The sequence below is a fragment of the Thermococcus fumicolans genome, assembly GCF_055386755.1.
In genome coordinates this window covers 549955-599477 of sequence record NZ_AP042424.1, presented here as the reverse complement: position 1 = coordinate 599477, position 49523 = coordinate 549955, and the positions used below count along the sequence as shown (strand labels likewise).

Annotated in this window: 75 protein-coding genes and 7 tRNA genes (2 of these 82 only partly in view); 14 read left to right on the top strand and 68 right to left on the bottom strand. The window is 56.3% G+C overall.

Annotated features, from left to right (window positions below; all coding sequences use genetic code 11):
* Positions 1-591, top strand: partial view of an AAA family ATPase gene (locus ACZ5AM_RS03375; protein ID WP_464915937.1) — the 3' portion only. 516 nt of this gene lie to the left of the window's left edge; the window shows 591 of its 1107 coding nt (coding positions 517-1107); its start codon lies beyond the left edge, outside the window; its stop codon occupies positions 589-591.
* Here ACZ5AM_RS03375 and ACZ5AM_RS03370 read toward each other — a convergent pair.
* Positions 588-1790 carry a molybdenum cofactor synthesis domain-containing protein gene (locus ACZ5AM_RS03370; protein ID WP_464915489.1) on the bottom strand — a complete coding sequence of 401 codons (1203 nt, stop codon included), beginning with the start codon at positions 1788-1790 and terminating at the stop codon, positions 588-590. The two genes, ACZ5AM_RS03375 and ACZ5AM_RS03370, sit on opposite strands and share 4 nt — an antisense overlap.
* 72 nt (positions 1791-1862) lie before the next feature.
* Positions 1863-1940: transfer RNA gene (locus ACZ5AM_RS03365), tRNA-Arg, on the bottom strand.
* A 68-nt stretch (positions 1941-2008) separates the two neighbouring features.
* Here ACZ5AM_RS03365 and ACZ5AM_RS03360 point away from each other — a divergent pair.
* Positions 2009-2470, top strand: coding sequence for an Lrp/AsnC family transcriptional regulator (locus tag ACZ5AM_RS03360; RefSeq protein WP_464915936.1), 462 nt, complete (start codon positions 2009-2011; stop codon positions 2468-2470).
* Here ACZ5AM_RS03360 and ACZ5AM_RS03355 read toward each other — a convergent pair.
* Genes ACZ5AM_RS03355 through ACZ5AM_RS03335 form a run of 5 tightly spaced genes read right to left on the bottom strand, consistent with a single transcriptional unit; the run spans position 2454 to position 5689 of the window.
* A complete protein-coding gene (locus ACZ5AM_RS03355) occupies positions 2454-2795 on the bottom strand; it encodes a hypothetical protein (RefSeq protein WP_464915488.1) in 342 nt (113 codons plus the stop codon). The two genes, ACZ5AM_RS03360 and ACZ5AM_RS03355, sit on opposite strands and share 17 nt — an antisense overlap.
* On the bottom strand, positions 2792-3511 hold the full coding sequence (locus ACZ5AM_RS03350) for a phosphoribosyltransferase family protein (protein ID WP_464915487.1): 720 nt from the start codon (positions 3509-3511) through the stop codon (positions 2792-2794). The genes ACZ5AM_RS03355 and ACZ5AM_RS03350 overlap by 4 nt, the downstream gene beginning before the upstream one ends.
* Before the next feature lie 55 nt (positions 3512-3566).
* A complete protein-coding gene (locus ACZ5AM_RS03345; RefSeq protein WP_464915486.1) occupies positions 3567-4079 on the bottom strand; it encodes a YkgJ family cysteine cluster protein in 513 nt (170 codons plus the stop codon).
* Positions 4080-4091: 12 nt separating this feature from the next.
* Complete coding sequence (locus ACZ5AM_RS03340) at positions 4092-4343, bottom strand: Lrp/AsnC family transcriptional regulator (RefSeq protein WP_464915485.1); 252 nt, start codon at positions 4341-4343, stop codon at positions 4092-4094.
* The gene (locus ACZ5AM_RS03335) at positions 4340-5689 is read right to left on the bottom strand and encodes a signal recognition particle protein Srp54 (RefSeq protein ID WP_464915484.1); all 1350 of its coding nucleotides are present in this window, start codon (positions 5687-5689) and stop codon (positions 4340-4342) included. Before ACZ5AM_RS03335 ends, ACZ5AM_RS03340 begins: the two co-directional genes overlap by 4 nt.
* Before the next feature lie 481 nt (positions 5690-6170).
* Here ACZ5AM_RS03335 and ACZ5AM_RS03330 point away from each other — a divergent pair, with 481 nt between their 5' ends.
* From ACZ5AM_RS03330 to ACZ5AM_RS03315, 4 genes are all read left to right on the top strand, one after another.
* Positions 6171-6380, top strand: coding sequence for a hypothetical protein (locus tag ACZ5AM_RS03330; protein ID WP_464915935.1), 210 nt, complete (start codon positions 6171-6173; stop codon positions 6378-6380).
* Between the two features lie 83 nt (positions 6381-6463).
* Positions 6464-7813, top strand: coding sequence for a hypothetical protein (locus ACZ5AM_RS03325; protein ID WP_464915483.1), 1350 nt, complete (start codon positions 6464-6466; stop codon positions 7811-7813).
* 28 nt (positions 7814-7841) lie between these two features.
* Positions 7842-8645, top strand: coding sequence for an S-methyl-5'-thioadenosine phosphorylase (mtnP, locus tag ACZ5AM_RS03320; RefSeq protein WP_464915482.1), 804 nt, complete (start codon positions 7842-7844; stop codon positions 8643-8645).
* A 98-nt stretch (positions 8646-8743) separates the two neighbouring features.
* Positions 8744-10087 (top strand): NAD(P)/FAD-dependent oxidoreductase, encoded by a 1344-nt coding sequence (locus tag ACZ5AM_RS03315; RefSeq protein ID WP_464915934.1) that lies wholly within the window; start codon positions 8744-8746, stop codon positions 10085-10087.
* A gap of 179 nt (positions 10088-10266) precedes the next feature.
* On the opposite strand, the gene ACZ5AM_RS03310 is transcribed toward ACZ5AM_RS03315, so the two are convergent.
* Positions 10267-10343, bottom strand: a tRNA-Gly gene (locus ACZ5AM_RS03310).
* Between the two features lie 105 nt (positions 10344-10448).
* Here ACZ5AM_RS03310 and ACZ5AM_RS03305 point away from each other — a divergent pair.
* Positions 10449-10526, top strand: a tRNA-Arg gene (locus ACZ5AM_RS03305).
* A 185-nt stretch (positions 10527-10711) separates the two neighbouring features.
* Here ACZ5AM_RS03305 and ACZ5AM_RS03300 read toward each other — a convergent pair.
* Positions 10712-11011, bottom strand: a complete 300-nt coding sequence (locus ACZ5AM_RS03300) for an FUN14 domain-containing protein (RefSeq protein ID WP_464915933.1) — start codon at positions 11009-11011, stop codon at positions 10712-10714.
* Between the two features lie 115 nt (positions 11012-11126).
* On the opposite strand from ACZ5AM_RS03300, the gene ACZ5AM_RS03295 reads away from it, so the two are divergent.
* Positions 11127-11456 (top strand): PadR family transcriptional regulator, encoded by a 330-nt coding sequence (locus tag ACZ5AM_RS03295; protein ID WP_464915481.1) that lies wholly within the window; start codon positions 11127-11129, stop codon positions 11454-11456.
* An 85-nt stretch (positions 11457-11541) separates the two neighbouring features.
* Here ACZ5AM_RS03295 and ACZ5AM_RS03290 read toward each other — a convergent pair whose 3' ends face one another.
* The 58 genes from ACZ5AM_RS03290 to ACZ5AM_RS03005 all read right to left on the bottom strand — a co-directional run bounded on the left by ACZ5AM_RS03290 (position 11542) and on the right by ACZ5AM_RS03005 (position 43613).
* A complete protein-coding gene (locus ACZ5AM_RS03290; protein ID WP_012571071.1) occupies positions 11542-11700 on the bottom strand; it encodes a 50S ribosomal protein L40e in 159 nt (52 codons plus the stop codon).
* A 58-nt stretch (positions 11701-11758) separates the two neighbouring features.
* A tRNA-Leu gene (locus ACZ5AM_RS03285) sits at positions 11759-11846 on the bottom strand.
* Between the two features lie 40 nt (positions 11847-11886).
* On the bottom strand, positions 11887-12492 hold the full coding sequence (gene rpsB, locus ACZ5AM_RS03280; RefSeq protein ID WP_464915932.1) for a 30S ribosomal protein S2: 606 nt from the start codon (positions 12490-12492) through the stop codon (positions 11887-11889).
* A gap of 20 nt (positions 12493-12512) precedes the next feature.
* A complete protein-coding gene (locus ACZ5AM_RS03275; RefSeq protein WP_464915480.1) occupies positions 12513-13538 on the bottom strand; it encodes a hypothetical protein in 1026 nt (341 codons plus the stop codon).
* 6 nt (positions 13539-13544) lie between these two features.
* Entirely contained in the window at positions 13545-13718 is a 174-nt protein-coding gene (locus ACZ5AM_RS03270) for a DNA-directed RNA polymerase subunit K (RefSeq protein WP_464915931.1), read from the bottom strand.
* A 35-nt stretch (positions 13719-13753) separates the two neighbouring features.
* Positions 13754-13831: transfer RNA gene (locus tag ACZ5AM_RS03265), tRNA-Pro, on the bottom strand.
* A 16-nt stretch (positions 13832-13847) separates the two neighbouring features.
* On the bottom strand, positions 13848-14045 hold the full coding sequence (locus ACZ5AM_RS03260; protein WP_464915930.1) for a DNA-directed RNA polymerase subunit N: 198 nt from the start codon (positions 14043-14045) through the stop codon (positions 13848-13850).
* 32 nt (positions 14046-14077) lie between these two features.
* Positions 14078-14485: a 30S ribosomal protein S9 gene (locus ACZ5AM_RS03255; protein WP_012571066.1), complete on the bottom strand. Its 408-nt coding sequence runs from the start codon at positions 14483-14485 to the stop codon at positions 14078-14080.
* Between the two features lie 10 nt (positions 14486-14495).
* Complete coding sequence (gene rplM / locus ACZ5AM_RS03250; RefSeq protein ID WP_464915479.1) at positions 14496-14924, bottom strand: 50S ribosomal protein L13; 429 nt, start codon at positions 14922-14924, stop codon at positions 14496-14498.
* A gap of 6 nt (positions 14925-14930) precedes the next feature.
* Entirely contained in the window at positions 14931-15296 is a 366-nt protein-coding gene (locus ACZ5AM_RS03245) for a 50S ribosomal protein L18e (protein WP_464915478.1), read from the bottom strand.
* Positions 15297-15365: 69 nt separating this feature from the next.
* Positions 15366-15450, bottom strand: a tRNA-Leu gene (locus ACZ5AM_RS03240).
* Position 15451: 1 nt separating this feature from the next.
* Positions 15452-16246 (bottom strand): DNA-directed RNA polymerase subunit D, encoded by a 795-nt coding sequence (locus ACZ5AM_RS03235; protein WP_464915929.1) that lies wholly within the window; start codon positions 16244-16246, stop codon positions 15452-15454.
* Positions 16247-16275: 29 nt separating this feature from the next.
* Positions 16276-16695, bottom strand: coding sequence for a 30S ribosomal protein S11 (locus tag ACZ5AM_RS03230; protein ID WP_464915477.1), 420 nt, complete (start codon positions 16693-16695; stop codon positions 16276-16278).
* Entirely contained in the window at positions 16692-17234 is a 543-nt protein-coding gene (locus tag ACZ5AM_RS03225; protein ID WP_464915476.1) for a 30S ribosomal protein S4, read from the bottom strand. Before ACZ5AM_RS03225 ends, ACZ5AM_RS03230 begins: the two co-directional genes overlap by 4 nt.
* Positions 17235-17244: 10 nt before the next feature.
* Positions 17245-17694 carry a 30S ribosomal protein S13 gene (locus ACZ5AM_RS03220; protein ID WP_464915475.1) on the bottom strand — a complete coding sequence of 150 codons (450 nt, stop codon included), beginning with the start codon at positions 17692-17694 and terminating at the stop codon, positions 17245-17247.
* A 38-nt stretch (positions 17695-17732) separates the two neighbouring features.
* A tRNA-Ser gene (locus ACZ5AM_RS03215) sits at positions 17733-17819 on the bottom strand.
* Entirely contained in the window at positions 17805-18392 is a 588-nt protein-coding gene (locus ACZ5AM_RS03210; RefSeq protein ID WP_464915474.1) for a class I SAM-dependent methyltransferase, read from the bottom strand. Before ACZ5AM_RS03210 ends, ACZ5AM_RS03215 begins: the two co-directional genes overlap by 15 nt.
* A gap of 65 nt (positions 18393-18457) precedes the next feature.
* Positions 18458-19468 (bottom strand): RNA-guided pseudouridylation complex pseudouridine synthase subunit Cbf5, encoded by a 1011-nt coding sequence (locus ACZ5AM_RS03205; RefSeq protein ID WP_464915928.1) that lies wholly within the window; start codon positions 19466-19468, stop codon positions 18458-18460.
* Positions 19469-19478: 10 nt separating this feature from the next.
* Positions 19479-19685 carry a type II toxin-antitoxin system HicA family toxin gene (locus ACZ5AM_RS03200; protein WP_464915473.1) on the bottom strand — a complete coding sequence of 69 codons (207 nt, stop codon included), beginning with the start codon at positions 19683-19685 and terminating at the stop codon, positions 19479-19481.
* 4 nt (positions 19686-19689) lie between these two features.
* Positions 19690-19911 carry a type II toxin-antitoxin system HicB family antitoxin gene (locus ACZ5AM_RS03195; RefSeq protein WP_464915472.1) on the bottom strand — a complete coding sequence of 74 codons (222 nt, stop codon included), beginning with the start codon at positions 19909-19911 and terminating at the stop codon, positions 19690-19692.
* A gap of 45 nt (positions 19912-19956) precedes the next feature.
* A complete protein-coding gene (locus ACZ5AM_RS03190; protein ID WP_464915471.1) occupies positions 19957-20667 on the bottom strand; it encodes an SDR family NAD(P)-dependent oxidoreductase in 711 nt (236 codons plus the stop codon).
* Positions 20668-20741: 74 nt separating this feature from the next.
* Positions 20742-20993 (bottom strand): 50S ribosomal protein L14e, encoded by a 252-nt coding sequence (locus ACZ5AM_RS03185; RefSeq protein ID WP_464915470.1) that lies wholly within the window; start codon positions 20991-20993, stop codon positions 20742-20744.
* Between the two features lie 12 nt (positions 20994-21005).
* Positions 21006-21584 (bottom strand): (d)CMP kinase, encoded by a 579-nt coding sequence (gene cmk / locus ACZ5AM_RS03180; RefSeq protein ID WP_464915469.1) that lies wholly within the window; start codon positions 21582-21584, stop codon positions 21006-21008.
* Positions 21585-21594: 10 nt separating this feature from the next.
* Positions 21595-21867, bottom strand: coding sequence for a 50S ribosomal protein L34e (locus ACZ5AM_RS03175; RefSeq protein WP_464915468.1), 273 nt, complete (start codon positions 21865-21867; stop codon positions 21595-21597).
* Between the two features lie 42 nt (positions 21868-21909).
* Positions 21910-22431: an EMC3/TMCO1 family protein gene (locus ACZ5AM_RS03170; protein WP_464915467.1), complete on the bottom strand. Its 522-nt coding sequence runs from the start codon at positions 22429-22431 to the stop codon at positions 21910-21912.
* The gene (locus ACZ5AM_RS03165; RefSeq protein WP_464915927.1) at positions 22424-23014 is read right to left on the bottom strand and encodes an adenylate kinase; all 591 of its coding nucleotides are present in this window, start codon (positions 23012-23014) and stop codon (positions 22424-22426) included. The genes ACZ5AM_RS03170 and ACZ5AM_RS03165 overlap by 8 nt, the downstream gene beginning before the upstream one ends.
* 92 nt (positions 23015-23106) lie before the next feature.
* Positions 23107-24492, bottom strand: a complete 1386-nt coding sequence (gene secY / locus ACZ5AM_RS03160) for a preprotein translocase subunit SecY (protein ID WP_464915466.1) — start codon at positions 24490-24492, stop codon at positions 23107-23109.
* A 37-nt stretch (positions 24493-24529) separates the two neighbouring features.
* A complete protein-coding gene (locus tag ACZ5AM_RS03155; RefSeq protein ID WP_464915465.1) occupies positions 24530-24976 on the bottom strand; it encodes an uL15m family ribosomal protein in 447 nt (148 codons plus the stop codon).
* Between the two features lie 11 nt (positions 24977-24987).
* Complete coding sequence (locus tag ACZ5AM_RS03150) at positions 24988-25455, bottom strand: 50S ribosomal protein L30 (RefSeq protein ID WP_464915464.1); 468 nt, start codon at positions 25453-25455, stop codon at positions 24988-24990.
* 11 nt (positions 25456-25466) lie between these two features.
* The gene (gene rpsE, locus ACZ5AM_RS03145; RefSeq protein ID WP_464915463.1) at positions 25467-26174 is read right to left on the bottom strand and encodes a 30S ribosomal protein S5; all 708 of its coding nucleotides are present in this window, start codon (positions 26172-26174) and stop codon (positions 25467-25469) included.
* Positions 26171-26776 carry a 50S ribosomal protein L18 gene (locus ACZ5AM_RS03140; protein WP_464915462.1) on the bottom strand — a complete coding sequence of 202 codons (606 nt, stop codon included), beginning with the start codon at positions 26774-26776 and terminating at the stop codon, positions 26171-26173. The genes rpsE and ACZ5AM_RS03140 overlap by 4 nt, the downstream gene beginning before the upstream one ends.
* 10 nt (positions 26777-26786) lie before the next feature.
* Positions 26787-27233 carry a 50S ribosomal protein L19e gene (locus ACZ5AM_RS03135; RefSeq protein ID WP_464915461.1) on the bottom strand — a complete coding sequence of 149 codons (447 nt, stop codon included), beginning with the start codon at positions 27231-27233 and terminating at the stop codon, positions 26787-26789.
* Between the two features lie 10 nt (positions 27234-27243).
* Entirely contained in the window at positions 27244-27624 is a 381-nt protein-coding gene (locus tag ACZ5AM_RS03130; protein WP_464915460.1) for a 50S ribosomal protein L32e, read from the bottom strand.
* A gap of 10 nt (positions 27625-27634) precedes the next feature.
* A complete protein-coding gene (locus tag ACZ5AM_RS03125; RefSeq protein ID WP_464915459.1) occupies positions 27635-28189 on the bottom strand; it encodes a 50S ribosomal protein L6 in 555 nt (184 codons plus the stop codon).
* Positions 28190-28199: 10 nt separating this feature from the next.
* Positions 28200-28592 carry a 30S ribosomal protein S8 gene (locus ACZ5AM_RS03120; protein ID WP_088857500.1) on the bottom strand — a complete coding sequence of 131 codons (393 nt, stop codon included), beginning with the start codon at positions 28590-28592 and terminating at the stop codon, positions 28200-28202.
* A gap of 11 nt (positions 28593-28603) precedes the next feature.
* Positions 28604-28774, bottom strand: a complete 171-nt coding sequence (locus ACZ5AM_RS03115) for a 30S ribosomal protein S14 (RefSeq protein ID WP_464915458.1) — start codon at positions 28772-28774, stop codon at positions 28604-28606.
* A 1-nt stretch (position 28775) separates the two neighbouring features.
* On the bottom strand, positions 28776-29327 hold the full coding sequence (locus ACZ5AM_RS03110) for a 50S ribosomal protein L5 (protein WP_464915457.1): 552 nt from the start codon (positions 29325-29327) through the stop codon (positions 28776-28778).
* An 11-nt stretch (positions 29328-29338) separates the two neighbouring features.
* On the bottom strand, positions 29339-30070 hold the full coding sequence (locus ACZ5AM_RS03105) for a 30S ribosomal protein S4e (protein ID WP_464915456.1): 732 nt from the start codon (positions 30068-30070) through the stop codon (positions 29339-29341).
* On the bottom strand, positions 30070-30435 hold the full coding sequence (gene rplX, locus ACZ5AM_RS03100) for a 50S ribosomal protein L24 (RefSeq protein WP_464915455.1): 366 nt from the start codon (positions 30433-30435) through the stop codon (positions 30070-30072). Before rplX ends, ACZ5AM_RS03105 begins: the two co-directional genes overlap by 1 nt.
* 10 nt (positions 30436-30445) lie before the next feature.
* Positions 30446-30871 carry a 50S ribosomal protein L14 gene (locus ACZ5AM_RS03095; protein WP_464915454.1) on the bottom strand — a complete coding sequence of 142 codons (426 nt, stop codon included), beginning with the start codon at positions 30869-30871 and terminating at the stop codon, positions 30446-30448.
* A gap of 3 nt (positions 30872-30874) precedes the next feature.
* Positions 30875-31219 carry a 30S ribosomal protein S17 gene (locus tag ACZ5AM_RS03090; RefSeq protein WP_464915453.1) on the bottom strand — a complete coding sequence of 115 codons (345 nt, stop codon included), beginning with the start codon at positions 31217-31219 and terminating at the stop codon, positions 30875-30877.
* On the bottom strand, positions 31216-31596 hold the full coding sequence (locus tag ACZ5AM_RS03085) for a ribonuclease P protein component 1 (RefSeq protein ID WP_464915452.1): 381 nt from the start codon (positions 31594-31596) through the stop codon (positions 31216-31218). Before ACZ5AM_RS03085 ends, ACZ5AM_RS03090 begins: the two co-directional genes overlap by 4 nt.
* Positions 31482-31748, bottom strand: coding sequence for a stress response translation initiation inhibitor YciH (gene yciH / locus ACZ5AM_RS03080; protein ID WP_456369019.1), 267 nt, complete (start codon positions 31746-31748; stop codon positions 31482-31484). Before yciH ends, ACZ5AM_RS03085 begins: the two co-directional genes overlap by 115 nt.
* A 36-nt stretch (positions 31749-31784) precedes the next feature.
* Positions 31785-31985, bottom strand: coding sequence for a 50S ribosomal protein L29 (gene rpmC / locus ACZ5AM_RS03075; protein ID WP_015859601.1), 201 nt, complete (start codon positions 31983-31985; stop codon positions 31785-31787).
* Positions 31972-32601: a 30S ribosomal protein S3 gene (locus ACZ5AM_RS03070; RefSeq protein WP_464915451.1), complete on the bottom strand. Its 630-nt coding sequence runs from the start codon at positions 32599-32601 to the stop codon at positions 31972-31974. The genes rpmC and ACZ5AM_RS03070 overlap by 14 nt, the downstream gene beginning before the upstream one ends.
* Before the next feature lie 5 nt (positions 32602-32606).
* Positions 32607-33077, bottom strand: coding sequence for a 50S ribosomal protein L22 (rplV, locus tag ACZ5AM_RS03065; RefSeq protein WP_464915450.1), 471 nt, complete (start codon positions 33075-33077; stop codon positions 32607-32609).
* Positions 33078-33087: 10 nt separating this feature from the next.
* The gene (locus ACZ5AM_RS03060; RefSeq protein ID WP_464915926.1) at positions 33088-33489 is read right to left on the bottom strand and encodes a 30S ribosomal protein S19; all 402 of its coding nucleotides are present in this window, start codon (positions 33487-33489) and stop codon (positions 33088-33090) included.
* A 5-nt stretch (positions 33490-33494) separates the two neighbouring features.
* On the bottom strand, positions 33495-34214 hold the full coding sequence (locus ACZ5AM_RS03055; RefSeq protein WP_464915449.1) for a 50S ribosomal protein L2: 720 nt from the start codon (positions 34212-34214) through the stop codon (positions 33495-33497).
* Between the two features lie 13 nt (positions 34215-34227).
* Positions 34228-34488 carry a 50S ribosomal protein L23 gene (locus tag ACZ5AM_RS03050; RefSeq protein ID WP_464915925.1) on the bottom strand — a complete coding sequence of 87 codons (261 nt, stop codon included), beginning with the start codon at positions 34486-34488 and terminating at the stop codon, positions 34228-34230.
* A 5-nt stretch (positions 34489-34493) separates the two neighbouring features.
* Complete coding sequence (gene rpl4p, locus ACZ5AM_RS03045) at positions 34494-35261, bottom strand: 50S ribosomal protein L4 (protein WP_464915448.1); 768 nt, start codon at positions 35259-35261, stop codon at positions 34494-34496.
* Between the two features lie 10 nt (positions 35262-35271).
* The gene (locus ACZ5AM_RS03040) at positions 35272-36315 is read right to left on the bottom strand and encodes a 50S ribosomal protein L3 (RefSeq protein WP_464915447.1); all 1044 of its coding nucleotides are present in this window, start codon (positions 36313-36315) and stop codon (positions 35272-35274) included.
* 1 nt (position 36316) lies between these two features.
* Positions 36317-37087: a putative RNA uridine N3 methyltransferase gene (locus ACZ5AM_RS03035; protein WP_464915924.1), complete on the bottom strand. Its 771-nt coding sequence runs from the start codon at positions 37085-37087 to the stop codon at positions 36317-36319.
* A gap of 836 nt (positions 37088-37923) precedes the next feature.
* The gene (locus ACZ5AM_RS03030; RefSeq protein ID WP_464915446.1) at positions 37924-38646 is read right to left on the bottom strand and encodes a hypothetical protein; all 723 of its coding nucleotides are present in this window, start codon (positions 38644-38646) and stop codon (positions 37924-37926) included.
* 80 nt (positions 38647-38726) lie between these two features.
* On the bottom strand, positions 38727-38951 hold the full coding sequence (locus tag ACZ5AM_RS03025) for a hypothetical protein (RefSeq protein ID WP_464915445.1): 225 nt from the start codon (positions 38949-38951) through the stop codon (positions 38727-38729).
* A gap of 75 nt (positions 38952-39026) precedes the next feature.
* Positions 39027-40397, bottom strand: coding sequence for an ATP-binding protein (locus tag ACZ5AM_RS03020; RefSeq protein ID WP_464915444.1), 1371 nt, complete (start codon positions 40395-40397; stop codon positions 39027-39029).
* A 145-nt stretch (positions 40398-40542) separates the two neighbouring features.
* Positions 40543-41685 (bottom strand): RNA ligase, encoded by a 1143-nt coding sequence (locus ACZ5AM_RS03015; RefSeq protein WP_464915443.1) that lies wholly within the window; start codon positions 41683-41685, stop codon positions 40543-40545.
* 124 nt (positions 41686-41809) lie between these two features.
* The gene (locus ACZ5AM_RS03010; protein WP_464915442.1) at positions 41810-42358 is read right to left on the bottom strand and encodes a 50S ribosomal protein L16; all 549 of its coding nucleotides are present in this window, start codon (positions 42356-42358) and stop codon (positions 41810-41812) included.
* An 88-nt stretch (positions 42359-42446) separates the two neighbouring features.
* The gene (locus ACZ5AM_RS03005; RefSeq protein WP_464915441.1) at positions 42447-43613 is read right to left on the bottom strand and encodes an MFS transporter; all 1167 of its coding nucleotides are present in this window, start codon (positions 43611-43613) and stop codon (positions 42447-42449) included.
* A 164-nt stretch (positions 43614-43777) separates the two neighbouring features.
* On the opposite strand from ACZ5AM_RS03005, the gene ACZ5AM_RS03000 reads away from it, so the two are divergent.
* The gene (locus ACZ5AM_RS03000; RefSeq protein ID WP_464915440.1) at positions 43778-44932 is read left to right on the top strand and encodes a pyridoxal-phosphate-dependent aminotransferase family protein; all 1155 of its coding nucleotides are present in this window, start codon (positions 43778-43780) and stop codon (positions 44930-44932) included.
* 30 nt (positions 44933-44962) lie between these two features.
* On the top strand, positions 44963-45700 hold the full coding sequence (locus ACZ5AM_RS02995) for a hypothetical protein (protein WP_464915923.1): 738 nt from the start codon (positions 44963-44965) through the stop codon (positions 45698-45700).
* Here the strand turns inward: ACZ5AM_RS02995 and ACZ5AM_RS02990 are convergent, their stop codons facing one another.
* On the bottom strand, positions 45701-46282 hold the full coding sequence (locus ACZ5AM_RS02990) for an ATPase (protein ID WP_464915439.1): 582 nt from the start codon (positions 46280-46282) through the stop codon (positions 45701-45703).
* 193 nt (positions 46283-46475) lie between these two features.
* On the opposite strand from ACZ5AM_RS02990, the gene ACZ5AM_RS02985 reads away from it, so the two are divergent.
* The 4 genes from ACZ5AM_RS02985 to ACZ5AM_RS02970 all read left to right on the top strand — a co-directional run.
* Positions 46476-47384 carry an asparagine synthetase A gene (locus ACZ5AM_RS02985; RefSeq protein WP_464915922.1) on the top strand — a complete coding sequence of 303 codons (909 nt, stop codon included), beginning with the start codon at positions 46476-46478 and terminating at the stop codon, positions 47382-47384.
* Between the two features lie 66 nt (positions 47385-47450).
* On the top strand, positions 47451-48629 hold the full coding sequence (locus tag ACZ5AM_RS02980) for an aminotransferase class V-fold PLP-dependent enzyme (protein ID WP_464915438.1): 1179 nt from the start codon (positions 47451-47453) through the stop codon (positions 48627-48629).
* Positions 48630-48763: 134 nt separating this feature from the next.
* Positions 48764-49444 carry a DUF257 family protein gene (locus tag ACZ5AM_RS02975; RefSeq protein ID WP_464915437.1) on the top strand — a complete coding sequence of 227 codons (681 nt, stop codon included), beginning with the start codon at positions 48764-48766 and terminating at the stop codon, positions 49442-49444.
* Positions 49431-49523: the 5' portion of a DUF257 family protein gene (locus tag ACZ5AM_RS02970; RefSeq protein WP_464915436.1), read on the top strand. The gene runs 621 nt beyond the window's last position; the window shows 93 of its 714 coding nt (coding positions 1-93); the start codon lies at positions 49431-49433; its stop codon lies beyond the right edge, outside the window. The genes ACZ5AM_RS02975 and ACZ5AM_RS02970 overlap by 14 nt, the downstream gene beginning before the upstream one ends.

The following is a 49523-nucleotide window of genomic DNA, read 5'->3' as shown; positions in this document are numbered from 1 at the left end:
GCCATCTACACCCTGGCCAGGGAGAAAAGCCCGAGCGTCGTTTTCATAGACGAGTTCGATGCCCTGGCGATGAAAAGGGTCAACCTCGAGGACGCGGCCAGGAGGGTTTTGGGGTCGATCCTGGAGGAGATAGACGGCTTCAAAACCCCGGAACTTGAGAACAAGCACGTTGTAACCCTAGCTGCCACCAACGCGCCTTGGGATCTCGACGATGCCGTCCTGTCCAGGCTCCCCATTAGGATCTACGTGCCGCTCCCCGACGAGAGTGCCGCCGAGGAGATACTGCGCATACACCTCCGGGGAGTGGCAACCAGGGTCAGCCTAAGTTCGGTGGCCAGGCTAGCGGTCAGGAGGCTCTACTCGGGCAGGGAGATAGCGAACCTCTGCTCGCTCGCGACCCTCCGCATGCTGGAGGAGATGAACCCGGAACTGGGCGATCCCCTGAGGGTGGGATCTATAGTCGGAAAGCCGCTAACCACGAGGCCCCTTGAGGCCAAGGATTTCAAGTACGCCTTCAGGAGGGTAAAGAGCCCCATAAAACCGGCCCTGCTAAAAAAGTACGAGAAGTGGGCGGAGGAATACGGGGTCTAACCGAAGAGGGTGACCTCTACCTCTTCTCCGGCCTCGAGTATCTCAACGTTCTCCGGAACCTCGATGAAACCGTCAGCGTCTATGAAGCTGGTAACCGCTCCGCTTCCTTTCAGTATCGGGACGGCTTTATCGCCCTCTATCCTAACGGGGAGGAACTGCCTCCTGCCCTTGACCGAGAACACCTTGTGGGCGAGCCTCTTCTTAACCTTCCTGACCTCGCTCTCCCGTCCGATGAGCTTTCTGAGGAGGGGCGCAACGAGGAGGGTGAAGTTCGTTAGACAGCTCGTTGGATATCCCGGGAGACCGAAAACGGGCTTTCCGTCCACCTCCCCGATTATAGTCGGCTTACCGGGCTGTATTGCTATGCCGTGGACGTAGACCTTTCCCAGCTTCTCTATGGTCGAGCTGGTCAGATCACGCATTCCCCCGCTGGCACCGCCGCTCAGGATCACCATGTCGCAGTCGGCAACGCCCTGGAGGATGAGCCTCGCCAGGTTCTTGGCGTCGTCGCCGGAAACTCCGAGGAAGCAGGCCTCTCCTCCAAGCTCCCTTATGGCATCGGCGACAGCTCGTCCATTGATGTCGTAGATCTTCCCGGGTTCCAGGGGCTCTCCCGGGAGGCTTATCTCGTTCCCCGTGCTTATCACGGCCACCCTCGGCCTTCTGTACACTTTGACCCCCGACAGGCCGATGGCTGAGAGAAGGGCGGTCTCCTTGAACCCGATCCTGGTACCCTTAGCGAGGAGCAACTTGCCAGCAGAAATGTCGGCGCCCCTCTTCATGACGCCGAGGCCCGGGTAGGCGGGCTTGTAGATGACCACCTCGTCCCCTTCCCTCTCAACGTCCTCGAACTGGATCACCGCATCAGCCCCCTCGGGCAGGGGGGCTCCAGTTGAGATGTAAACCGTGGTTCCGCCTTCGAGGGCTATCCTGGGAGAATCGCCGGCGTGAACCTCGCCGACGACCCTAAGCCTTACTGGACTCGCTTCGCTCGCCATAAAAGTGTCCTCAGCCCTGACCGCGTAGCCGTCGACGGTTGCCCTGTCAAAGGGCGGGACGTCGATTGGGGAAACCACGTCCTCGGCCAGAACCCTTCCGAGGGCCTCCTCAAGGGGCACTTCCTCAACCTTCGGTTTGAGGTTCAGGTTCTCAATGACCTTTTTAGCCTCCTCAAGTGAAACAACCCGCAGGAACGCCATGTCATCACCAGAACAGACTCGCGGCGACCGTATAAATGGGTTTTGATAAACGGTTGTGTTAACGAGAACCGCTGGCGGACCGGCGGGGATTTGAACCCCGGACCTGCGGCTTAGGAGGCCGCCGCCCTATCCTAGCTAGGCTACCGGTCCACTGCCCGCTATTCCCTCCCGGAGAAGGGTATTTAAAGTTTACGGTGGAGCTGGTGAGGGGGGTAAACATGGACGAGCTGGACATGAGGATACTCTCCCTGCTTCAGAAGAACGCGAGGCTCTCCTACAGGGAGATAGCCAGGGAGCTGAACGTTGCCGTAGGGACAGTCTACAACAGGATAAAGAGGATGGAGGAAGACGGCGTCATAAAGGGCTTCTGTGTCAACATAGACTACGAGAAGGTCGGTTTTGGCCTCACGGCCGTCATAGGGATAAAGGCGAAGGGTAGGGAGATAATAAGGATCGAGAGGAAGCTCGCCGAGCACCCGAGGGTGATGCAGGTCTACGACGTAACGGGGGAGTACGACGTGATACTAGTCGCAAAGTTCAGGGACAGGGCCGACATGAACCGCTTCGTCAAGTGGGTTCTCTCGCTCGAGGGTGTTGAAAAAACGAACACGAGCGTCGTGATGGACGTGGCGAAGGAGAGCTTCAGCATAGACCTCGGGGAGGCTACCTCAGGATCATGATCGAGTCAAGGCCCTCTATGAACCTCCTGGCGAAGTCGGACATGGCCTCGGCCGGGAGCGAAACCTCGGTTCCGTTGACTGTTCCCACAAAGAGGTACTTCCTGACCTCTATACCCTCTATCGGTTTGAAGTCCGGGTTTTCCCTGACGACCGCCCTCAAAACCTCGTTGAAGCTCGACTCCGGCACCTCAACGATCTTCCCCTCTATGACGACTTCCTCGCCGCACTCCTCCGGGGAGCACTCAAATCTAAAGGGGACGCCGAGCTCGGCCTCCACAGGAACCGTGAGCCCGGCGGCGTTGTATATCAGGAACTTCATGGTCATCTCTCCAGTGTTATTACGCTCTCCACGGGGATGCCGTGCTCCTCCCCGAACCTCTTGGCTATGTCCCCAATGCTGACCAGGAATATCATGCCGACTGGCTTTGCCCCGGCCTGGAGGCACAGCTCCAAGAGGGCCCTCTGCGTCTCACCGCTCCTGACCACGTCGTCCACTATCAGAACCCTGTCGCCCTTGCTCAAGGCCCACGTGGGGAGGTAGAGGGTCGTTATGCTCCCGGAAGCGCTCGGCACGTAGTTAACCTCGTAGAACTTCTCGACGCCGACCTCCTTTTTCTTCTTGGCGTAAACCACGTCCACACCGAGCTCCCTGGCCATGTGTACGGCGAAGGGTATGCCGTCCGTTGCGGCGGTCAGTATCTTGTCCGGGTTCAAGTCGGCGAACTTGCCCGCCAGCTCCTCGGAGAGGAGGGTCATGAGGGAGGTGTCGCTGAGGACGGACATGGTGTCAAAGTAGCCCCTGCTGTCGAACTTGAGCCTCTTCCTGACCTCCCCGCGTATGTTTATGTAGGGCGAGAGGAGCTCCACGAGAGCGCGGGTCCTTTCTGCGCTGGGCAAGACCTTCCCCCTGACGTACCTGTTCAGGACTGTTATGGGCAGTCCCGTGATCTTTGAAAGCTCATCGTAGGTGTAACTCTTCTTGAGGAGCCTGAGCATGTTTACAAGTCTAAGCTTCTCCTTGACTGACTTCAACTGTGTCATTCTCCTCACCTCCGGTGGGCTCTGATTAACAAAAAAATGTATAAATACGTTTCGGTCACTTTTCAGCTTCCAGCAACGACTTCTGATATTCCCTGAGGAGGCCACCGTACTCCCTGAGGATGAATTCTTCGCCAACAGGCTCACCGTCAGGGTGATCGATCCCTGGGCAGAAGGAGTCCTCCTTAACGTAGATCTCCATGACGTTTCCGTGCTTTACAAAGATGAAGGGGTAGAGCCTGCAGGCCAGGGGCCGGTGGTCGTAGATGCGGCACCTCTTGGTCTCGGGATCCAGAAATATACAGGCGCCGTCGAAGGGGCGCTTCTTAAGGGCGTAGCCCAGGAACTTGTCCCCCCGGTAGAAGGTTTTCTCGTAGTCGACGAACTCCCAAGTGCTGTACCCCAGCTCCTCTATTCTGGCCACGTCCTCGTCCCTCAGGGGGATCTCCAGGTCGGTGCAGCACTTTCCGCAGTTCTCAAGGCACTTGAACCTGATCTCGGACTCAACCCTAACCTCCAACGTTAAAAGGTCAACAGTGGCCACCAGGCGTTTCTTGACTCCCGGGGCCACCCTCTCACCGGCCTAAGACTTCATCCCGTACGTGCTGGCTATAAGGGTCTCGGTGAGCTCGATCTCCCTTATCTTCCTGAGAACGTTGTCGTGGAACCTGTCGAGTTCCTCGATACTGTCAACCTCAACCCTCACGATTAGATCGTACTCACCGTACACCCTGTAGGCCTCTTTGACGTTGGGGTGCCCAACGAGCTTCTCGTGCACCTTCTCCTCGGTACCAGGCCTCGCCACCACAAGGATTATCGCCTCCATCTTGCTCATATTCCCAGCCCCCCGAAACCTCCAAACTTCTTGGCCATTTTAGCAAGCTTTCTCTTGTCCAAGTTCTTAAACATTTTTCTCATCTGGTTATACTGGGCAAGCAGCTCCCTGACTTCCCTCGTCGAAGTCCCTGAACCCCTAGCTATCCTCTTTATCCTGGAGTAGTTTATTATGTCGGGGTTCTCGAGCTCCTCCTCCGTCATCGAGTCCATTATTATCCTGTAGCGCCTCAACTTCTCCTCGCCCACCTTGACAACCTCATCGGGGAGGGAGTAACCCAGACCCGGTATCATCTGGAGGATCTGCTTCAGCGGACCCATCTTCTGCATGGCCTCGAGCTGGGCGTACATGTCCTTCAGGTTGAACTTACCGCGGAGGAACTTCTCAACGTCCTCCTCCTTGAACTCCTGCTCCCTCTGGAGCTCCTCGAACTTCTCGAGGAGGCCCTCAATGTCGCCCAGACCCAGGAGCCTCGAGACGAAGCGCTTCGGATCAAAGGGCTCGAGGTCCTCAACCCTCTCCCCAACGCCTATGAACTTTATCGGGGCACCCGTGGCGGCAACCGCGGATAGTGCTCCTCCGCCCTTGGCGGAACCGTCGAGCTTGGTGACGATTATGGATCCGATGGGGGTCGCCTCCTTGAAGGCCAGGGCTTGGCTGTAGGCCTGCTGGCCTATCGTACCGTCTATAACAAGGATCACCTCGTGGGGTTTTATCGCCTGGCTGATCTGCTTCATTTCCTCTATAAGCCCTGATTCCTCCTTGTGCCTCCCCGCGGTGTCGACTATGATGACGTCGACGCCCTTGTTCCTGAAGTGGTCAACACCCTCCCGGGCGAGCTTTATGGCGTCCTTCTCGTTGGGGTCACCGAAGACCTCGATGTTGAAGGGCTCCACGAGCTGTTTGAGCTGGTAGTAAGCGCCGGGCCTCCAGGTATCTGTACAGACGAGGCCGACCTTATAGCCCCTCCTCTGCAAATGGCGAGCCAGCTTCGCTATGGTGGTCGTCTTACCCGAGCCCTGGATTCCAACGGCGAGGAGGATCGTCGGCTTTTCCTTTATCTCGAGGGGAACCGCTTCCCTGCCGAGGAAGTTGGTGAGCTCCTCATAGACGATCTTGACGACGTGCTCCTTTGGACTGACCCCTGCCGGGGGCTTCTCGTTGAGCGCCCTCTCCTGTATCCTTTTCGTCAGTTGCAGAACTAACCTTACGTTAACGTCGGACTGTATCAGGGCCCTCTGTATGTCCCTCACAACCTCCCTTATCAGGGCCTCATCAACCGTGCTTGATCTCGCGAGCTTCTTGAGGGCACTGTTGAGTGCTTTACCCAGTTTTTCAAGCGCCATATCACACCCTCCAGAGACCTGAAAAGGAGGATCCTTAATAACCCTTGTGCCCTAAGCGGGGGGATGAAATGTATCCATTTTAAGAAAAAAGAAACCATAGAACTGATTAAACAGTTCAACTTTGTACATTAAACACGTCCGGAGTTCATCGGGCTTCTTTTACGGAACAATGGAACATAAAAGTAGATCGAGGACAAAAATATGCCAGAAAATGCTTTAAAGGGAATTTTAAGGATTATATCTTGAGAGAGAGGCAAAAGGAGGTGAGAGAATGGAGTGGATGATAGCCCTTTACGGGTACAAGGCCCTCAAGGAGATGGAGAGGGCCAGGAGAAAGCCCGTTCCGGAGGAGCTCGAGTACGTCAGACAGCTCCTCCAGTGAACGACCCCCGGATATCGACGATCAACGAAATGCATGTTAACAATTGCCTTTCCGAAATCTTTTTATACTTTGAAGTTGTACTTATTAGCGGTGATACCGATGACGACCGTGATAAAGAAGGACCCATCGTTGTTTTTGAAGGAGCTCAGGGAGTATTACGACGATGTCTGGAAGCTTCCCCAGAGCCAGTACCTGGAGAAGCCCGACTTCCTAGTCGTCGACCAGAGAACAGGAAAGAAAGCCAAGGTCAGCTTCGTAGTCCTCGACGATGGAGAAACCGTCAGCGTCGTCTACGACGACATGAGCTGATCCCGATGTTTCATTGTTTCGGCCTTAAATAAGCATTTAGAATTCGCAAAGATTAAATATTAGAACACGTTTCTATAGTATTGGTGAGTTCTGTGGAAAAAGAGCGAGATAAAAATGAGGGGCTGTTTAGTGAGGTTCTTGAAATCGCGGCCAGTATTCCAGATCCGTACGTTAGAACCCTAACCTTCGCCAGACTGGGCCTCAAAATGAGGGAGATGGGATCCAGGAGATCCATGAAGGCCTTCCGCTACGCCATATCTTCACTTGACGACATCGAGGATCCTGTTCTCATAATACGGGCGATGGTCAGCATAGCCCGCTACCTCCACGCTGCCGGGGTGGAAGACCTCTCCTCGAGCCTACTACACAGGGCCTACGAAGCGACCCTCCTTCTAAAGGGCCCAATAAGGGACCGCCTGCTGGTCGAGGTCGTCAAGGGTGCCCTGGCCCTGGGGAAGGGGAGGGACGCCGTCCTCTACGCAACGGACATCGGGGACGAATCCGTCAGGAACAGAAGCCTTCTGGAGATCGCGAGGTACTTCACGAAGCGGGGTGAAGTTCGCCAAGCCAGAAGCGTCCTGGACGCGATGACCGACGAACTAGCCAAGTCCCAGGTGGCCTTTGAGATACTGAAAGTCCACCTTGAGAGGGAGGAGTTCGCAAGTGCGCTATCACTGCTCCCCAAAATCGGGAGCGAGTACTGGCTGGAAATGGCCCTCGAAGAAACCGCCAAGAAGCTCAAAGAAGCCTCCGTCCCGTACACCACCTACGAGAAGTTCGTGGAGGCCGCGAAGGAACTCTCAGAACGCCTCGGAAAGAACCTCCTGAGATCGTTCTTAACGGGGCTGGTGGAAAAAGGCGAGGTAAGGAACGCGGCCGAGATACTTAACTCATCGGCGGTTCCAGACAAAGTTGAAATCGCCTCTCACCTGGCAAGGCTTCTCCTGGATCATCCTTCAAAACTCCGCGAGTTCGTGGTCTCGCTGAAATTGCCCCCAGAGCAGTTCGACGGCTTCGCAAAGGCCCTGCTAGACCTAATGCTCGAAAGAGGACCCCTAAAGACCCACCAAAAAACCGTTGAGTACCTGGGGGAGAGGGCGGAGAGCGAAGCCGTCCTCGTAAAGGTCGCAACGTACCTCTCAAAAACGGGTGACTTCGCCCTCGCGGAGAGGTTCGCCAATCCCGTTGACGACCCATACCTCAGATCCCTCGCGTTCGGGGCGATAGCCCTAGAGAAGCTCAGGAGGGGGGACATAGACGGGGCCATAGATGCGGTTAAGAACGTCCCGGACAGGGAGTGGGGTTCCTGGCTTATGGGTGAGATCCTCGTAAGGGTGATCGAGGGGAAGGTCGGGGAACGCCCGGAGAAAGAGCTTGAGGAGAGCGCCACCCTCCACAGGGAGGCAAGGGACAAAGGCGCTAACGTTTTATAGAATCCCCCCAAGTTTCTCAGGTGGTACCATGCCGAGGATAGCGATTATTGGAGGTTCCGGCGTATACGACCCCAAGCTGCTCCAGAACGTCAGGGAGGAGTTCGTGAGCACTCCCTACGGAAAGGTCAGGGTGAAGATCGGGGAGTACGACGGAGAGGAGATAGCCTTTCTGGCCAGGCACGGCGAGGGCCACAGCGTCCCGCCGCACAAGATAAACTACCGCGCCAACATCTGGGCGCTCTACGAGCTCGGCGTCGAGAGGATTCTCTCCACCTCGGCCGTCGGCTCACTCAACGAGGCCATGAAGCCGGGCGACTTCGTGATACTCGACCAGCTGATGGACTTCACGAAAACCAGGCACTACACCTTCTACGACGGTGAGGAAAGTCCGCACGACAGGAAGTTCGTGGCCCACGTGGACTTCACCGACCCCTACTGCCCCGAGCTTAGGAAGGCTCTCATAACGGCTGCGAAGGAACTGGGCTTCAGCTACCACCCCACCGGTACCTACGCCTGCATGGAGGGGCCGCGCTTCGAGACGAGGGCGGAGATAAGGGCTCTGAAGGTACTCGGGGCAGATGTCGTCGGAATGACCCAGTGCCCGGAGGCCGTTCTAGCTAGGGAGCTTGAGATGTGCTACGCCAGCGTTGCCATCGTCACCAACTTCGCTGCCGGTATAAGCACCCAGAAGCTCACCCACACCGAAGTAGTCGAGCTCATGGCCCAGAAGAGCGAGGAGATAAAGTACCTCCTCATGAAGTCCATCAAGTACATACCGAGGGAGAGGAAGTGCCCCTGTAAAGACGCCCTCAAGGGCGCCACCGGGGACTGATGCTCCCCTCTGTTCTTTTCTCCCCTCAACGGTGCTTACGTTTTGAACTCGAGGTTAAAGAAAGTGTTTAATAGTAGGCCGCCCTAATTATTCCGGTGATGGAAATGAAGTACGACGTCGTGATTGTAGGTGCCAGCGCAGGGGGAATAACAACCGCAATAGCCGCCAAGCGCTTCTACCCGGACAAGAGCGTTCTTGTGATAAAAAAGGAAGAGACAGGCATGATCCCCTGCGGGATCCCCTACATATTCGGAACCCTGAAGAGAGTTGACGATGACTTACTCCCCGTGGAGAGGTTCCTAGAACCCCTCGGCGTCGAGATCCTGACGGACGAGGTAACGGAGATAAACCCCAACCTCAAGATCCTGAAAACGAAGTCCGGAAAGGAGATCGCATGGGATAAGCTCGTCCTCGCCACCGGCTCAAAGCCCGTGAAGCCGGAGTTCCCCGGCACCGAGTTAGAGGGAGTTTACACCGTCCCCAAGGACTACCGCTACCTCAAGGAGTTCCGCGAGAGGGTAGATGAGGCGGAGAAGGTCGTCATAATCGGCGGCGGCTTCATAGCCCTCGAGGTGGGCGACGAGATAAGGAAGCTCGGCAAAGATGTGACGATAGTCGTGAGGAGCAGGCTCCTCAGGAGTTCATTCGATCCGGAGTTCAGCGAGATGGTCGAGGGGAGGCTGAAGGAGAGGGGCATCGAGATAGTCCACGGCCAAGTTGAGAGGCTCTTCGGCGAGGGAAGGGTTGAGAAGGTAAAGCTCGTCGACGGGAGGGAGCTTCCTGCCGACTTAGCGATCTTCTCGATAGGCTACCGCCCCAACGTCGACCTCGCGGTCAAAGCCGGTCTGAGGGTTACGCGCTACGGCATCTGGACGGACGAGTACATGAGAACCTCGCACCCGGACATCTTCGCCGTTGGGGACTGCGTCGAACACCGCGACTTCTTCACAGGGAAGCCCTACGGCCTCATGCTCGCCTCGACGGCGACCTTCGAGGCTAGAATTGCTGGTGCGAACCTCTTCAAGCTCCAAATCGTGAGGGAGAACAGGAGGACGATAGGCGTCTACTCCACCCACGTGGCAGGGTTGACCCTTGCCGCGGCGGGCCTCACGGAAGAAGCCGCCAAGAAGGAGGGCTTCGAGGTCATAGTCGGCTATGGTAAGGGGCCCGACAGGCACCCGGCGAAGTTCCCGGACACATCAATGGTAACGGTCAAGCTAATATTCTCCCGCGACAGGGGTGCCATTCTGGGCGCCCAGATAGCGGGCGGAAAGAGCGTCGGCGAGATGATAAACATCCTCGCGCTGGCGATCCAGAAGAGGCTGACCGCGAGTGAGCTCTACACCCTCCAGATAGCTACCCACCCGCTCCTCACGGCTTCCCCTGTCGGCTACCAGATACTGCAGGCTGCCGAAGACGCGTTGGCGAAGCTGAGGGCTTGAATCCTTTTGAGGGATGCTCCCCAATTTCTTTCCGTTTTTTGGCTATGTACTTCAACGGCAAATCCTTTTTGAGGAATTGGCCTCTCAATGGCCAGAATACGTTCCCTGTTCTCTCAAATTGACCGCTGTAGAAACATGAGGACTTAGGCAGGACTTGCGTGAAATGTTTGTTAGAATTGTGGTGCGGTGGCCGGGATTTGAACCCGGGCCAGCGGCGTGGCAGGCCGCTGTCCTAGCCAGGCTAGACTACCACCGCACTCCTCGGCCCGTTACATACTCACCCTCGGTCGCTTTATAAATCTTTCGGTGATGAGAGACGGTTAAATTTATAAATACTCCCCCAGAAGGGTTAGCGGGCAGTGCCCCGGTGGCCTAGTCTGGATAGGGCGCGAGGCTGCGGACCTCGAGGTCCGGGGTTCAAATCCCCGCCGGGGCGCCATCCCAAGACTTCTGCAGATCAAACTTCGCATGGAAACCTATCGAAGTTTTACTCACAGCCCCATCGGTAGGGAAAACCAAGATTCCCATCCAAACCAATTATTGAAGTCGAGTACGACAAGAACAAAGCCGGGAAGCGATAAGTAAAAAGAACTCCGAGAGACGGGTAGAGGTTACGCGAGAGCTTCAACCCTTCTGGAACCCCAAGTAAAACCCCGCGACGAAGGCCCCCGTCCCGGGGAGGATACCCACAACCTTCTGACCCAAGCTCACGATCTGGAAGGTGACGTTATTGGCGAGGTTGAAAAGTCTATCCGTGTTTATCATGATGACCCCCTTCTGCTGGAGCCAGAAGAGGCTGAGAATGTAGACGCCTATGATGGCCATAGCGATCTTCATGAACTTTTTCAGGGCGTAACCCGTGACGAAGCCCACTATTCCACCAACGCCAAGATCCCCTATCATTCCGTTTACATCGAGCTGCATGCCCATCCCCCGAGCTTAAAGTAGAAGACCCCGGTTAAATAGTTTTCTGGCCCAAAGCTTTAAATTATACTGTGTTAAAATATTTATCAGGCATGAACTATCCCAAGGTGGTACCATGACGACTCCCATGGAAAGGTTGAGGGGAAAGATCACTAAGGAAGTCCTCTGGCTCTACATCCTGAGGCTCCTGAAGGAGAGGCCAATGTACGCCTATGAGTTAAAGCAGAAGATAAAGGAGGCCTTCGGCTTTGAGCCGGCGACCGTGAGCTCGTACGTTGTCCTCTACAAGCTCGAGAAGGAGGGCTACGTGAAGGCAAAGTGGCAGGAGGGCAAGAGCGGGAAGCCCTCAAGAAAGTATTACGAGCTCACACCCGAGGGGGAGAGACTTCTGGAGGAGGGTATAGCTTTTCTTGAGGACACCCTCTCAAGGCTCAAGGGAGAATAAACTTGGACAACTCTTCACAATTTTCGAACTTTGAAGTTAATAAATGCAGAGGACCGGCGAAGGCATAAATCAAAGGGTAGGGACTTCAGCGTCCCATTCCACCGCGCGGCTCCCTGGCCTTCGGACGGAGGCCTTTATAGCCACACTTCCTGCACTTCTTGGCCTTCCACGGGTTAGTGGCACCGCAGCGCATGCAGATGTACTTTCTAAAGATTCTGGCCTCAGCTTCTGGGAATCTCGCCATCGTGATCACCCCATGATCTTAAACCGTCTCCATCTCCACGATCCCGTTTTTAAAGCTTTGGTGCGGGGGACGGGATTCGAACCCGCGCAGCCCTACGGCAGCGGATCTTAAGTCCGCCCCCTTTGGCCAGGCTCGGGCACCCCCGCGCGTGGGAGTGTAAATTGGGGGGAGTTAAAAATCTTCCCCTCAGCTCCTGACGATCCTCATCTCAAAGTCCTCGACCGGGACTTTGAACTCCTCCCTGCTGCCAATCTCCTTCCTGTTGTAGAGGATCTCCCTCGCGAGGATCCAGTAGATGAGCGCCAAAGCCTTTCTTCCCTTGTTGTTGGTCGGGATGGCAACGTCGACGTAGCTGAGGAAGTTCTCGGTGTCGACGAGGGCCACTATGGGAACGCCGATCTCGACGGCCTCCTTCATCGCCTGGTGGTCTGCCCTCGGGTCGGTGACTATGAGGACGTCCGGCTCAAAGAAGTTCTTGACCTGCGGGTTGGTCATAGTCCCCGGGAGGAAACGGCCGGGTATGGTCCTGGCACCGGTGACCTCGCCGAACTTCTTGACCGGCTTCTGGCCGTAGAGCCTAACGCTGACGGCAAGTATGCTCTCAGGGTCGAACCTGGCGAGGAACTTGCCGGCGACCCTCAAGCGCTCATCGGTCTTCCTCACGTCGAGGACGTAGAGGCCGTCCTGCCTGACGCGGTAGATAAACTTCTTCATGTCCTGGGTCTTCTGCTGGGTGCCGATGTGGACACCGGCGGCAAGGTACTGGTCGAGCGGAACCAGATACTCCTCCATTTTCCTCAACCTCCTTTTCGTTATCCCTCAAACGTTATCAACCTACCCCTTTCGCCGAGATCCTCGGCTATGCGGTTGAGCTCGTTTATTTTGGCCACGGAGTCCTTCCCCAGGACTATGGCGGGACACTTAAGGCCCACCGCCAGATGGGGAAGGGCCTCGTCGGCCGACTCGTACCTGGCCTCGGCCAGGATCGGGGTTATCCTCTCGGATTTGACATCGTTAACCAGGTTGTATAGATCAGTGAGCGTGCCGAGGTTTATGGGCTTTATGGAAAGGGCGTTGTAGTACCTCCTGTCCAGGATCCCCTTCTCCCTGAAGAGGTGCTCCCCGTCAACGAACACCCCGTGGGTTCCGGCTATGAGCTCAAGGAAGGTCTCCTCGTTGCCCGAGGGCTTAACGTAGGCTATGTTGTGGTCCTCCACCAGCGTTAGCAGCTCCTCCACGTCCATGGGTTTCTTCTGAGCGATGCCCAGGGACACCTCAAGACCCAGCTCCTCGCCGGCCTCCTCAGTCGCCCGCGAAAGCGATTCCAGTTTCAGGACATCAGTTTTCTCGAGCACCTTCGCCATGGCGTCGACAACGTCGGTTATCTCCATGATGTCCCTCACCAGGAGGTAGTACTCGAAGTCATCGTCCTCGGCGAAGCTCAGGAGCGGAACCGGCAGCTCCGTCGTGAAAGTGCCCCCGATGTAACTGTAGAGGGGCATCTTCTTCACGCTGGCCGCGGCCTTCGCCACGGCTATCGAGACCGCCAGTGCCGTGTTTGCACCGATGTGACTCAGGTCCTCGGTGCCGTCTATCTCCCAGAGGTAGCTGTCTATGAGCTCCTGCTCGCTCGCGTCGAAGCCTATCAGCTCGGGCCCTATTATCTCATCGACCTCACTGACGGCTCTGTGAGCCTCCGCAATGTAAAGGTAAGGGTTATCGTCCACGGGTGCGGCGAAGCGGCCGAAGCCTGAGCTGGTAACAACGTCTACCTCAACCGAATATCTGCCGCCCCTAAGTACCGCAACCCTGCCTATGACGTTCTCTATGACCGTCATCTTCCCTCAGCTCGGACGTATTACTGTGATCGGGATTATCCCCTTCTCGAACTCGATTATCGCGGCCTGAAGTGGGGTGACTCCCTCAGGAACGTCCACCAGGACTGGGGCACCTAGCGCTATCTGTAGAGCCCTTGCCCCTATTATCCGGGCCTTTTCAAAGCGGGTATACTTGAACATGACCACCACCTGCCAACTCCAACCAGTGCAAATTTTGGTGGGGCCGCCGGGATTTGAACCCGGGTCTCCGGCACCCCAAGCCGGGAGGATAGACCAAGCTACCCCACGGCCCCACAGAAAGGCCGGTTTTCAGTACACTTTGTAGACCATTACCTGGTCGATGAGCTCGACGTGGCTGAGGAGCGTCCTCCTGCAGCAGTACCTCTCGATCCCGAGGTCATCGAGCACCTTCTCGGGATCCTCGCCCTTCTCAACCCTCTCCCTAAACTCGTAGTATTTGTCGCCTATCACGCGACCGCAGGTGAAGCACCTCACGGGGACTATCAACCCCACCACCTCAAATTTTTAAAGGAAAGGCGTCAGCGGTAGGACTTCTGCCTCTTTGCCCTCGGGCCCTTAGTGGAGCGGTTGGGCTTGTGGGGCTCGGTTCTCCTGCTGTCGCCAACGAGCATAGTCCTGTCGTACTTCATAAACTTTTCCTTCAGGTTCATGTCGTTGGTCCACTCAACGAGGGCCCTGGCTATGGCGACGCGCGCGGCTTCGGCCTGTCCCATGAAGCCACCGCCCTCGACCTTGACGTCGATGTCCACCTTGCTGACTATTTCCTCGCCGGCGAGGACGAGAGGCTCCATGATGGTGAAGCGCGCAATTTCTGGCTCGATTATCTCGACCGGCTTGTGGTTGATCCTGACGCGACCCTTTCCTTCCCTTATGGTGGCCCTCGCAACGGCCGTCTTCCTCTTACCAGCAGTCTGGATGACCCTCATCTTTCTCACCTCAGAACTTTCCACCGAGGAACTTTGCAACCTCACCAACGGTCACGTACTTGGGCGTGGCGAGCCTCGACATGTGGGCCTCGCTTATGGTCTCAAGCTCCTTACCCTCGAACTCCTTTGGAACGCCAACGTATACCTTGAGCCTCTTGAAGGCCTTCCTTCCGCGGTCGGTCTTCCAGGGGAGCATGCCCCTGACGGTTCTCCTGACAATCTCGTCGCTCCTCTTCGGGTAGAACGGGCCCCTCCTCGGGTTGGTTCTGGTTCTCAGCTCGGTTCTCTGCTTGTACTTGGCGAATATGTCCTCGCGGTTTCCGGTGATGATGGCCTTGTCGGCGTTGACTATGACGACCTCCTCGCCCTCGAGGAGCATCTTGGCAACCTTCGAGGCGAGCCTTCCAAGGATAAGTCCTTCAGCGTTAATAATCCTCATGGCCCATCACTCCATTATGATTACTCCACTACCCTTCGGGTTCCTCTCGATGAGCTCCTCAATCGTGAGGGCCTCTCCACCGGCCTCGACTATTTTCTTCTTGGCCGTCTCGCTGAACTTCCATGCCGCAACGGTGACCTTGTGCTCAAGCTTTCCTGCACCGAGGACGCTTCCCGGGACGATGACGGTATCTCCTTCCTTGGTGTAGCGGTTGATCCTGCTGACGTTGACCTCGGCCCTCTGCCTCCTGGGCCTCTCGAGGCGCCAGGCGATGTCCTTCCATATCTTGACGCCTTCCTCGTTCGACTTCTTTCTGAGGTAGCGGATGAGCCTCCTCAGATTGATGTCAGTGGGTCCTGTTCTCTTAACCATGAACATACCTCCTTACAGCTCTCTCACAGTGGGAAACCGACAGGTCCAACGGGGTGAGCGTAACGGGAGTGCGGGGGCGGGGATTTGAACCCCGGAACCCCTACGGGAGTGGATCTTGAGTCCACCGCCTTTGACCAGGCTCGGCAACCCCCGCGTCAGTCGGCTAATTTATGGAGTTCGCTTATAAATCTATCGCTCTTTCTCATGAGTATCTTGAGCGCTATGGCCACGGTTTCCTCAACGGGCAGTTCTCCGTTGCTCTCCGCGGTAAAGACGAACGCGTTAGGCACTATTTCTTCCCGGATTCCCCTGCCCTCATACTCCTCAAACTTGCGGGGGAGGTAAAAGGCCTTAACGGTCGTTATAACGAGCTCGTCCTCCGTTTCCTCAACCGGTAGACCGCGCCTCTCGGCGAGTTTCTTAAGCTCCTCCCAGTCGGGAACCTCTTTGCTGACGTGTATCTTCGTGAGGTACTTGTAGTAGACGAAGCCCGGCTGCCACTTGGCGTGGTCCTTCCCGCGGCCGAGCTTGGCGTAGGCGTTAAGGGTCAGTTTCTGCCCCTCGGCGAGCTTGACTATCGGGATGTTCGGGTTCGCGGGCTTTACCCCCTCGTCGTCGCTCTTCAGGTCGCCGGAATAGACCATTCCCGGCCCCTCTGCCTCGAGGGAAAGTGTAACCGTGTAGTCGTCCAGTTCGAGCGAATCGAGTGAGAACCTTTCGTGGGGGGTGGTGAGTGGTATCATAGCGAGCCTGTGGGCTATTATCTCGTCGAACAGGGCGGAGTCGTTTTCAAAGAACTCGACCTCGTCAACGGCGAAGGTTGGGACGTCCGCGAGAATAGTCCTCCTAAGGGCGTTGGCAAAGGCAACGTCCACCCCGCGGAGGATGAACTTTACGGCATCTTCCCTCCTTTCAAGAACCTCAAACTCGGGCTTTGCGACCTTGCTCATCGGCATCACCAAAAAAAGAAGTTGTGGGATCAGACGCGCCTGCCCCTTCTTCCGCCCTTCGGCCTGGTGCCGTCGTGCGGAATCGGGGTAACGTCCTCAACCCTTCCGATCCTGAGGCCGGCCCTGGCGAGGGCACGTATGGCAGCCTGAGCACCGGGCCCGGGGCTCTTGCTCCTGCTTCCTCCCGGGGCGCGGACCTTGATGTGGACTCCAACGAAGCCCTTCTCCATGGCCTCTTCAGCGGCCCTCCTAGCCGCTATCATGGCCGCGTACGGTGAGGGCTCGTCCCTGTCGGCCTTGACGACCATACCACCGCTCCACCTGCTGACCGTCTCGGCCCCGGTGATGTCGGTGATGTGGATGATGGTGTTGTTGTACGAGGAGTAGATGTGGGCAACGCCCCACTTCTCCTTCTTCTTCAGACTAACCTGCTGGGTCTGCTCACTCATGCGGCCTCACCCTTCTGAGCCTGTTCAATAACCATCCTCTCGGGGTGGCTCTCCTTCGCAAAAGGAGAGTTCTTGGCGTATGTTATGGCGTCCTCCTCAGCCTTCAGAACGAGGTATCCTGGGGAGCGGATTATCTGCCCGTTGACCTCTATGTGGCCGTGGACTATGAGCTGCCTTGCCTGCCTGATGGTCCTCGCTAGGCCCTTCTTGAAGACGATGGTCTGCAACCTTCTGTCCAAGACGTCCTCAACCGTTAGGGAGAGAACGTCATCGAGCACCGCATCGGCCGGAAGGAGGCCGAGCCTGTTGAGCCTCTGGAGGAGCTGCTGCCTCTCGATCTCAGCCTGCTTTCCACGGGCCGCAAGAAGGCGCCTAGCCCTTCTCCTGAACTCCTTGAGCTGGGTTTCGTGCCTCCAGAGCTCCTTCTTGTTCTTGAGGGCGTACTTCCTCATGAGGACTCTCTCACGGTCGAGCCTCTCCTTAATCCAGGGGTGAGAGGGAGTTTCGTACTTCTTCCTCTGCCTCTTCGGGTCTCCCATTTACACCACCTCACTTCTTCCTCCTGCTGACGCCTACGGTCGTTCCGTGCCTGAAGTTCGACCTAGTCCTCTGGCCGCGGAGCGGCAGTCCAAGCTCGTGCCTTATGCCGCGGTAGGCCCTAATGCGCCTCAGCCTGTTGACGTCCTCACGCCAGGCCATGGCGAGCTTGGCGGTGATGAGGTGCATGTCCTTACCGGTCTCGTAGTCCTTCGGCCTGTTCACAGCCCAGGCCGGGATCCCGTGGGCGACCGGGTCCTCGAGGATCTTCTCTATGGTCTGAACCTGTTCGTTGGTGAGGTAACCGGTCTTCATGTAGGGGTCTATACCGGCTACCCTAAGCACCATGGTCGCGAAGTTTATTCCCACGCCCCTGATGCCAGTAAGGGCCCATCTAAGCTGCTTGTTTCCGTCCAGATCAACTCCCGCAACACGGACGATATGCCTGAAGTTCTCGGTCATTATCACTACACCTCCAATCAATCCTTCGTAGAGGATTTTGGCGCCGGGACGGGGATTTGAACCCCGGTGTCCAAGCGGACACGGGCTCTCAAGGCCCGCGCCATCCCAGGCTAGGCGATCCCGGCATACACGCGATAGCCAGATCCCTTAGCCAGCTCTCTCACTTCGGTAAAGCTCTCCTCCATCAGGGCCTTAATATAGTTTGCGCCCTGCTTGGTGCGGATGACCAGCTGAAGCAACCCCCCGTCGTTGAGATGCCGCGGGGCGTTTATAACTATTTCCCTCAGCACGTCCTTACCGGCATGGACGGGGGGGTTTGTGACTATCGAATCGAAGCTCTCACCCTTAACGGGCTCGTAGAGACTGCCCCACCGAACCTCGGCGTTTCTAACGTTGTTGATTTTTAAATTTTTCCTCGCCGTCTGAACCGCCCGCCTGTTGACGTCGGTCATCACCACGTAATCCACGAAGCGGGAAGCCACTATGCCTATTGCCCCATAGCCGCAGCCCAGATCCAAAACGCGCCAGCCCCTATCGAGAACCATGCTCTCTATGAGAAGTTCCGTCCCCCTGTCGAGCTTCCCGAAGGAGAAGACCCCGCTTGCCGTGATGAACTTGAAGCACTGCCCCCTGAGGCAGACCTCTATCGTTTTGGTCTTCAACGGTGTGCTCGGCTCTTCGGAGTAGTAGTGGCTCATGGTCGGGGATAAGGGGAAGGGTTTATCAACCTTTGCTTGCGCAAAGTAAAAAGTGAAAACCTCACTCACTTGCTCCAGAGCTTTGGATACCACTCCCTCGGCATGAAGACCTTGTCCACATCGACGGCTATTCCCTTGCTCTTCTGGAGCATCTCGCCGCTGGTCATTGTGGCCTTTCCGAGTGCCACCAGCTCGTCCTTGAGCGTCATCACGGCAACTAAATCGCCCCTCTTGATGCCCTTGTTGAGCTTGACTATGCCGGGAACAGCTAGATCGGCGCCGTAGGTGACGGCGGCAACGGCCGAATCTCTTATCCACACCTTGGGCAAATGCTCCACCGCCTTCTCCATCGGCTGTATCGCCCTCCTAAAGTACTCCTCGATGCCGTCGTCCTTCCAGAAGTGGTAGTAGTCAGCCAAGTCGTGGAGGGTCACCAGCGTCTCGTCCTCCTTGAAGGGGCCGCTTCTGGTACGGCGCAGCTCGGCCATATGGGCACCGACTCCCAGAGCGAGGCCGATGTGGTGAATGAGCGAACGGATGTAGGTTCCAGCCTCAACGCCCACCCTGAACAGAACGTCCCTGTCGTCTATCTCGAGCACCTCGATGTAGTAGACCTTCCTCGTCCTCAGCCTTCTCTTGACCGCACTCCTGAGCGGCGGTCTCTGGATTATCTCGCCCTCGAACTCCCTCATAACGGCGAGAATTTTGTCCTCCGGAACGTCCCCGTGGAGGTGCATTAAAGCGACGTACTCCTTACCGGCCGGGAGGAGGGCCTGAACCACTCTGGTAGCCCGCTCAAGAGCAACCGGCAAAACACCGCTAACCTTCGGGTCGAGGGTTCCGCCGTGGCCGGCCTTGCTCAGGTTGAAGAGCTTCTTAATCCACGCGACTACCTCGTGGCTCGTCGGGCCGGGGGGCTTGTCGAGGTTTATTATGCCGAACTGCATGTGCATCTCCATCGGCCTCTTCTCCGGCGGAAAGCCCCACTTCGGATTGGTTTCGGCCTTCTCATCCTTTACCAGAACCTCTCGCTTTATGTCCGCAGGTAAAATCCTCCTGACTTCGTCCCTCACCATGAGCATCACCTTATGGCTCCTCCAACGCTTTGATAAACTCATCTTTTCCAATCCCAGCAAGTTTTAGAACGCCCATCAGCGTCCCGGGCTTGAGTTCTCGATGTAGCGGAACCACCGTGCCGATTCTATTGCCCTCCGAGTGTTTAACAAGAACCACGTGGCTACCCCTCTGACGGGATATCTCAAAGCCGAACTTTGAGACGAGCACTTTAACCACTTCTTCACCCGAGAGCCTTGGCAATCTGGACATTGAAATCGCCCACGAAGGTTATCCTCTCGAGATCCTTCTTCAGTTCCGGGAACTCTTCGAGATAAAGCTCCAATGCCTCCCGCAAGTTCTCGATGGCCTCCTCTATGGTCTCCCCCTGTGTTGTAACCCCGGTGAAGACCTCCTTTATTACATAAACGCCCTCCTCTTCCCAGATGACCGCGTGGAGGTTCATGCTCTCACCCTGTTGGATTTTCTGGGCACTCCTTTATAAATCCACCTAATACCTGAACCGATACGTGAAGACCGGCCAGTTCGGGAGGTATTTAACGAACCTAAGATAGCCGGGCACGAAGACCTCCCGCTTGCCCTTTTCAAGCCCCTTCAATACCGCCCTTGCTACCCTTTCCGGCTCTATCGAACCCTTAGGAACCCTTCCACTCCAGAAACCGGTCTTAACATGTTTGGGATAAACCCTCATAACATGGATTCTCCTGGCTCTTAGCTCCCGCTCAAGGTTTACCGAGAGGTAGTGAAGGGCACCCTTGGCGGCGCAGTATGACGGCAATTCGGGGACGTTGATAAAGGCGACGCCGCTGATTATGAACACCACTGTCGAATCCTCCGGGAGCATTGGGAGAAGCGCCTTCGTGAGCTCAACGGGTGCAAGGGAGTTCACCCGGAACAGTTTCTCCAGTTCCTCGCTTGAGTGCTCGAGAAGAGGTTTTCTCACTGCAAAGCCGGCGTTGTTTACAAGGAGGTTAACTTCCTCAACACCGAGCCTCTCAAGCCCCTCCAAGATTTTGTCCGAAAAGTTCTCATTACTCAAGTCGGCCACCACGTATTCAAAAGAGGACATTCCCTCTCTGAGTTTGCGGAGTCTCTCCTCACTCCTGGCCACGCCAACAACGCGGTAGCCCCTCTCGATGAGCCCTTCAACGAGAAGCCTCCCTATGCCACCGGTTGCACCCGTCACAAGTGCGGTTCTCATGAAACCACCAGAGAAACCTCGGAAAACAGGCTTAAAAGCGTTGAGAAGTGAAGAAGCGGCCGAAGGCCGCTGCATCACTCAAGGCTTATTCCAGCCTGCTCAAGGGCGGCCTTTATCTCCTCGTCGGAGGCGCCCCTAGCGATGTTTACCCTCTCCGGGAGGGGCTCGAGGTGCTTAACGTTCATCCTCCTGCGCTTGACCTTGTTCAGTCCAGCGCCGGTAACGAGGACGAAGTTCTTGTCGATTATGTCGGCGACGACGACCTTCTGTCCGGCCCTCCTTCCTGCGATAACGACGGCGATCCTTCCAACCTCTATAGCAGGCATTCATCCCACCTCCTAACTTTTTTCACGGGTTTTGCCCGACCCCGCGTCACCGTCGGGGTACAGGTGGTCGATGGCGGCCTTCACAATCGCGAAGACGCCACCGGGGTTCCATTTGGCGGTGTTGATTATCAGGTCGTAGATCGACCTGTCCTCGATGTCAATTCCGTACAGGTTTAAATACCTTTTCCTGTTGCCCTTCTCCCTCTCCGCTATCTGGACGTAGGCCTCCTCAACGGAGAGGTTTTCCCTCCGGGCAACCCTCCTAGCGCGCTCCATTATCGGAGCGTCAAGCCATATCTTGAGGTCGGCGTCCTTGACCATCCAGCCGGCGAGGCGGCCCTCAATGACAACGTTGCACTCCTTGGCTGCCTCGACCTGCCTCCTGTCGACCTCGCGGTCTATCTCGGGGTGAAGCTCGGCGTACTCCTGGAACTCTCGAAGGGTCATCCCCATCTCCTTGGCCATCTGGCGGAAGATTAGGCCGGCGTAGATGTGCTTGAAGCCGTAGTGTCTAGCCAGGTTCCGGCAGAGCGTTGTGGTACCGGAACCCGCCAGACCGCTGACGGTGATGACGAGGCAGCCCTTGGGCATGGGAACACCTTCAGAGGGCGATAGCAGACCTGACCTGGGCCTTCATGACCTTCCTCATGCAACTCGGGCAGAGGTTCGGGTAGGGCCTCTCGGGCCTCTTCTTTGTCTTGGGGAGCTTCCTGAGCTCGCTCGGCCTTCCGCGCGGGACGCCGTTGAGCGGCCTTCCGCACATGGCGCAGTGGGCTATCTTTGGCTTCCTTCTCTCGAAGTGTATGACCGTCCTTCCGCCCGGAGTCCTGACGTACTTCCTCCTCCATGACCTTGACCTGTACATGGGCTTCATTCCTCTCACCTCGGCTTTCCTTTTCGGGAATCGTTTTTAAATTTAACCCATATCGAGGAACTTCCTGAGCACCATACCGATTATGTAGCTCGAGAGGATGTACCACCCGAAGTAACCGAGCTCGTCTGGCCTGAGGGCCGAGTGGTACATGCCGTGGAACCAATCGAATAGGAAGAAGTTGAAGGGGGACTTGGCTATGGCCACCTCGGTGTACCAGCGCCTGAGCCACCCGAAGAACACCCAGAATATCGGAAGGGTCAGGAGCATCGGAACCATCTGCTCCTTCATCATCTCGCTCTGCATTTTCATGAGCTCCATCTGCTTCTGCTGAACTTTCCTGAGCCTCTTTTCATCCCCAGCCTTCTGGGCCTCGCGCATCTCCTTCTGGATCTCCTTGGCCATCTTCTGGATCTTCCGGGTCTTCTCGATGTCGGTCATGAAGTAGTAGAGGAGAGTGTACGAGCCGCCGATGACGAAACCGGCTATGGTAATCGCGAGTAGGGGGTGCTGAACTATGTAGCCCCCGAACAGGTTATCAAGGAAACTGTATATGCCCTCAATCATACTCCCTCACCGCCAAGTTCAGTACCTGAACCAGTTCATTAACGGCCTCCTCAAGGCCCTTGTCCTCGTGGTTCTCAATGATCTTTATAAGGGCATCGGAGTGCATGGCGTAGCTTATGGCCGCTGCCCTGTTGAGGTCCTGGTGCCTCTGTATCTGCTCCTCCGTCTCAACGTCGCGGTCGCGCTTCAGGTCGCGGAGGCGCCTTCCGAGTATCTCGCTGGGGGTAGCTTCGATAATCACTATGAAGTTCGGCCTTATGGTCTCTATGACCTCCTTCGGAAAGCCGAGGAGATAGCCCATGGGAGTTCGTATGGTGGCGTGAGTATCGAGGAGAACGGGCTCCTCCTTAGCCAGCTCGACTATCCTCTGCGCGGCCCGAAGTTGGAGCTCCTTCTGGAGCATCGGATCGAGCTTTCTCATCTCATCCCTGTGCTTCACGAGGCCCTGCTTCACGGCCTCCTCAAACATGAGGTCGCCAAAGTTGACCAGACGGAACTTCACACTCGTCCGCTGAAGGGCCAGACGGGTTATCGTACTTTTTCCAACGCCCGGGATGCCCGTTATCATGACGACAAACGGCATGAGCACCACCTTTAACGCCGATCCAGCTAAAAGTAGGGACGTTCCTTTAAAAGATTTGGGAACAGTGGAAAAAGCCAAGGGGAAAGAGAAGATCACTTGGTGGCGAAGAACTTCCTCAGTGCAGGGAACATCTCGGTGGCCTGCTCCCTAGCTATTTCCTCGTAGAACCTGTAGAGTATGCCGACAGTAAGGAGGATTCCGGTTCCAGTGCCCAAGGCTCCGAGGAAGCTGGCAAGCACTGCAACTATTGCGAGGGTCAGCGAACCCCAGAACGTGACGTAGGGAATGTATCTGTTGAGCACCCTCTCCAGTATCCTCGGGTCTCTCCTGAATCCAGGTATCTGGAGGCCTGCACTCTGGAGCTGTCTAGCTATGCTCCTGGCGTCGAGGCCGGTCAGTTCTACCCAGAGGAACCCGAAGAGCACTGCCCAGAAGATCGTCTGAAGTGCGTAGATGAGTGCCTGGCCCGGGTTGTGGACCAGCTGGAACACGTCGTAGGGCGGGACGGTGTACTTGGCCAAACCCGAGACTGGGTATCCGTTCTGGTTGAAGGTTCCGAGCCACGTGTACCCCCTTGAGGAGAGGAGCCTGGCCCAGAGCTGTATGTTCGAGTAGAGCGCCATCGTGAGGATTATCGGGATGTTGCTGACGTACATGAACCTTATCGGGTACCTACCGCGGACGGTGACGCGACCGTAGCTGAGCGGTATCTCAACGCGCATGCTCTCGAGGTAAACGACTATGAGGAACACTACGATTGTCGCCAGCAGTTTGGTCATATCGGGCAGTCCGGGCCTGTAGATCGCCCCACTGAGGTCACCGTTAACCAAGTGCTGTATGAAGGCGGGTATGGCACCGCTGAGCTCGTTGGGGTTCTGCGGAAGCGGAAGCGGGTTGAGTGATTTGACCATAACCTGCTGTGACACTCCAGCGGCGATGAAGAGGCTTATACCACTCCCTATGCCCCACTTGCTGACGAGCTCATCGAGCATGATCAGTATAGTTGATCCAAGACCGAGCTGGAGTATCACCAGCAGTCCCACCGCGAGGGTCATGTCCACACCTATCTTACCGAACGCCCCGGCTAGGACGTATATGGCCGCCTCAAAGAAGCTCATGAATACCGAGAACAACCTCTGGAGGGCCTGATAAAACCTCCTATCTTCAGGATTTGAGAGGTCGAGCCTGAGGATCTCAGAACCAACCAGAAGCTGGAGGATTATACCGGCGGTAACGATGGGACCGATACCGAGGGTTAAGAGGGATCCGTTCCTACCCGCGAGCACGAACCTCAGGGTCGCAAAATAGTCCTGGGCCTGCGGCGGAACGCCATAAAGCGGTATTTCAGCCAGTACGAAGTACAGCAACAGGGCGGTGCCGGTCCACATGAACTTCTCCTTCAGTGGCACCCTCCTCTTGGGCCTCTCAACCTCGGGGAACCACTTCTCAATGGCGTATATCACTTCACGGACGCCCATTTTTCAACACCCTTGGAGGCTTTGAAAGAAATAAGGGTCAGGCGAGGATAACCTCGCCGCCAGCGGCCTTGATCTTCTCCTCGGCCTTGGGGGTAACGTAGTAGGCCTTGATGACGAGCGGCCTGGTGAGCTTCCCAGTTCCGAGAACCTTGTCGACACCGAGCTGGGTGGTGTCGACGACTATCTTCCCCTCCTCCTCGTAGGCTATTCCGGCGTCGAGGAAGAGCTGGAGGTTCTCGTCGATGTCGCTGAGGTTTATTGTCTGCGGGGTGTACTGAACTGCCTTCGGCCTGTGGAATCCGCGCTTGCCGAGGTGATCCGGGGCGTACTTGATAAGCCACGTGAACTTCTGATCCTTCCTCTTTCCGGTTCCGGCCATTCCCTTACCGCCCTTGCTTCCACCGCCGCGGTGCTTCTTCTTGCAGCCCCATCCGTGAGTGTGACTTCCGCGGAGCTTCCTAACCTTCTTCCTCCTCCTTATCATCTCTCGCCACCTCAGAGCATCCTCTCAATGAGCTCGTTTATCTTCTCGCCGCGGTAGCCGAGCGCTCCACCTTCCTTGAAGGTGCGCTTCTTGCTGCCCTTAAGTCCTCCCCTCGGCGGGTGGAGCCTGAAGACAGGCTTGATGTTCGGCAGGTCGGTGAGCTTCATCTCGCCGTTGACGACCTTCTCGGCGAACTCGTCGATGGTCATTCCGAGCTTCTCCTTGACGTACTCCTCTGTGACAGGCTTGTTGCCGACCAGCCTTCCGCGCTTCCTTATGAGCTCCGCGAGGGTCTCCTTGTTGATCTCGCCCCAGGTTATGTAGTCCTTGACCTTCTGGACCATGCCCTTGTAGCTCGGGGTGTCGTCAACTATGACGAGGTGATTAATCCTGTGGAGGCGGAGCATGGCGAGGGTGTCCCTGACCTCGCCCCTCGCCCTAATCCCGCTCCTAAGCCTGATGAGCGCTAACTTAGCCATCTCCTCTCACCTCACTCCACGGTAAAGCTCTGGGGCATCTCCCTGCCGACGATTATGCCGTAGCGCTCGATGTCCTCCGGCTTTATGGCAACCCTGTTGGTGTTGTAGAGGGCGTTGAAGACTGCCTTGGCGAAGTTGACGGTTGTCCTGGTCTCACCGAGGGTCTGGGACCAGACGTCCTGTACACCAGCGAGGCTCAGTATCTTCTTGCCGACGTCACCGATGACGAGGCCAAGACCGCGAGGTCCGGGCATGAGCTTGACGCGAACGCTACCCTCCTTGCCCTCGACGGCGAACGGAATCGAGTGCGGCCTCCTGCACCTGCACTCCCAGGAACCGCAGCCGCGCTTGATCTCGATGATGTTCATCTTGGCGTAGCTGATGGCCTTCCTGATGGCTATACCCACTTCCCTTCCGTGGCCTATCCCAAGGCCGACGTAGCCGTCCCTGTTGCCCACAGCGGCGAGAACCCTGAACCTAATGCGCCTACCGCTGTCGGTCATCCTAACGGTCAGGGCTATGTCGAGTACCTCCTGGTTCTCCCTGAGGTTGACCTCCGGAAGGAGGACGTCGACTATCTCGGGCTCCTTTATCTGGTAGCCCTTCCTGAATATCTCGTGAATGTCAGTTATCTGGCCCTCCTTAACGAGCCTGCCGAGCTTGGTCCTCGGCTCCCACTCCTCAAGAACGCGCTGGGCCATCTCTCTCGGGTCGCTCATTCTCTCGCCCCCTCAAACTTCTCGATTATCTTGGCCTTAACCTCTTCAAAGTGCTCGGGGAGCTTCTCGGGCTCGAGGCCCCTCACAAGGTATCCGCCGAACTGCTTCCGGTACAAGCTCTCGTCCTCCTCCTTGAGGACCTTGGCGTAGTTGGCAACGTGCTCGCCGTTTATCCTGTAGTCCTCGGGGTAGATCTCCTCGCTGTGCGGGACGTTTAAGCCAGCGTCAACGGCACCCTTGAGGACTGCGAAGATGCTCGAGCCCCTGGTCGGCGGGTGGAGGCCTATGTCGAGGATGGCCTCCTCTATTCCAGCTTTCTTGGCCTTGTAGCCTATGAGGAGACCGAGCAGGTAAGCCGACGGGGTGTTCCCACCGTGGCCCTTCCAGCCGAAGTCCCTCATGAGCTCCCTGGTGTGGGCCGAAACGATAGTCCTGTCGCCCTTGGGGTCGTAGACGACTATCTGGGCTATGTGGTGGTTGAGGCTCTTCCTCACGACAAGCCTGGGCTTGCCGGACTTGAGGAGGGCGAGCCTCTTGTGATAGTTAGTCTTACCCTCTCTCCTCCTCCTGAACGGAACCCTATACCTCGGTCCGTGTGCCATCCCTCTCACCTCACTCCTTCAAGATACCGTGCTCCTGCATGAACAGGTAGAGCTGCCTCTTGTTCTTGAACTGGCCACCCTTGGCCCTGATGTAGAGCCTCCTGTAGGTGTGGGCATCGATTTTGCCCTCGGCCTTGAGCTTTCTCAGTTCTTTCCTGAGGGCCCTTATGGTCATCATCCAGCGCTCCTTCTTGCCCATCCTGGCGGTCTTCTTACCCTTCTTGCTTCCCGGGCCCCTGTGGCGGCCCTTCTTCCTGGCCTCCTGGAAGGCCCTAGCGCGAGCCCTGCTCTGGCCCTTTATGGGCTTCTTCTTTATGACACCGTCGTGGATGAGCCTCTTTATGTCCTCACGGGTTATCGCCGAGGCGACGTCGTCTATCCTCTCCGGGTCTATCCAGACCCTGTTCTCACCACATTTGAGCAACTCAGCGGCAATCCTTCTCTGCATCCTGAGCATGAGCCTCACCTCACGGGTTGAGTACCTTCACGCCGAGCTCCTTGGCCCTGGCGAGTATTGCTTCTCTCTTCCTGGCTCCAACGGTTCTCGCTATCCTCGCTGCCTGCCTGGTCGGGTCGATGGCCTCTATCTCCTTGACGTTGTGAACGAGGACTTCCTCGTAACCGCTCGGGTGGAGTCCCCTGACTGCCCTCGGGGAGCTCCAACCGATGCTCGGTGAGCGCGGCTTGCCCTTCTTCTTGAGCCTCATCTTGCTGTCGATTCCCTTGGGCCTCCTCCACTTCGGGTTGTTCTTGAACTTCGGATAGCGCCACCACTCCTGCCTGAGGAACCTCGGCTTCTTCCTCTTGAGCTTCGCCCTTATCCTAAGGAGTCTCGCCTTCTCGTTCATTTCTCACACCTCAGAACTTTATCGGCTTGCCAGCCTTCTCAACGATGTAAATTCCGTCTTGGAAGACACGCCTGTCCCACTTGGTTATCCTGGTGGCCTGCTCGATGTTTGCAGCTGTCTGGCCAACTGCCTCCTTGTCTATGCCCTCGACGATGACCTCCTGCCCCATGACCTTGACGGTGACCCCTGGGAGTATCTTGGCCCTCCTCGGGTTCTTCTCGCCGAGGAAGTTCTCGATGACGACCTCGTTACCCTGAACCTTGACGGTAACCGGGAAGTGGCTGTAAACCACTTTGAGCTTGTAGGTGAAGCCCTCGGTGACGCCCTTGATCATGTTGGCTATGTGGGCCTTGAAGGTCCTCGCTATGGCTATGTCCCTCTTCCTCGGGAACTCCTTGTAGACGACGACCTTGCCGTCCTCGGTGAATATCTGAACGCCGGGGTACTTGAGCTCCCTCTGGAGTTCCCCCTTCGGCCCCTTGACCTTGACGACGTTGTTCTCAACGGTGACCTCAACCCCCTCTGGGATCTCAACCTCTTCCCTTACCCACGCGTCCATCGGCATCTCTCTCACCTCAGTAGACGTAAGCTATCAGTCTGCCGCCGATTCCCTTCTCGATTGCCTCTTTGTGGGTCATGACGCCCTGGGATGTCGAGACTATGAGGATACCGAACTCGAAGGCCGGAAGGAACCTCTTCTCCCACTTCTCGTACTCCCTGGCCTTGACCGGGAAGCGCGGCTTTATGGCACCAGCCTTGTTGATCTTGCCTATGAGCTGCACCCTGTAGATGCCGGCCCTTCCGTCGTCTATGAACTCGAACTCGCCTATGTAGCCGTTCTCCTGCATAACCCTGAGGACCTCACCGATGAGCTTGGAGGCCGGCTTGAGGTAGACCTCCTTCTTCCCAACCCTCTCGCTGTTGGTCATGTGTGAAAGGGCATTTGCAAGCGGATCAAGTAGAGTCATCTCCTCTCACCTCACTCGTACTTCTTAAAGCCCAGCTTGGGGGCTATCTCTCTAAAGCAGTGCCTGCAGAGCATCAGGCCGTGGATCCTGATTATTGGCCCGTACTGGCCGCAGCGCATGCACCTTCTCGCGCCCTTCCCAAACTTCCTGGGCTTCCTCCTGTTGTAGTCAGCCTTCGCCATCTCACAATCCCTCCACCTTGGCCTTCAACTCCTCCATAGCGAAGACGATTCCCTCTTCCTTCGTCATCTTGTGCCTGTTCGGTATCTTCTTCCTCTGCCTCTTCCTCTTGGCGACCCTGAAGCCGGGCCTCTCAAGGGTGACGCAGACGTCCATACCGAAGATTCCTATCTCCGGGTCGTACTCGACGCCCGGGATGTTGATGTGCTCCTGGATTCCGAAGCAGAAGTTGCCGTGCTCGTCGAAGTTGCCGACGCTGAGCTTCCTGTCAACAGCCTCAAGAAGCCTGTCGAGCATCTGGTAGGCCTTCTCACCGCGGAGGGTGACCTTCACGGCTATCGGCTCTCCCCTTCTGATTCCGAAGTCCCTGTTGGTCTGCTTTGCACGCCTCCTTATCGGTTTCTGGCCGACGAGCTGCTCGAGCATGGTCTCGGCCTTGGTAAGCCTCTCACCGCTCTCGCCGACACCGATGTTTATGGTGACCTTCGCGATTCTAGGCTTTCTCATCGGGTGAGCTTCCCAGTCTGCAAGGATAGCCTCTCTGTTGATCTGCATCTCATCTCACCTCACGGAAGGGAAATAACGGGTTTGTCCTTTCCAACAACGAAGGCGTAGTCCTTCAGGGTGTCGAACTTCTCGCCGTTCTCGTCCTCGATGGTGACGACGTCCGGCCATCCCATCGGGAACTGCCTGACCTCGACGATCCTGCCCTTCCTCGCGACGTTCTTACCCTGGGTAACGAAGACGTAGGCACCTATCTCGAAGGGGATGACCTCAACGACCTCCCTCTCGGGAACCTTCATGAGGACGGTGTACGAAGTCCTGTACGAGTCCTTCTCCGAGAGGCTCACGAGGTGGTTGCTCCCGTCGTGGAGGTTGAGCTGAACCTTCGCGCCCTTGACCATCCTCTTGTTGTTGACCCTGAACGGCTTAAGCTTGGCCTCCTCCTCGCTTATCGGGTGGAGTATGAGCTTGCCGATCCTGTTCGGAAGAACCCTGTAGTGCTCGCCGGTCTCAGGTATCGAGACAACGTCCATTATTCCGACCGGGAACTTGTAGTCCTTCCTGACGCGACCATCGACGAGGATCTTGCCCTCGTTGAGTATCTTCCTCGCCTCGCGGGCGGTTTTCGCGTAGCCGAGGTAGTCCCTGACTATGTAGAGCAGCGGTATCGAGGTGCCCATGCTGTGCGGTCCCGGCCTGGGCCTGACGGCCCACTTGTACTCCTTCCTGTGGATATACCAAGAAGTTGGAGCGGCAAGCCTCTTAAGGTGCCTCTTGGCTCCCTTTCTCGCCATCAAGCAGCCCTCCTCTCAATTATTCCCTTCCTCTCATCATCGTCCAAGTTGAGCTCGGTTATCACTACGTTCGAGGGGTGAACTGGGTAGAAGACCTCGGTACCGTCCACCCTAGTCTGGGTAACGCCCTCGATGTGTATCCTGTACCTCTTGAGGTCAACTTCAACTACCTTGCCCTCCTTACCCTTGAAGTCCCCGCGTACGACCTTCACCCTGTCCCCTTCCCTGACCGGGAGGTTCCTGATCCCGTACTTCTCCCTGAGCTCTTTGCTGAGGGGAGCGGCCATCAGCTTCTGCCTGAGGTGAAGGGGAGCGTTGTAGAGGAACTTCCTCTGCTTCCTCGGCTGTTTGGTATCGAGCTTCATCATTCTCACCTCACAACACTATGCTCGCTATACTACCGAGCCTGACCCACCTCTCGGCGGCCTCCCTGGCTATGGCACCCCTGATCTCGGTACCCCTCGGGACGCCCTCGGGGGTGACTATCGCGGCAGCGTTGTCCTCGAACTTGACGCGCATGCCGTCGAGCCTTCTGTACTCCTTCCTCTGCCTGACGACTACAGCCCTAACGACCTGGTGCCTGATGTCGGGCCTTCCCTTCTTGACGGTGGCAACGACCATGTCGCCAACCCCAGCGCTGGCGAGCCTTCTCCTGGTGCCCTTGTAGCCGACGACGCCGATGATCTGGATGACCTTGGCGCCGCTGTTGTCGGCGACCTTGAGGTAGGCCCCAACGGGCAGAGCGCGGGTGGGCCTCACGGGGCTGATTCCCCTAGTTGCACCGGCACCTTTCTTGGCCATCGATCACACCTCCTCGCTCCTCTCGGCCCTCTTGGTGACGGCAACCACGACGAAGCTCTTGGTCTTGCTTATCGGCCTGGTCTCGGCTATAAGAACGCGGTCGCCGACCTTAGCGTTGATGCACTCCGGGTTGTGAGCGTGAACCCTGCTCCTCCTGAGCTCGTACCTCTCGTACTTCTTGAGGTACCTGTAGTGCTGTCTCTCGACAACGACGGTCTTCTTGCCCTTATCGCTAATGACGACTCCCTCGAAGTACCTGCCGTGTATCTTGAGGTGCCCGTGCCAGGGGCAGTGCGGATCGTCACACTTCTCAGCTGGAGGCTGAACGTTCAATCCAATCTCTCTCATTTTCGCCACCTCTTCTTCAACCTCATCTCGGGTCTCCCAACCAGGTTCCTCCCATCGACTCTAATCCTCTTACCGGCGGCCGTTTCGAATTCAAACTCAGCGACATCCTTGGGGACGGTCCAGACCCTATCACCGCCGATGGTGAGAGTGTTACGCGTTTCATCAAGGACGTAGCCCTCGATGCCAACCAGCTCTGGATGAGATGCCCTTATAACCTTTGCTTTCAGCCCTATGAGCTCGTGCCAGATTATGTTTTTGACCGTCACTCGACCTCGATGAGCTCCTCTGAAAACCCAAGGTCTGCGAGCAACTTCTTGACCCTTTCTCTGTGGTCGCCCTGGAGCTCGATCCTTCCCTTCTTTACGGTTCCGCCGCATGCCAGCTTCGCCTTCAGCTTTTTTGCTATGTCCTCGAGGTCGAACTCCTTCTCGTCTATGCCCTCGATTATGGTCTTGAGCTTCCCGTAGCGGGCCCTCTCTATGTAGACCCTTATCCTCTGCTGCTCCTTCAGGACCTCCTTAAAGAGCATCTCATCCAGAGGGTTAACAATCCTTGGCACCGAACCTCACCTTTTCTCCCTAAGCTTCTCCTTCTTTATGGTAAGCAGGCGCGCGATGTCGCGCCTGAGGTTGCGGATGACCATGGGGTTCTCGGTGGAGGTCCCCATGGTGAGCATACCCCTCTCCTTGGCGAGCTCGAGGCGGAGCTGCCTGATCTTCTCATCGATCTCCTCGATGCTCATCTCCCTAATCTCACTCGGCTTCATTGGTGCTCACCTCTTCCTGAACCTTCTCGACTATCTCTATCTCGTCCGGGAGCTTGGCCTCGGGCGGCATGATAGAGACCTTGACGCCTATAACACCGAGCTTGAGCAGTGCCTGGGCGTAGCCCCTGCTGACGAGGGTCTCTGCCGGGTTCCCGACCTTGGCGAGGTAGCCCTGGTAGAAGCGGACACTCTTGGCCCTCTCGCCGGTGAGCTTTCCGCTGAGCCTTATCTCGACACCGCGAGCGCCGTTCCTCATGATGGCCCTTATGGCGGAGTAAGCGGCCCTCCTGAAGTGAATGCCCCTCTCGAGGGCCTGGGCAAGCCTTACCGCCTGGACCTTGGCGTTGAGGTAGGGGTTCTTGATCTCCTCGACCTCGATCTGCGGGTTCTCGAGGCCGAACTGCTTCTCGAGTATCCTGGTGAGCTCTCTAATGCGCCTTCCACCCCTGCCTATGACGTAACCGGGGTTGGCGGCGAAGATAACGACCTTGGTTCCAAGAGGAGTCTTCTTTATGTCGATTCCACCGTAGCCGGCTCTCCTGAGTTCTTTCTCAAGGTACTCGTCGATGAGCATCTCCTTAACGTTTTCCTTGATGAAGTATCTCTCGATCGCCAAAAGTCTCACCTCCTAATCTCCTCGACGACTATCTCTATGTGGGTCGTCTGCTCGTTGAACGGTGTGGCCCTTCCAAAGGCCCTCGGGATGTAACCCCTGAGGACCGGGCCCCTATGGGCAGCGGCGTGGATTATCTTGAGCCTGTCGACGTCGAGTCCCTTCTGCTCGGCGTTGTTCTTGGCGTTCAGGAGCACCTTCTTGACGGCTTTCGCGACCTTGACCGGATAGCGACCCGGACCGAAGCCCTTACCCGGCTTGTGGCCCTGACTGTCGTTGTGCCTCTTGAGCGGAACCGGCCTCTTGAGGGCTATGACGTCGTCGAGGTAGCGGAGAGCGTCGTTGAGCATCATGCCTCTTATCTCCCTGAGCAGCTCAACGCTGTGCTTGGGCGATATGCGGAGGTCCCTTCCGCTCGCCCTTGCCATCCTCTCGGGGTCAAAATTTTGGAATGAGTAGGAAAACCTGCCCCTGCTCATCTAAACCACCTCACTTGACCGCCACGAACATCGATGACCTGGTTGCTCCAACACCAGGCGATCCGTGCTGGACTATCTTCCTCGTGAGTGCGAACTCGCCGAGGTAGTGGCCGATCATCTCCTCCTTGATCTCCACAGGAACGAACTCCTTTCCGTTGTGGACGTGGATGGTCATGCCGACCATCTCGGGCAGGATGACCATGTCCCTGCTGTGGGTCCTTATGGGCTTCTTGTACTTGCCCTTCTTTGCGAGGCGGATCTTCCTGAGGAGCTTCTTCTGCTCCGGGGAAAGGCCCCTCTTAAGGCTCCTCCTCTGCCTGGCCGGGAGGAGCTTGGCAAAGTCCTCGAGTGACATGTTGAGCAGTTCCTCGAAGGTGTAACCCCTGTACCTAAACTCCTTCTTTCTCGCCATCTTCATCACTTCCTCCTACCAGTTCTTCTCGCGGCTATGTGACCGACCTTCCTTCCGGGCGGAGCGCGCCTCGAAACGGTGCTCGGCCTACCGATGTGGTGCTCCTTACCACCGTGCGGGTGGTTGACGGCGTTCATCTTGACACCCCTTGGCTTGGGCCAGAACCTGTTCCTGGCTTTGGCTATGTAGTAGGCCTTACCGGCCTTGACGATCGGCTTCTCGAGCCTTCCGCCGCCGGCGACGACACCGATTGTGGCCCTGCACTCGGGCTTGAACTGCTTGAGCTCACCGCTCGGGAGCTGGACTATGACCTTGTCCTTCTCCCTGCTGACGACTAGGGCGTAGGAACCGCCAGCGCGGACGTACTTTCCTCCGTCGCCAGGAACCCCCTCGATGTCGTAGACGTAGCTTCCCTCGGGTATCATGGCAAGCGGGAGGGTGTTGCCGATCTTGATCGGGGCGTTCGGTCCTATCGCTATCTCCTCACCGACGAGGAGCCCTTCTGGAGCTATGATGAGCTTCTCCATGCCGTTCTCGAACTTGACGCGAGCGACTGGAGCGGTCCTTCCCGGGTCGTGGAGTATCTCGACGACCTTCCCAACCAGGGTCTTCTCCTTGGTAAGGTTGAGCGGAACGTACCTGACGGCGCCCCTGTAGCGGTGCGAGGGGGCCCTAAAGGTCGTGGTTCCCTTACCTCTCCTCTGCTGAATCAGACTCTTTCCCATCTCACTCACCCCGTCAGAACAATCCTATCCTGGCAGCAACCTCACTCGCGCTGTACTCGGGCTTGAGCTTCACGTAGGCCTTCTTCTCTCCCCTCATGGTTATGAGGGTGTTGACCTTCTCAACCTTGACCTGGAACATGTCCTCCACTGCCTTCTTGATGTCGGCCTTGGTGGCTTTCCTGTCAACTATGAAGGTGAGCTTGTTCTCCCTCTCGATTAGTGAAACGGCCTTTTCGGTAACGACCGGCCTTACGATAACCTTGTACGGATCCATCCTCATCACCCGTAGATCTCCCTAAGCTTCTCTATCGCACCCTTCGTCCATATGGTGAGCCTTCCCGGATGGGTACCCGGGGCGAGCAGCTCGGCGCTGAGGTTCTCGACGGTGACGACATCAACACCCGGGTGGTTCCTCGCTCCCTGAACGATGCCCTCGTTCTTGGCAACGACGATGAGCGGCCCCTTGGCCTTCTTGTAGCGCCTTCCGCGCATCTTACCCTTACCGGCCCTTATCTTGGTGTTCCTCTTTGCCCTCTCGATGTCGTCCCAGACGCCGAGCTTCTTGAATATCTCCCTGGTCTGTGCCGTTTTGAAGACCTTCTCAAGGTCATCAACGACAACGAGCGGAACTTGCGGAACGTTGTCTATAACGTGCCCCCTGGCCCTGACGAGGTCGTAGTTGGCCGTTGCAGCAATGGCACTCATTATAGCCAGCCTGCGCTCCTTCTTGTTGATGTCCTCCCAGATGATCTTCTCGACCTTCGGCGGGTGGGTTCTCCTTCCACCGACGGCGAAGGGGACGAAGGCGGCAAACCTCGGTGAGGTCTTTATCCTCTCAACCCTGGCCATGCCGTGGCCCTTTCCGATGTTCTCGGTGACGCGCCTCTTACCGGCCTGCGGGTCCCTGCCCTGCGGCTGTATCCTGTGGGTCCATGAAGCGATGACGGCCCTCCTTATGAGGTCGGGCCTGTAAGGCGTAGCAAAGACCTTGGGAAGCTCGATCTCCTCCACAGGCTCGCCTTCGAGATTGAAAACCTTAACCTTCATCTATCTCACCTCACTGCTTGGACTCCCTACTGACGTAGGTTATCTGCGGCCTCTCAACGGGCGGCCTCTTCTTCGGTGCCCTTATGGCCGGCCTGACCCTGACGATCCTCTTGAAGGAACCCGGCACGGTTCCCTGTATCATGAGGAAGTCGCTCCTTATGATTCCGTAGTGCGGGAAGCCACCCTTCGGGGTTATCTCGACCTCGTGCTTCTCATCGAGCTTGAGCTTGCCGTTCTCACCTATCGCTATGAGCCTCTTGTTGAACTCGGTCCTGTGGTGGAAGCCCATCTGACCGGCCTGCGGGACGGTCCACATGACCCTGGTCGGGTGCCACGGGCCGAGGTTACCGATGTGCCTGCCCTTTCCAGCACGCTGGGCCTTGTGGAACTGTATCTTGACGCCCCATCTCTTGACCGGGCCCTGAGTTCCCTTGCCCTTGGTGACGGCTATGACGTCGAGGAGCTCACCCTCGTGGAGAACCTCACTTGCCCTTATCTCCCTGCCGATCTTCTCTTTGGCGTACTCGAACTTGGCCTTGACGTCGTCGCCGCCGATGGCGTACTCCATAACCTCCGGCTTCTTCTTGAGCTTGATGAGCCACGGCTGGGTGTGGACGAGGAGCCTGACATCAACTATCTCGCCGTCGTTGACGAGGTCCTCGAGCTGGCCGAGCTTGGCCTTGAAGGCATCTTCGCCATAGTCCTTCGGCAGGGTCTTTATGCGCCTCTTGACGTGGTCGTTCAGCTCGTGGAACCAGACCTCAGTGGCGGTCTCGAGGCCGAGATAGCCCTGCCTGTAGGCCCTGATGCCGTAGACGAAGAGCGGCGGGACTTCCACGATAGTGACCGGCATGAAGATCTCCTTGCCCTTCGTGAGCCCTGGCCTGTCGTCTATCATGAGGACGTGGGTCATACCGGCCTTGTAGCCGGCGAAGCCCAGCATCCTGACCTCGCTGTCCTTCGGCCACTTCCTGATTCTCGGGACTATGCTCTTAGCCCTCTTTCTCGGGGAGTAAGCCAGTGAACCTCTCCTTGGCCTGTGTATTTTTCCCATCTCAATCCCTCCTTATGAGATTAAACACCGCGAGAGTCGCGAGGAGCGCCTCCTCGGTGCGGACGGTAGCTGTCCGCTGATTTGGAACCGTGTTGAGGATTAGATCAAAGTTATAATCCTCCTCGCCGAGGAGTTCTATCACGCCCTTCCTCGGTGAGCCGAAGACGAATCCGACCTCCCCCCCCAGCGGGGGAAGCTTCACCTCTCGGATGTCGCGACCCCTGCGCGAGGTCGCGATGACCAGATCCAGCCTGGCCTTTTTAAGTGTTTTCGCCAGTGACTTCCTCGTCAGGTGAACCCTGTATCCCCAGTATTCTTCCGGCTTCGATGGTATCACTCTGAGCGGCCTTACCGAGACGATCCTGAACGTTGCGCGCCCTTCGACGTCCCCCTCGACCATCGCGAGGTCGTCGAGGCCGATGTCCGCGTAGACCCTGCGCCCCTTCCTGAAGGCGAAGCCCTCGCGGATCTCGCCGACCTTTGGCTTTCCCTTGAGCTTGTGGTGCGGCGTTCTGAGCGGCGGGATGACGCCGACGTACTTGAGCTCCGGCATCAGCGGGAACAGCCTTTTGCGGAGGTACTGGGGCGTTTCCGCGTATTCGAGGATGGTTTTGATGAACCTGCCGTCCCTGCCGCCGGCCCTGTAGATCCAGACGTGCTCGACGCCGAAGATTGCACAGGCCCTGGCTATCTGCCCGACTTTGTAGGTTCTGATCTTCGGGTCGTCGCTCTCTTCGAGGAGCGAATCCGGAATGAAGACGTGCCAGGCCATTTTTCCGTCATCCTTCGCTATGATCACTTCAACGCTGAACTGGGGTCTATGGAGAGTATTTAAAAGGCTTTCGAAGGCTGCAACCCTTTTTTGGTCTGGAAGGTATGCAACTTTTTTGCAAACGAAAGACAAGGGGGCTCCGCCCCCTTATCTCTCTGTGCTCTCAAACCCCCGAAGTGGGGCTTCCCCCACGGAAAGAAACTTTGCCTTCGCAAAGTTTCATCAAAGTTTGCACGTGCTTTTCACGCGCTTTACTTCCAATGTCTTTCACACTCAAACTGACTTTTTAAATGGGGTTTACTTTCCATAGCGCCCGAAGGGCGCGAAGGAGATAAACCCGGTAGATATCGGCCATCTTACTCGAAAAAGCCCACTAAAACGCCCTCTCCTACAAAGCACGTACGAACTGCTCCAAGACAATTAAATGGAGTCAAAACCATTTGGTCAACCTTTGCGCAAGCAAAGGTTGCTGGGGGGCTAACGCCCCACTCCCCCCAATCGGCCCTTGCTTACGCAAGTGCCGCTTTCACTATCATCCAAGCGTCCTTAACGGATGGTGGAAAATTTGTATGCGATATTGATGTGCTAATTTTAGGAAGGGTCATCCTTTAGACGGTATGCTTACAAGTTTTATCCCCCATGCCTGTGCAAAGATGCTTGTGCCCAACCGGAAAGATGCCCAACTTGCGGGGGTACAAGTAACTTGTAGGGGTGCAAGTTGATTGACCTCCCAAAAACAGTCCGAAATTCCAGACAAAAATTTGGGAGGCCTTCAGGGAGCTCTAAAGCCCCTCAGAGCTTCTTTATCTCCTCTATCCTGCGGAACTCTCCCCGCTTTATGATCTCGACCGCGAAGGCAACGAGGCCGATTTTCTGGAGGTTCTCAGCTGTGAGCTCTTCCTTGAAAGCTCTTCGAGCATCGGGGTTAGTTTTTCAAGGGCTTTTTCCTTGGCGCTCTCAGAGTAGTCGGCGAACTCTAAAGCTTGGAGGATAGAGAGGACTTCGAGTTTAGCATCCTCGGGCAAACTTTTCGTCCTCGGCTCTGCCTCCATCTGCTTCTGAACCTGCTTGAACTTGGCGGGGGGTTTCTTCTCTATCTTCTTCCCGCTGATCTCCGCCAAGAACTGACGGAACTCTTTGTTCGTTTCTATTCCCTTTATAATGTATTGGTGTTCGTCGATCGTGCTGCTGATGATTTCATGGGTGGGGTTCATATACGCTTCCTTTACGAGGCTTTCTACGACCGGTTTTGCTCTTCTAAATGCTTCCTCTACTCTTTTTCTATCAACGTGAATGCCTACTTTCGCTAGCTCATTCACCAGTGTTTCCGCAATCTTTGGGATATTGTCGTCTGCGGCGAACTCGTTGAATGGTTTGACCAAGTACGCCTCTTCTAGGGCGTCCGGAGCGATCCCGCTTTCCACCGCACCTAAACTTGCTGCGTAGATGTCTTCTACTGTTGCGTGTTTCTTAATCGCCTTTTTAGATACCTCGCCCAGTTTATATGCATCTATGCGGGCAAGCCTGAACGCGTCCTCGTGCTCCTTGATTATCTTCAACATCGCTAATTGAAACAGGAGGTGGTATTTCAGGGCATCTTGTGCCGACGGCGCGACGTACTTCTTTAGATCTCCTGATTCTAACACTTCCGATGTGAATTTAGTAGTGTGTGTTCAAGAGCCAGGTTTAAGAGGGTTGGATCCATGAAGATCGAATCTTTGATGATTCGCTGCGCTCTGGGGTGGTAGAGTGTTACTCTTGGATGTACTTTCCCGTACAAAGCTCTCTCTATCTCAACCTCTTTTCTTGGGAACTTTCTTACCACCTTCTTGACTTTATCCTTTCTAACTAGCCCCACTACCAACTATCACACCTCCACACTCATTTTATACGATGTAAAAGCAATGGACAAACCCAATGCAATAATTTCATGCTAACCTTACATTAATTTATCGAAATCCCTCAAATCCCAGACGTAATAGCCCTCCTCCCTTAACCTCGCTTTTTCCCCAATACTCTTCGCCACCAGCCCGTAAAACTTCTCCCAGCCTTCCAATCCAACCAATTCAGCTTTCCTCTCCAGGTCCTTAAGGATTCCCCTCGCTTCCCTCTCGCTAAGGCTTTTCCACTTCACCTCGACAAAGAGGGCTTTTTTCTCCCGCTCGTTCAACGCAACCAAATCAATCTCCTCGTTCTTATGCCACCAGCGACCGATTTTTGTGAAGCGAAACGGAAGTTTTCCTGCCCTGTTGAGCTCAACCAGAAACTGTCTGGCTATATCCTCAAAGACAAAGCCCAGGTAGTCGTTGAACTCGCCCTTTATCTCCTTCACCACGTCGAAGCCCATCTCTATCTCGTCCCGCCTTGGGAAGACGAAACGGAACCAGAAGTTGAAGAGGTTATCGTTTATCCTGTAAACCGTTCGCCCCTTTCCCACGACTGGCCTCTCCTCACTGATGTAGCCCATCTCCTCCAGAACGTTGAGGTACTTGCCGAGGCTCTTGGTCTCTATCCTGGCTTTATCCGCTATCTGGCCAAAGCGCGTGTAGCCGAGCGCTATGGCACGAAGAATCGAGAAGTACCTCGAAACGTCCCTGAGTTCTTCCTTAAGGAGGTATTTGGGCTCGTCGTAGTACTTCGCCCCCTTCGAGAGGATTAGTGTTCTAATGTTGTCCCAGAAGTCTTTCTCCGGGTTATAGTCTACCCAGTACTGGGGAACTCCGCCGAAGATCGCATAGACATTAACAGCAGTCTTTAGGCCAATTGGATGGAATTCGAGCAGGTCGAAGAAGCCTATCTCATTTACCTTCCAGGCTCCAGTCCTTCTGCCGTATATCGGCGACTTCGCCGAGAGAATCCCCTCCATGAACGAAACGAGCGAACCACAGAGGATCAGCATTATCCTCGTGTTGGACAGGTGCAGGTCCCAGTACTTCTGGAGCGTGCTTAGAAAACCCTTGTCGGCTTTGGCTAGATACTGAACCTCGTCAATCACAACCACGAGCCTATCGGAGGTCTTTCCAGCCAGATAAGTGAAGAAGGCCCCCCAGCTTCGCATCGGGTTCTCCCTCAGGAAGGGGTCGTTGAAGTAATCTGCCAGCCTCAACGAGAAGTCCTCAAGGTTTGTCTCGTTCTCTTCAGCCAAAAGGTAAACCCCTCCGACTTCTTCAAGGAACTTTCGCAGGAGATACGTCTTCCCAATCCTCCTCCGCCCGTAGAGGATTATCAGCTCGGCCCTTCCCGAGCGATATCTCTCCCTGAGGAAGTTTAGCTCCGCCTTTCTGTCAACGAACTTACTCGTGAGTATCATACTCGTGAGTAGGTTTTTGGACTTATAAGCCTTTCGAAGTCTTCAAACGGCCAACGAGTGATAACCGCGGTTATCATAATGGCGATTATCATTCCCAGCGAATTTAAAAGAAAGCTCATACCTCAAAAACAAAGCGAGAGAAACCTCAATCCACGAACGCCAGCCCGTTCCAAAGCTCCCGCATTTCCCTCGTCGCGTCCGGGTAAACCCGCTTGAAGGTTATCCTCCAGTAGCCGTTCTTGAGGTCTTCGATGTCCTCGATGTGGATTTTCACGCCGAGCCTCTCGAAGTGGGTCACCATTTTATGGGCGGTGCTTATGTTCTTCACCCTCACCGTGAAGACCTCCTCGACCTCACCGCCGTGCGCCACTTCGTGGATGCTCTCGACGAAGGGCCTCAGCAGGGCCTTTCCGAGGGCCTTGGCGTACTCGTCGAATTCCTCACCCTTAACGTGCTTTTCAGCGAGATAGAAGGCGAGCCTCTTTATCCTCCCCATGAAGTAGCCGTGGGGAAGGTCGAAGAAGACGTGCGAGCCGATCCTGATGTCGTTGATGTTGGCGTAGGGTGTCACGTACTTCGCTATCCTCTTCATGTCGGGGGTCTTCATGACAACCCCCTCTCTTCTCTCCTCGCTGAGCTTTTCTACGAGGTCGTAGAGGTCGTCCAGACGGGAGCGGTCGAAGAGGCCGAAGCGCTTAACCTGCGGAATTCCATACTCTTCAGCCAGTTTATAACGCTCCTCCACAGGCAGGCTCTTTCCGGTTCCCTTCTCCTGGATATCGAAGAGGAAGAACCGGATGTCCTCCTTCACGTAGGGCGGTCCCTCGACTATGTAGGGGCTCTCCGGCCCGGCCATCTCCCCCGCCAGGACTAGGTTGGGGTAGTCCCTGAAGAACTCGAAGTCCAAGAAGTCCCCTATCCTCTCGGTCGTGAAGGGGCAGACGAAGCCGCCGCGGGTGAGGGCGAGGACCTTATCCCCGACCTTAACGACGCGGACATTGTAGCCGTCCACCTTCTCCTCGACGTAGAAGGGCTTGTTTTTGAAGACCCTCTTTATCCCGTTCTCCAGCTGGACGACGCGCTTTATGTGGGGAAAGCCGATGACGGCTTCTCCGTTCTCGAAGACCACCGTCCCCCTGCGGAAGCCCTTGGCGGAATCGCGGAAGCGGACGTACCTGACGCCCTCGAACTCGTCTTCAACGATTCCCCCCTTCCCCTCCAGAACGAGAAGCCTGTCCTCGGGAACGCCGATCTTGCGGAGTACCCTCATGAAGTGAGAGCTTACCATCTTCCCACCAGCGAGAATAGGACGGCATCGTTAATAATCATTATGAGTATACGACAAGAGGGCAACCAAAGGTCACGTGAGAAACGCACAAAAGGTAGTGAGAGAGCCCAAAGGGCTCGCGAAATCAGCGCTTCATGGTGGAGAGAACCTTTGTCGTAACGTCGTTGCCTTCCTTGTCGTAGATCCTGTAGTAGGCTGAGTAGGGAAGCTTCATCTTGGCCCTGTGCATCGCACCGAGGGCGAACTTAAGGTGGTTCTCGTTGACCCAGACGGTGATGATCTTCTGATCCTTCTTAACCCTCGCGGCAAGTCCGATGGGCTTTCCGAAGGGTCTGCGCATACCGTTTCCGTAACGGTCTGCCTTCCTTCCAGTTGCCATCGGGTTCTCCCTGAGGACCTGGAACGGGTAGACCCTGATCTTGAAGTGGTAGTTGCTCCTACCGACGTTCTTCTGGAGGTACCTGTTGACCTGTATACGAATCGCCTCGAGGGCGTTCTGCCTTATCTGCATGGCCTGCTCGGCGTGAAGGCTGACCTCGTACTGGAACTCGGCGGAGAGGTTGCCCATGTCGAATATCGTTATCTTCGGTCCCGGGGCACCGCGTATGTACTCCCTTCTCGTGTAAGCGGGCTTATCAACGTCCCTATCAATCTTGGCTGGCCTTAGTCCCATAATCTCACCTCCAAATGAGCGTAAGCTAAGCCTAAACTTAGCTTGCCCTCGCTTTTATAAAAGTTTTGGAGCGTCCCCACAGTGGGCCTTACTTCACCCTACCCTTAAGCTTAGCGGTCTCCCAGAGGAGCAGGAGGGAGACTGGGGTGAAGGTCAGCAGGGCTAGGTTGAGGGTAACCGTCACGTGAACCTCTCCCAGCGAGTAGGCGAAGCCAAAGAGCATCCCCCCAAGGAACGTGGACAGGTTCTGGACGCCGTTCACTCCGCCTATGGCCAGGGAGGAGCGGTGGTAGGAAGCGAGGACTTTCCTCGAAATTGGCCTGAAGCTCTGAAAGGCGAAGAGGGCCAAGAATATCCCGAGGAACACCGTCGGGGCGGTCTTCACCGCGGCAAGGAGCGGGGAAACGGCAGCCAAAAGAGCGGTCAGGGCAACGGTCCTCCCCTCGCTCCTGACGTCTGCGAGCCACGAGGCGAAGTAGCTCAGCAGAGCTGCCAGAAAGCCGGCCCAGCCTATCAGTGTGGCGGTGGTCGCTTTGTCCAGCCCGAGAGCCTCAGACACGTAGACGTAGGTTATCTCGCCCGAGGTGAAGGCGACTATGACTGCCATGAGAGAGGCGATTATGAGGACGCGTTTTGGATCGAGGCTCGGCTTTTCGCCGTTGGGGGTTTTCTTCCTCTTGGGCGTTATCCTCCCATAGAGGAGGACGTAGCTCGCCACCATTATCAGGCCCGTGAGGAGGAAGAAAGCCGAGGATATCCACATCTGACCCGAAAGGCCCCAGCCGGCGGTGTAAGCGTAGACGTAGTTTCCAAGGAGCGAGGCTATGCTACCGAAGAAGAAGTATATCGCCGTGACCCTCGCCCTTATCTCCTTCGGCGTGGCCACGGCTATGACGAACTGGGCCATCGGCCAGCTCAGTCCATTTAGAAAGCCGTTGAGGAGCTTTATTCCAGCCACCTGAACCCACGTAGAAGTCAATGGATATAGCTGCACCGCGAGGGCGTTTCCCATCATCGCCAGAGCACCGATGTAGACGAGCTTTTTACCCCTCTCAAGCATCAGGCCCCCCAGAACCGAGGAAAAGGCCCTCGCGAGGACGAAGGACATCGAGACGATTGAAACGGACAGCATGCTCGCCTTGAGGATGTCACGGGTGTAGAACGCTATCGCGGGAGTGGCGAGGCGGAAGGCTATCGTGCCGGTGAAGGCAGAGATTACGAGAAGGACTATTCCAGCCAGTCTGGAGCGCTCCATTAGACCACCCTCTGAACGTTAGTGCGGAGTTTTAAAAAGTATCGGTCGGACTGAAAACTTTTCATTTATTGGGCATCAGGAAGGAAAAAGCTTCAAAAACCGACCCCTTAGCCTAAGAGAACCCTTTTATAGATCCCGCCGCAACTCCCGCCGAGGTGATGTTGATGGAGCTGAGGTTCGACATGCAGTACGAGGACGCTTATAGGGAGGTTTACGAGCTCGTCAAGCCGAAGTACAAGCTCTTCACTGCCGGCCCGGTCGCCTGCTTCCCAGAGGTTCTTGCGATAATGAGCGTCCAGATGTTCAGCCACCGCTCGGCTGAGGCCAAGGAGGTTCACGTCGACACACTCAACAGGCTCAAAGCTTTTCTCGAGGCCGATAAGGGCGAGGTAATCCTCTTCCCGAGCTCTGGAACCGGCTTCATGGAGGCCGCGGTTAGAAACACCGTCCCGCGCGGCGGAAAGGTTCTGGTTACGGTCATAGGTGCCTTCGGAAAGCGCTTCGCCGACGTCGTCAGGGCCAACGGAAGGGAGGCCGTTGTCCTTGAGAAGGAGCCCGGATACGCCGTAAAGCCGGAGGAGCTCGACGAGGCTTTGAGGAAGAACCCGGACGTCCACGCCGTTACCATAACCTACAACGAGACCTCAACCGGCGTTCTCAACCCGCTCCCAGAGCTTGCAAAGGTCGTCCACGAGCACGACAAGCTCCTCTTCGTCGATGCCGTCTCTGCCATGGGCGGTGCCGACATAAAGTTCGACGAGTGGGGCATTGATTTGGTCTTCGCGAGCAGCCAGAAGGCCTTTGGTGTTCCACCGGGATTGGCAGTTGCTGCCATCAGCGAGCGCGTCTTTGAGATAGCCGAGAAGATGCCCGAGCGCGGCTGGTACTTCGACCTTCCGCTCTACAAGAAGTTCAACGAGAAGAAAAAGGGAACTCCCTCAACCCCGCCGCTCCCACAGATATTCGGCCTCAACGTCGTTCTGAGGATAATCGAGAAGATGGGCGGGAAGAAGGAATGGCTCGGCATGTACAGGAAGAGGAGCGAGACCATACGCGAGGGTGTCAAGGAGATGGGCCTCGGAATTCTGGCCGAGCCCGGCTACGAGAGCCCAACGATTACGGCCGTCGTCGTCCCAGAGGGGATGAAGGGCGTCGACGTCTACAACGCCATGCGCGAGCGCGGCTTCGAGCTGGCCAAGGGCTACGGGAGCGTGGCTGAGAAGACCTTCAGGATTGGGAACATGGGCTACATGACCTTCGAGGACATTGAAGACATGCTCGCCAACCTCAGGGAAGTTATAGAAAAGCTTAAGGGCTGATGCTTCCCTTACCACTTTTTAGTGAGAGAGATGGCATCAAAGAAGAAGGCAGCTTTAGTGGCGACGTGGCTCCTCCTGAACCTTCTCGTCTTCTGGTTCGTTGGCCTCGCCTCCAGCGGCTATTCCCTCGAGGGCTACCTGCCGGGGCAGGGCGAGAAGGTCGATAGGTACACCCCGATAGTCTACGCCAAGCCCAACGATATGCCCCAGGGGATACTCTACATGGTCGATTACGACGGAACGATCCAGTACTACATAGTTTGGGAGGACGAGTACTTCAGCAACTCGGTTATAGACAAGCTCTACCGCTTTTTCAGGGGGCTTGTCTACAGCGGGGCAACCCAGGACATAGAGGTCGTTAAGGTGAACCCCAGCGACGGGACGTTCTACTTCCAGACGAAGGGCCACGTTGACGTTCACGGAAAACTGCTCCCCAGCGGAAAATGCCTCTGGATCGAGAGGAACGTAACGGTTCCAAACTGCGCCGAGAACGGGACCCACATCAGGGTCTACGTGATCACCTGGAACCACATGCTCTCACTCCAGTCTGAAAACGGAACCGTGAAGACCGAGCTGAGGATGAAGCACATGACCCCCGAAGACTACGTTTTTCTCGGGATGTTCAGGAGAACCCAGTACAGCATGGCGGGGATAACGGTTAACTCGCTCACCATAGCTGTCCTAGCGACCCTTGCCTTTAACGGGATCCTATACTTGAGCTGGAGGCTCGTCAGATCTAGAAGAGCGAGAAGAGACAGGAAAAAATAATCACCCCATTGCCTCAAGCTCGCCGTCCCTGACGCGGTATATCCTGTTTATGCTCTTCTTCCCGGTTCTCCACTCCCTCTTGAGCTCGACGACCACGTCGAACTTGTCGAAGGTCTCCCCGCTTATCCTGAGCCAGTGCTTCACCTCGTCCTTTATGTCGTCGGTGAGCGCGAGGGAGGTCACTATGAAGGCGTAGTCGTCTATGAGCTCCCGGAAGACCCTGGCGACGTCTATCGTGTGGAGCGTGTCGATGACGACGTAGTCCGGGTTTATCTGCCGTATCTTGGCTATAACATCGGAGGTGCGCTTCTCAAGCGGTTGGCTGTCGAACTGGGTGTCTATGACGACCACGTTGGGCTTAAAGGGTTTGAACTCGCCGTAGGCAGTAACAACGGCCACCTTCCAGTCGTCGGGGATGAAGTGCATCAAAGCCTCGACGAGCTTCGTCTTTCCGGAGCGGCTTGAGCCAACGACGAGAACGTCCTTCCTGTTCAGGATCTCCCCCTTCAGAACCTCAAGCTGCTCCTCGGTAGCGGAGCCGTAGCGGACTAGATCCTCCGGCGTGAATATGTAGACCCCCACTTTTTACCACCGTATAAGGTTCTCGGCGGGCGTTATAACGCTATCGATTTGAGGAGACGATAAACGTCAACCTGCATCCAAAATTTAGTCATTTATTCAAGAAATACACTTTTTAAATGTCATATTTTGTCCAAAATCCAAATTTCTTTGCACAAGAGCCATAAAGGGGAAGCCCCGTGACAATAATCAGGTGATTGACATGAACGCTCTCCAAATCGTGACCAGGAAAATTGAACCAGTAATGGAAGTTCAGACGAGGGTCATTGACTATATGACGAGATACATGGTGGGCAGGGGCTTCAAGTGGATGCTCCCAGTGATGCTCAGCTCGATAACCGACCCCCTGTGGCCGGATCCAGCGGCGGAGGATGCCCTGAAGCCGCCCGAGGTCGAGGTCTACGGGGAAAGGCTCAGACTGACCCACAGCATGATACTCCACAAGCAGATGGCAATCGCGATGGGGATAGACAGGCTCTTCGTCCTCTCTCCCAACATAAGGCTGGAGGGGAGGAGTGCCGACGACGGAAGGCACGCCTACGAGTTCACCCAGCTCGACTTCGAGATCGCCGGCGCGAGCATGGACGACGTTATGGGCCTCATTGAGGGGCTCATCAGCGGTCTCTTCAGGGAGGCGAGGAGCTGGGGGCTCGAAAGGGAGGTGCCCAAGGTAAGACCGCCCTTCAAGCGCTTCACGCTGGAGGAGATAAAGGAGGAATTCGGAAGCGAGGAAGAGGCCAGCAGACTCATGGATGAACCTTTCTGGATAACGGACATCGAGAGGGAGTTCTACGACAGGGAAGACCCCGAGAGGCCTGGCCACTTCAGGAACTACGACCTCTATCTTCCGGAAGGCTACGGCGAGGTTTCCAGCGGCGGAGAGAGGGAGTGGGAGTACGAGGTGATAGTTAGGAAAATGAGGAGGGCAGGAATAAGCCTCGATGCATTCAGACCGTATCTGGAGGTGGCAAAGGCTGGCCTGTTGAGACCCAGCGCGGGAGCGGGAATCGGCGTCGAGCGCTTAGTTCGTTACATGGTCGGGGCGAAGCACATAGCGGAAGTTCAGCCCTTCCCGAGGGTTCCCGGGATTCCGGCGGTTATCTGATCACGATCCCTCTCTTCTTTCCTAAATTCTTTAAGGGGGGAAGCTCCAGTTACTCAGGGGATTCCAATGAGGAGAAGCCTGTTTCCAGCCCTGGGAAGGTTCAGGGCATACCTGAACACCGCCAGCCTCGGCCTCATGCCGGGGAGTGCCCTCCAGAGGGTCAACGAGCTTCTAACGGACGTCATCGGGTTCGAGGGCGAGGTCAATTCGGTGGACTACATGAACCCGACTTTCCTCGAACCAACGCTCAGGGAGGCGGCGAAGCTCATGAGGGTTGATGTGGAGAACGTGAGCCTCTCGATCCAGACCACAGAGGGGCTGAGGAGGCTGCTATTCTCAATGGAGCCGCGGAAGGGACAGAACCTAGTCTCGCTCGACACCGAGTTCCCAACCTTACCAGCGCTCCTGAAGAGCTACGCCGAGAGGTTTGGCCTCGAACTCAGGGTGGTGAAGAACGAAAACGGCCTCCACCCTCTGGAGGAGATTGAAAGGTCTATAGACGACAACACCCTTGCCGTAGTTCTAAGCTCCGTCAACTGGGTCACCGGCGAGAGAATCAACCTGCGGGAGCTTTCCAGAGCTGCCCACGAACACGGGGCGTGGCTCATAGTTGATGCAGTCCAGCACCTCGGCTCCCTAAGGCTCTACCCGGAGAAAGAGGGGGTAGACGCTCTCGCAGCCGGCGGTGAGAAGTGGCTCCTGAGCCCGGACACAGGTGCAGGCCTGATCTACGCCTCGGACGAGTTCTTGGAGAAGGCGAAGCCGATAACCGGCCTTCTCAACATGGAGCCTCCAACTGGAGACTGGGGAAGCTGGTGGGGGCTGCCGGATAAAGACCCCTGGGGAGAGCTCAGGCCAAAGAGGGGCCTGAAGAGGCTTGCCTTCGGCGGCGGGCCGCCTTATCTTATCGCCGCAGCCTTCAGGGCCTCGCTGGAGCTGATAAACGGGATTGGGATAGAGAAGATAGAGCGCCACAACCTGAAGCTCGCAGAGCGGATAAGGGACGAGGTTCTGAGTGCGGGGCTTGGGGCCTTCGGCGGAAACTCCGCGATAGTGACCGTAAAAACCGGCCTGAGCTACGAAGGGGAGGAAGAAGTATACAGAAGGCTCTCCGAGAGGGGAATAGCCGTAAGCCACCGCGGCGTTCTCGGCCACTACGGGATAAGGGTCTCGCCGCACCTCTACAACACAATGGAGGACGTTGAACTATTCCTAGAGGAGCTGTTCAGGGCTATGGACCAGTGAGCTGGCCAAGCGCTTCCATTTTCACTTCACGCTCCGATGAATGCGAAGTCGGAACGTTCTGCCACCCCTAACCTGGGCATCGGTTCCACAAAACGTTTATATCCTGGGAAAGAAAAACAGCAGAAGGTGAGAATATGGGCTGGAAAAACGCAGGGGACATCGTAGGAAGTGTTCTTCCCGGAGAGACCGTGCTCCTGGAGTACGTCCCATCCTACGTGCCCGACTTCACCCTGAAGTTCTTCGTGGACTACTCCCGCTCAACGGACATACCCCTCCTGATCGACGACAACTTCGACACGCTCCATACACTCAAGACTCACCTCGAGAAGCTCGGGGTGGAGATCGACCTCCGGGACGTCCCAGTCGTTAAGACAGGAGGAAAGAAAAGGGTGGGAAACGTTCTGGCGACGGTGCGATTCCACCCTGATCCAAGGGTGTACATCAGGGAGTACGAGAGGGCGCTGAAACCCCTGCTGGCCAAGGTGCAGGACAAGCCCTTCATAAACCTGGCCGTTGGTGTCGAGCACCTGTTTCTGCTGTCGGGGAGCGTGACGGATTCCTACTCGATAATCCTGACGATGCAGAAGTTCGTTGGGAACACAAGACGGAGGGCCTTCTACCTGATAAATAGGGGCCTCCTCCGTGGCATAAGGCCCGGAATACTCCACGAGCTAGAGAGGGTGGCGACAACCATAATGGACATGGAGCCCATGCCAACGGGGGTCAAGATAAGGATACTGAAGAGCCCCCTGCTCGACAACATGGGCAGGACCACGATCGTAGACGTTGGGGGTGAGGTCGTTGGAAGAGCTTGAGGTACCCCAGGAAGTCCTCGCCGACGTCGGCAACATCCTCGACAGAATAAGGCCCGGCGGGATGACCCTCATCGAGAAC

What these genes read in the sequence shown, in the direction of transcription:
- rpl4p (WP_464915448.1), bottom strand. Translation starts at nt 35,261, where the DNA reads ATGAAGGTTAAGGTTTTCAATCTCGAAGGCGAGCCTGTGGAGGAGATC.
- ACZ5AM_RS03035 (WP_464915924.1), bottom strand. Translation starts at nt 37,087, where the DNA reads ATGGCCTGGCACGTCTTCATTCCGGATTCGCTCCTCGAAGAGAGCGAC.
- rpsE (WP_464915463.1), bottom strand. Translation starts at nt 26,174, where the DNA reads ATGAGCGACCCGAGAGAGATGGCCCAGCGCGTTCTTGAGGAGTGGGAG.
- ACZ5AM_RS03005 (WP_464915441.1), bottom strand. Translation starts at nt 43,613, where the DNA reads ATGGAGCGCTCCAGACTGGCTGGAATAGTCCTTCTCGTAATCTCTGCC.
- yciH (WP_456369019.1), bottom strand. Translation starts at nt 31,748, where the DNA reads ATGCTCTTTAAGGAGGTCCTGAAGGAGCAGCAGAGGATAAGGGTCTAC.
- rpsB (WP_464915932.1), bottom strand. Translation starts at nt 12,492, where the DNA reads ATGGAGGAGTATCTGGTTCCGCTCGACCAGTACCTTGCCGCCGGTGTC.
- ACZ5AM_RS03295 (WP_464915481.1), top strand. Translation starts at nt 11,127, where the DNA reads ATGACGACTCCCATGGAAAGGTTGAGGGGAAAGATCACTAAGGAAGTC.
- ACZ5AM_RS02995 (WP_464915923.1), top strand. Translation starts at nt 44,963, where the DNA reads ATGGCATCAAAGAAGAAGGCAGCTTTAGTGGCGACGTGGCTCCTCCTG.
- ACZ5AM_RS03125 (WP_464915459.1), bottom strand. Translation starts at nt 28,189, where the DNA reads ATGCCGATGGACGCGTGGGTAAGGGAAGAGGTTGAGATCCCAGAGGGG.
- ACZ5AM_RS03335 (WP_464915484.1), bottom strand. Translation starts at nt 5,689, where the DNA reads ATGGCGCTTGAAAAACTGGGTAAAGCACTCAACAGTGCCCTCAAGAAG.
- ACZ5AM_RS03165 (WP_464915927.1), bottom strand. Translation starts at nt 23,014, where the DNA reads ATGCCGTTTGTCGTCATGATAACGGGCATCCCGGGCGTTGGAAAAAGT.
- secY (WP_464915466.1), bottom strand. Translation starts at nt 24,492, where the DNA reads ATGGGCGTCCGTGAAGTGATATACGCCATTGAGAAGTGGTTCCCCGAG.
- ACZ5AM_RS03115 (WP_464915458.1), bottom strand. Translation starts at nt 28,774, where the DNA reads ATGGCGAAGGCTGACTACAACAGGAGGAAGCCCAGGAAGTTTGGGAAG.
- ACZ5AM_RS03225 (WP_464915476.1), bottom strand. Translation starts at nt 17,234, where the DNA reads ATGGGAGACCCGAAGAGGCAGAGGAAGAAGTACGAAACTCCCTCTCAC.
- ACZ5AM_RS03230 (WP_464915477.1), bottom strand. Translation starts at nt 16,695, where the DNA reads ATGAGTGAGCAGACCCAGCAGGTTAGTCTGAAGAAGAAGGAGAAGTGG.
- ACZ5AM_RS03095 (WP_464915454.1), bottom strand. Translation starts at nt 30,871, where the DNA reads ATGGCCAAGAAAGGTGCCGGTGCAACTAGGGGAATCAGCCCCGTGAGG.
- ACZ5AM_RS03210 (WP_464915474.1), bottom strand. Translation starts at nt 18,392, where the DNA reads ATGAGCCACTACTACTCCGAAGAGCCGAGCACACCGTTGAAGACCAAA.
- ACZ5AM_RS03055 (WP_464915449.1), bottom strand. Translation starts at nt 34,214, where the DNA reads ATGGGAAAGAGTCTGATTCAGCAGAGGAGAGGTAAGGGAACCACGACC.
- ACZ5AM_RS03350 (WP_464915487.1), bottom strand. Translation starts at nt 3,511, where the DNA reads ATGACACAGTTGAAGTCAGTCAAGGAGAAGCTTAGACTTGTAAACATG.
- ACZ5AM_RS03270 (WP_464915931.1), bottom strand. Translation starts at nt 13,718, where the DNA reads ATGTTCAAGTATACCCGCTTTGAAAAGGCCCGGATAATAGGGGCAAGG.
- ACZ5AM_RS03330 (WP_464915935.1), top strand. Translation starts at nt 6,171, where the DNA reads ATGACGACCGTGATAAAGAAGGACCCATCGTTGTTTTTGAAGGAGCTC.
- ACZ5AM_RS03360 (WP_464915936.1), top strand. Translation starts at nt 2,009, where the DNA reads ATGGACGAGCTGGACATGAGGATACTCTCCCTGCTTCAGAAGAACGCG.
- ACZ5AM_RS03255 (WP_012571066.1), bottom strand. Translation starts at nt 14,485, where the DNA reads ATGAGGGTCATCCAGACTGCTGGTAAGAGGAAGACGGCCGTTGCGAGG.
- ACZ5AM_RS03085 (WP_464915452.1), bottom strand. Translation starts at nt 31,596, where the DNA reads ATGCGGCGGAACCGTAAAGAAGGGAAGGATCGAGCTCCAGGGCGACCA.
- ACZ5AM_RS03195 (WP_464915472.1), bottom strand. Translation starts at nt 19,911, where the DNA reads ATGAACCTCCACGCGGTCATCTGGGAAGAGGAGGGCGTTTATGTAATA.
- ACZ5AM_RS03355 (WP_464915488.1), bottom strand. Translation starts at nt 2,795, where the DNA reads ATGACCATGAAGTTCCTGATATACAACGCCGCCGGGCTCACGGTTCCT.
- ACZ5AM_RS03340 (WP_464915485.1), bottom strand. Translation starts at nt 4,343, where the DNA reads ATGAGCAAGATGGAGGCGATAATCCTTGTGGTGGCGAGGCCTGGTACC.
- ACZ5AM_RS03020 (WP_464915444.1), bottom strand. Translation starts at nt 40,397, where the DNA reads ATGATACTCACGAGTAAGTTCGTTGACAGAAAGGCGGAGCTAAACTTC.
- ACZ5AM_RS03135 (WP_464915461.1), bottom strand. Translation starts at nt 27,233, where the DNA reads ATGCTCAGGATGCAGAGAAGGATTGCCGCTGAGTTGCTCAAATGTGGT.
- rplV (WP_464915450.1), bottom strand. Translation starts at nt 33,077, where the DNA reads ATGAGCAGGGGCAGGTTTTCCTACTCATTCCAAAATTTTGACCCCGAG.
- cmk (WP_464915469.1), bottom strand. Translation starts at nt 21,584, where the DNA reads ATGCCCAAGGGCTGCCTCGTCATCACCGTCAGCGGTCTGGCGGGTTCC.
- ACZ5AM_RS03150 (WP_464915464.1), bottom strand. Translation starts at nt 25,455, where the DNA reads ATGGCTAAGTTAGCGCTCATCAGGCTTAGGAGCGGGATTAGGGCGAGG.
- rpmC (WP_015859601.1), bottom strand. Translation starts at nt 31,985, where the DNA reads ATGAAGCCGAGTGAGATTAGGGAGATGAGCATCGAGGAGATCGATGAG.
- rplM (WP_464915479.1), bottom strand. Translation starts at nt 14,924, where the DNA reads ATGAGGATTATTAACGCTGAAGGACTTATCCTTGGAAGGCTCGCCTCG.
- ACZ5AM_RS03040 (WP_464915447.1), bottom strand. Translation starts at nt 36,315, where the DNA reads ATGGGAAAAATACACAGGCCAAGGAGAGGTTCACTGGCTTACTCCCCG.
- ACZ5AM_RS03190 (WP_464915471.1), bottom strand. Translation starts at nt 20,667, where the DNA reads ATGAGAACCGCACTTGTGACGGGTGCAACCGGTGGCATAGGGAGGCTT.
- ACZ5AM_RS03155 (WP_464915465.1), bottom strand. Translation starts at nt 24,976, where the DNA reads ATGATAAGGAGGAGGAAGAAGGTTAGGAAGCTCCGCGGAAGTCACACT.
- ACZ5AM_RS03290 (WP_012571071.1), bottom strand. Translation starts at nt 11,700, where the DNA reads ATGGCGAGATTCCCAGAAGCTGAGGCCAGAATCTTTAGAAAGTACATC.
- ACZ5AM_RS03175 (WP_464915468.1), bottom strand. Translation starts at nt 21,867, where the DNA reads ATGAAGCCCATGTACAGGTCAAGGTCATGGAGGAGGAAGTACGTCAGG.
- ACZ5AM_RS03275 (WP_464915480.1), bottom strand. Translation starts at nt 13,538, where the DNA reads ATGACGGTCATAGAGAACGTCATAGGCAGGGTTGCGGTACTTAGGGGC.
- ACZ5AM_RS03120 (WP_088857500.1), bottom strand. Translation starts at nt 28,592, where the DNA reads ATGACTCTACTTGATCCGCTTGCAAATGCCCTTTCACACATGACCAAC.
- mtnP (WP_464915482.1), top strand. Translation starts at nt 7,842, where the DNA reads ATGCCGAGGATAGCGATTATTGGAGGTTCCGGCGTATACGACCCCAAG.
- ACZ5AM_RS03015 (WP_464915443.1), bottom strand. Translation starts at nt 41,685, where the DNA reads ATGGTAAGCTCTCACTTCATGAGGGTACTCCGCAAGATCGGCGTTCCC.
- ACZ5AM_RS03060 (WP_464915926.1), bottom strand. Translation starts at nt 33,489, where the DNA reads ATGGCGAGAAAGAAGGAGTTTAGGTACAGGGGTTACACCTTCGAGGAA.
- ACZ5AM_RS03170 (WP_464915467.1), bottom strand. Translation starts at nt 22,431, where the DNA reads ATGATTGAGGGCATATACAGTTTCCTTGATAACCTGTTCGGGGGCTAC.
- ACZ5AM_RS03245 (WP_464915478.1), bottom strand. Translation starts at nt 15,296, where the DNA reads ATGGTTAAGAGAACAGGACCCACTGACATCAATCTGAGGAGGCTCATC.
- rplX (WP_464915455.1), bottom strand. Translation starts at nt 30,435, where the DNA reads ATGAAGCTCGATACCAAACAGCCGAGGAAGCAGAGGAAGTTCCTCTAC.
- ACZ5AM_RS03105 (WP_464915456.1), bottom strand. Translation starts at nt 30,070, where the DNA reads ATGGCGAGAAAGGGAGCCAAGAGGCACCTTAAGAGGCTTGCCGCTCCA.
- ACZ5AM_RS03205 (WP_464915928.1), bottom strand. Translation starts at nt 19,468, where the DNA reads ATGGTGAGGGACGAAGTCAGGAGGATTTTACCTGCGGACATAAAGCGA.
- ACZ5AM_RS03185 (WP_464915470.1), bottom strand. Translation starts at nt 20,993, where the DNA reads ATGCCTGCTATAGAGGTTGGAAGGATCGCCGTCGTTATCGCAGGAAGG.
- ACZ5AM_RS03090 (WP_464915453.1), bottom strand. Translation starts at nt 31,219, where the DNA reads ATGAGAGAGATTGGATTGAACGTTCAGCCTCCAGCTGAGAAGTGTGAC.
- ACZ5AM_RS03235 (WP_464915929.1), bottom strand. Translation starts at nt 16,246, where the DNA reads ATGAGCAAGGTCGCAAAGCCCGAGTTTGAGGTTCTTGAAAGGAGGGAA.
- ACZ5AM_RS03130 (WP_464915460.1), bottom strand. Translation starts at nt 27,624, where the DNA reads ATGAACGAGAAGGCGAGACTCCTTAGGATAAGGGCGAAGCTCAAGAGG.
- ACZ5AM_RS03370 (WP_464915489.1), bottom strand. Translation starts at nt 1,790, where the DNA reads ATGGCGTTCCTGCGGGTTGTTTCACTTGAGGAGGCTAAAAAGGTCATT.
- ACZ5AM_RS03315 (WP_464915934.1), top strand. Translation starts at nt 8,744, where the DNA reads ATGGAAATGAAGTACGACGTCGTGATTGTAGGTGCCAGCGCAGGGGGA.
- ACZ5AM_RS03300 (WP_464915933.1), bottom strand. Translation starts at nt 11,011, where the DNA reads ATGCAGCTCGATGTAAACGGAATGATAGGGGATCTTGGCGTTGGTGGA.
- ACZ5AM_RS03000 (WP_464915440.1), top strand. Translation starts at nt 43,778, where the DNA reads ATGGAGCTGAGGTTCGACATGCAGTACGAGGACGCTTATAGGGAGGTT.
- ACZ5AM_RS02975 (WP_464915437.1), top strand. Translation starts at nt 48,764, where the DNA reads ATGGGCTGGAAAAACGCAGGGGACATCGTAGGAAGTGTTCTTCCCGGA.
- ACZ5AM_RS03110 (WP_464915457.1), bottom strand. Translation starts at nt 29,327, where the DNA reads ATGCAGATCAACAGAGAGGCTATCCTTGCAGACTGGGAAGCTCACCCG.
- ACZ5AM_RS03050 (WP_464915925.1), bottom strand. Translation starts at nt 34,488, where the DNA reads ATGGATCCGTACAAGGTTATCGTAAGGCCGGTCGTTACCGAAAAGGCC.
- ACZ5AM_RS03140 (WP_464915462.1), bottom strand. Translation starts at nt 26,776, where the DNA reads ATGGCACACGGACCGAGGTATAGGGTTCCGTTCAGGAGGAGGAGAGAG.
- ACZ5AM_RS02980 (WP_464915438.1), top strand. Translation starts at nt 47,451, where the DNA reads ATGAGGAGAAGCCTGTTTCCAGCCCTGGGAAGGTTCAGGGCATACCTG.
- ACZ5AM_RS03220 (WP_464915475.1), bottom strand. Translation starts at nt 17,694, where the DNA reads ATGACCGAGAACTTCAGGCATATCGTCCGTGTTGCGGGAGTTGATCTG.
- ACZ5AM_RS03010 (WP_464915442.1), bottom strand. Translation starts at nt 42,358, where the DNA reads ATGGGACTAAGGCCAGCCAAGATTGATAGGGACGTTGATAAGCCCGCT.